Raw genomic sequence first — 55346 nt, 5'->3', positions numbered from 1 at the left:
CGATCATCTCGAAGCAGCTTTGGGCCAAGCTCTCGGATGAGGACAAGAAGATCTTCGGCACTGTTGCGCAGGAGGCTGCCACCCGCGCCTCGGCTGAAATCCAGGCGAAGGAGAAGGAACTGGTCGAGGTCTTCAAGCAGAAGGGGCTGACGATCTCCGAGGTCAACAAGGATGAGTTCAAGGATGCCGTGATGAAGAACGTCTCCCTGGAATCGCTCGGCTATCGCAAGGCCGACTATGACAAGATCCAGGCTTTGAAAGCGGAAGGTCTCTAGGGTCGACGAGCGGGCCGCCCCAGGGCGGCCCGTATGCTGTGTGCGGCGGGATGAGCGCCGTTTGCCTGTCGCTCAGGACCATCCTTCGGGATGCTCGTCCCAAGGTTCAAGGGTAACCGACATTGAATATGAAGACTGAAGTCCACACCCAGGTCAGCGCGGAGGAACTGGCGCAGACCTTCGACGAAAGCGAACACGCTCCCGTCGATCTCTCCGAGTACGCCTTTGAGGACTGGCTCTCCCTGGCTCTGTTCTGGGCGATGGCCCTGGCGGTTTTCGTCCAGTTCTTCTCTCGCTACGTGCTGAACGACTCCTTCGCATGGACCGAAGAGATCGCGACCAACCTCAACGTCGCCCTGGTCTTCGTCGGTTCCGCCATGTGCGTGCGTATGAGCCGGCACATCCAGGTCGATTTTCTCTACCGCTATCTCTCTCCCGGTCTCGGGCGCGCACTGGCGACGTTCATCGACTTCGTTCGCATTGCCTTTTTCGCCTATGGGGCCGTTCTCATCTGGCGTTTCATGAGCATTGTCGGCGATGAAATGATGACGACTGTCGAGCTGCCGAAGAATCTCAGCTACGGATTTGTCTTCATCGGATTCGTCCTGATGTGCTTCCGCTCCGTTCAGGTCGCGATCGCCAACTGGCAGCGCGGATATTCCGTGCTCGAGCGCCCTGAAGCTTTCGATGCACCCTTACCGGCAGAAACCTGATGCTCATTCTGATTGGCTCTTTTCTTATCTTGATGATCCTCGGTCTGCCGGTGGCCATCTCGATGGCAGTCGCCTCCCTGCTCTACATCCTCGCCAGCGGCACGGTGCCCGATGTGATCGTGGCGCAACGCATGATCGCTGGAGTCGAGAGTTTCCCGCTTCTCGCCGTCCCATTCTTCATTCTCGCCGGAAACCTGATGAACATCGCTGGCGTGACCGGTCGCATCTATTCGTTCGCCGTCGCCCTCGTCGGCTGGATGAAAGGCGGCCTCGGTCAAGTGAACATCGTCGGCTCGGTGATCTTTTCGGGCATGTCCGGAACGGCCATCGCCGATGCCGCCGGCCTCGGGACGATCGAGATCAAGGCCATGAAGGACCATGGCTACTCGACCGAGTTCGCCGTGGGCGTGACAGCCGCATCCGCAACGCTGGGACCGATCATTCCGCCTTCGCTTCCCTTCGTCATCTATGGGATGATGGCCAATGTCTCCATCGGGGCCCTCTTCCTGGGGGGCCTTATCCCCGGCATCGTGATGACGCTCCTGATGATGGGGACCGTGGCCTATTTTGCCTATAAGAACGGCTGGGGAGCGGATACCCCCTTCTCATGGAATCAGCTTGGCAACGCCACCATTGAAGTTGTCATCGTCCTGGCATTTCCTGTCGCCGTCTGGCTGATGATCCAGGCAGGTCTTTCACCGAACGTCGCCATCGGTATCGCACTGGCTGTACTTCTCGCCCTCGACTGGTACTTCGACTTCTCTGCCGTGATGGCCCTGATGGCGCCCGTCATCCTGATCGGCGGCATGACGCTCGGCCTCTTTACACCGACCGAAGCCGCGGTCGCGGCTGTCATCTGGTCGCTGTTCTTGGGACTTGTTCGTTATCGCTCCATGACGTTCAGGAGTCTCGCCAAGGCGACCTTCGACACTATCGAGACGACCGCATCGGTTCTCTTCATCGTGACCGCAGCATCGATCTTCGCGTGGCTTCTCACGGTCAGCCAAGCAGCGCAGATCCTTTCAGACGCGATCCTGGGCTTCACACAGAACAAGTGGGTGTTCCTGCTGCTGGCAAACATTCTCATCCTGTTTGTCGGCTGTTTCATCGACACCATCGCGGCCATCACCATCCTGGTACCGATCCTCCTGCCGATCGTGCTGAAGCTTGGCATCGACCCGATTCACTTCGGACTCATCATGACGCTGAACTTGATGATCGGCTTGCTTCATCCGCCTCTCGGCATGGTGCTCTTCGTCCTGGCGAGAGTGTCCAAGCTTTCCGTCGAGCGCACCACGGTGGCGATTCTCCCCTGGCTCGTGCCCTTGATGCTTGCGCTCATCGCAATCACCTACATTCCGGAACTGACTCTTTGGCTCCCGCAGAAGATGGGATTGGGACGGTGATGAGCCGTTCGAACGCCATAGATAAACTTATGAGACACCCATGAGCACTCCCCGCGCCATTCGCCTCTCTCCAGACGACAATGTGGTCATCGCCATCGACCTCGTGAACCAGGGCGTCAGGGCGGCGGGATTAACCGCCCGCGAGCGTATTCTGCGGGGTCACAAGATGGCAGCGGAGCCGATCCGCGAAGGTGAGCCGATCCGGAAATTCGGACAGATCATCGGCTTTGCCAAAACCCATATCGCGCCTGGTGAATGGGTGCATGAGCACAATGTCGGCCTGCATGACTTCGAACGCGACTACGCCTTCTGCGTCGATGCAAAGGACGATGATCTTCTCCCAACTGAAATGCGCGCGACCTTCCAGGGTTATCGCCGTGCCTCGGGTCGGACGGGCACCCGCAACTATATCGGCATCCTGACATCGGTGAACTGCTCGGCGTCGGTCGCACGCTTCGCGGCCGCCGAAGTCGAGCGTTCCGGAGTTCTGCGGGATTATCCTGGGATCGACGGCGTCGTCGCCATCGTCCACGGCACGGGCTGCGGTCATGCAGCCTATGGTGAAGGATTCGATATTCTGCGCCGCACCCAATGGGGCTATGCCAGCCATCCGAACTTCGCCGGCGTGATCATGGTCGGTCTCGGCTGCGAGGTGTTCCAGATCGGTCGGATGAAGCAGGAATACGGCCTGACGGAAAGCGAGACGTTCCGTACGCTCACCATTCAGGAAACAGGCGGCACGAAACGCACCGTGCAGGCCATCGTCGATGCCGTGAAGGGTATGCTCCCCATCGCCGCCAAGTCTCAGCGCGAAACGCGTCCCGCATCGGAACTGGTGCTCGCACTCCAATGTGGCGGTTCCGACGGTTACTCGGCGCTCACCGCCAACCCGGCACTCGGTGTCGCCTCCGATCTTCTGGTACGTCATGGTGGAGCGTCGATCCTTTCCGAGACGCCCGAGATCTACGGAGCGGAGCATCTGCTCACCCGCCGTGCGGCCACGAGAGAGGTTGGTGAAAAGCTCATTTCGCGGATCAGATGGTGGGAGGATTATACGGCCCGTAACGGCGGCGAGATGAACAACAATCCGTCACCCGGCAACAAGGCGGGTGGGCTGACGACGATTCTCGAGAAATCTCTTGGTGCCGCAGCCAAGGGTGGACGCTCGACCCTCCGAGCCGTCTACGAATATGCCGAACAGGTAAAAGACCACGGCTTCGTCTATATGGACACGCCTGGCTACGATCCCGTTGCCGCGACCGGCCAAGTAGCCGGTGGGGCGAACCTGATTGCCTTTACCACGGGACGCGGCTCCGCTTTCGGCTGCAAACCCGTGCCGTCCCTGAAGCTCGCCACGAACTCCGATATCTACCGCCGCATGCTGGACGATATGGACATCAATTGCGGCGATATCCTCGACGGCGTTCCTCTTGAAGAGAAGGGAAAGGAAATCCTCGAAATCCTACTGCGCGTCGCATCCGGGGAGCATACGAAGTCGGAAGATCTTGGCTACGGCGACCTCGAATTCGTTCCCTGGCAGGTCGGCGCGGTCATGTGAGTACGCCCGAAGAAAATCGATACTTTATTGCAGACAGGTCTCGAGCTAGGCTTATGGGATAAATCTTCCCTACATTAAGATCGTTAACCAAATAGTAACCATAGTAACGCAATGGTCTTCGCGCTGATCCCGCACGCGGATCAACACTCTCCCATAAGCGAACGGGGCGCGGATGTACCACCTCGCTTCGCTTTGGGATGCAGGGTTCAAGCACGACACAGATCTGGTGCAAGGGGCGGCCCTAGCGGATCCCAATTTCTGATGCTGGGCGTCGTCATCCACATCGTTGGGCGAGACGCTCGAAGGCAAGGGCGATTGCCGCCACTGCGCTTAGCCGAGCACGTAATACGCCGCCCCAAGTGCTGCTATCGCACCAACGAATGCGTAAGGGTACCAAGCAGGAAATGGCTTGTCGTGACCGTTGAAGCTCAAGCAGGATCTCCCGAATGAAGAAGGGGCTTCCACCCTTGTTCACGCAAAATGGTATTTTCGTGAAATCTGTTTGGAGATTATCGATGCGCCCTCATTAATCTCCAACCCTCATAAGAAGCGCGGTCGCCCTCTTAGGCTTCACAAAGGCACGAGGAAACCTAAGAAAATTACTTTGAAGCTCTTTTAAAGAAGCGAATTCCGCTCCGATCTCAAGATCGTAGCGCCTCTTTTAGAATGTCTCTGATTTTCTACTAAGCCCTTGATCGATCTGAATTCTTTCAGATATCTCATCGGAGCGGCCCACGGGAATTCTCTCGATTTTGGGCATTCGATTGATCTGTCGACGATCCCTGCGCTCAGTGTCTCCATTCGAGACTCTGGAGTTGTGCATCGTGTCGGGCAGTCGCTCGCCAACGTGAGGAGCACGAGTTCATGGGCATGAGCACCTGGAATGAGCCTGGGTTTGCAGCCGGCAACATCTTCGCCTGTCTGGCCCTGCTCCTGCCTTTCAGCGGGACGGCTCTTGCTCAGGACAATGCAACCGCTTCAAGCTCCTTGCGCATCGAGTTGAACAAGATCGAGGCTTCGGGCGAAAGCTGCAGAACCTATTTCCTCATCGACAATCAAAAGGGCGAGAACTGGAAGTCCCTGAAGCTCGATCTGTTTGCTCTCGATACCGATGGCGTGGCTGTCAAAAGGCTCGCCGTGGAAGTCGGTCCGGTGCCTCGTCGCAAGACCCTTATCAAGCTCTTCGATTTTCCCGGACTGAACTGCTCGCGCTTCGGACGTGTTCTGCTCAACGATGTCCTGACATGCGAAGGCGCGACCAGTTCACGAGAGGAGTGCCTTTCCGTGATCGAGACGGCCTCCAAGATCGACGCTGTATCCTTCGTGAAGTGAGATTACCATCATGAACGAGATCATGCCCGCAGCAACGCATGACATGTCCTTCCTCGGCCTGTTTCTTCAGGCCGATCCGATCGTCAAGAGCGTCATGATCCTGCTCGTTCTGGCGTCTCTGGGGTGCTGGACGATCGTCTTCGAGAAACTTCTGCGCTTCAGAAGCATCCGCCGTCAGGCCCGCGCTTTCGAAGCTGCCGCCTGTTCGGGTGACAGACTTCATCCGCAGATGGACGGGGCCACCGGCCGAATCGTTGCGGCGGGCCACGAGGCCTGGCGCGATCAGGACGTTTCCGAGAGCCGTGCAGAACGGCGCGAGCGCATCGAGCGGGCCATGCGGGCTGCCCTCTCCGCCGATATGCGCCAGCTTCAGATCGGTTTGCCGTTTCTCGCCTCCACAGGATCGGCCGCGCCCTTCATCGGTCTGTTCGGCACGGTGTGGGGCATCATGAACTCGTTCTCCGCCATCGCCGCGAGCCAGGATACGAGCCTCTCTGTTGTGGCGCCCGGCATTGCGGAGGCCTTATTCGCAACGGCCATCGGCCTCGTGGCCGCCATTCCGGCGGTGATCGCCTACAACAAGCTGACCACCGATCTTGGCCGCCTGCAGCAATCCTTTGCCGCCGGCATCACGGCTCTCGGCGATCGACTGGCGCGCGACCGCAAATCCCACGTTCGAGCAGAGGCTGCCGAATAATGGGTATGGGACCAATCCAGACGCAGGATACGGACGACGAGTTCGGGACTGCACCCCTGTCTGAGATCAACGTCACGCCGCTCGTCGACGTGATGCTCGTGCTGCTCATCATCTTCATGGTGGCAGCTCCCCTCATGACCGTCGGCGTGCCGGTGCAATTGCCGAAGACGGCTGCGCCGAAGGTCGCGCAGCCGAAGCAACCGGTCGTCATCAGTATCGACGCACAGGGACAGCCGTTCCTCGACAAGGAACCTCTTGCACCCGAGACCATGATGCCCCGCCTGCGGCCGCTTGCGAGTGCGGACCCGACCCAGGCTGTCTTGGTCCGCGGCGACAAGACGGTTCCCTATGGCCGCATCATCGAGATCATGGGCCAGATCAATGCCGCAGGCTTCAGCAAGGTGTCCCTGATCGCGCAGGCCCCGAGCGGATCGGCCGCGCAATAGCACTTGCAGCAATCCGATGTCCGTTCAGAGCATACGTTCGCCCCAAGAACCGAGCCGGCTTGGAATCGCCTTTCTCACAGCGGCTCTTCTGCATGGCGCCGCATTGACGGCCGTGACCCTGTGGTCATCCGATGCGCCAGACGCGCCCGGCGAGCAGGAGATCACCATCGATCTAGCTCCTGCCATGGAAGAGATCGTGTCGGTGGGAGCAGCAGCGATGCAGGCCCAGGAAGCTCCTCCCGCCGAGATTGAGCCTTTACCCACTGAGACCGAGACAATCGAAGAGCAGCCTCCCGAGGAAGTCGTCGAAGCTCAGCCTCAGGAAGTGACAGAAGCTTTGCCTGTCGAAGCTGTACCGATTGAACAGGAGACCATTGAGACAGAGGCTGTCATCATTCCGCCTCCTCCTGAAACGGTGGTTGCTAAGCCTGTCGAAGAGCCGCCGCCTCCCAAGCCAGAGAAAAAGCTTCCTCCGAAGTCGGTGGAGCGTAAGCCCCCTCCACGCCGAACGGTTGCCGAGCAGAAGCCGCTTCCATCGGACGCGCGCCAGGGACAAGCTTCGGCTTTGCAAGAGAATATGAGCGGCCAGGCCGCTTCGGCCGACCCGAGCGCACGCAATCGCTATTTGGCAAGCCTTGCGTCGGCGCTGCGCAACCGCTTGCGCTATCCTGATGTTGCCCGGAGTCAGGGTGTCAGCGGCGTTGCACAGATACGGTTCACCGTAGAGCGTTCCGGCCGCATTATCAGTTCATCGCTTGTGCGAAGCGCCGGGCACGCCGCACTTGATCAGGCTGCACTTGGTACGGCAAGTCCTGGTTCTTCCGTACCGCCGGTGCCGGATTTCATCCCACAACTCACGTTCACCATACCGCTGCGCTTCAATCTGCGCTGATCGCGACTCTGGTCTGTCACAGCCAACTTGACCATCGCAAGATCAGGATTACCCTGTCACTCAATAGCGCCGGCCGTCGCTCTCAACAGAGGCTGACGGCATGAGCCGCGTGTGAAGACAGGGAAAATCGCCATGGTCGAAAAGGCATTCGCCACGCCTACAGACATAGCCGCGAAGACGGCGTTGTTCATGGAGATCGAGCAGTATCCATATGCCTATGCGCCTGAGGACGATTCGAATTCCGGCATCATCGTCGGAAATAATCGCGGCATGGCCCTCGACACCCAGGCTACGCCATGAACACCCGCAAACCCCTCTTCCAATTCGGCTACCGCCGCAGTGCGGACCAGGATCGCCCCTCTCCGGCCCGACATCCCGTCATCGTCGTCGGCGCGGGTCCCGTCGGACTTTGCACCGCCATCGATCTGGCGCAACGTGGCATGCCTGTTGTGCTCCTCGACGATGCGGACCGGATCGGGGAAGGATCGCGCGGCATCTGCTATGCCAAGCGCACGCTCGAGATCCTCGATCGGCTCGGCGTTGCCGAAACCTGTCTTGAGAAAGGCGTGACCTGGAAGCTTGGAAAAGTGTTTCAGCGCGACGATCAGCTTTATGCCTTCGATCTGCTACCCGAGGCTGGGCACAAGATGCCGGCCTTCATCAACCTGCAGCAGTATTATCTTGAACATGCGCTGGTCGAGCGCGCTGCGGAGTTGCCCAATCTCGATATCCGCTGGCGCAACAAGGTGAACGGCCTCAAACGCCGTAACGATGGCGTAACGCTGACCATCGAGACACCTGAAGGCTCCTACGACCTCGATGCGGATTGGGTGGTGGCAGCCGATGGAGCCCGCTCCGCCGTACGAGGAATGCTCGGGCTCGACTTCCAGGGTGAGGTTTTCGAGGATCGATTCCTCATCGCGGATGTGAAGATGAAGGGTGACTTCCCACCCGAGCGCTGGTTCTGGTTTGATCCGCCGTTTCATGACGGCCGCTCCGCCCTCCTTCACAAGCAGCCGGACGATGTCTGGCGCATCGACCTTCAGCTCGGCCCCGAGGCCGATGCAAAGGCCGAGCAGGCGCCTGAGCGCGTGATCCCCCGGCTACGGCAGATGCTGGGACATGAGAATTTTTCTCTCGAATGGGTGTCGGTCTACACGTTCCAGTGCCGGCGCTTGGAGCGGTTCGTGCATGGCCGCGTGGCCTTTACCGGCGACGCAGCCCACCAGGTTTCGCCTTTCGGCGCGCGCGGCGCGAATTCCGGCATTCAGGATGCGGAGAACCTAGCCTGGAAGCTCGCGCTCGTCATCAAGGGTGAAGCACCGGAGAGCCTGATCGACAGCTACAATCTCGAGCGTTCGGCAGCAGCCGACGAGAATATCGGCCATTCGACCCGCTCCACGGATTTCATTGCTCCTCGCTCGGCGCAAGAGCTGCGCTTTCGCGATGCAATTCTTGCTCTCGCGCGTCACGCGCCCTTCGCCAAGCGGATGGTGAATTCCGGCAGATTGTCGATGCCCTCGACCTATGAGACGCTTTTGTTGACACCGGACGAAGACGCTTGGTCTGGCTCCGCCCGCCTCGGCGCGCCTTTACCGGATGCCCCGATGCGTAACAGCACCGGACAGCCGGTCTGGCTGCTCGAGGCACTGGGCGGCGAGGAGACCCTCATCCATGTGCCAAGCGCAGGGCCTCGGCCAACGGGCGCTCGCGTTCTCGTCATCGGTGAAGACCTCATCGATGCGGAAGGCGTCTTCGCCCAACGTTTCGACGCCACCCCCGGTAGCACCTATCTCGTGCGTCCCGATCAGCATCTCGCGGCACGCTGGAGGCACGTGGCATCGCCGCTGATCGAGCGTGCATCGCGCCGCCTAAGGGGTCTCGAGGAAAAGCACGCATGAGCACACTCGTCACCGAAGGCCAGTTTACCGATCCAGACCGCGCCTATCGCGCGCTGATCGAGGCTCATCGCGGATTATCGGATGAGGAGAGTGCCGCGCTCAACTCTTCACTCGTGCTGATCCTTGCCAATCACATCGGCGATCAGGCCGTGCTTCAGGAGGCTCTCGCTCTTGCGAAGCAGAGCATGGAGCAGACGAAATCAACGTCGGGCTGATGCGAAAGGCTGATCACTCGATGCCGAGATAGGCCGCCTTGATCTGGGGATCGGCAAGCAATGCCGAGCCCGCTCCGCTATGGGCGACCTTGCCGGTCTCCAGCACATAGCCGCGATCCGCAATCGCGAGAGCCGCGCTGGCATTCTGCTCGACGAGCAGCACCGTGATGCCATCCTTCTTGAGGAAAACGATGGCGTCAAGAATCTGATCGACGAGGAGTGGCGACAGGCCGAGCGACGGCTCATCCAGTAGCAGAAGCTTGGGACGGCCCATGAGCGCGCGACCGATGGCCAGCATCTGTTGCTGACCACCCGACAATCCACCGGCCAGAAGCTGCCTTTTCTCGGCGAGAACCGGGAACATGCCAAAGATGCGGTCGCGATCCTGATCGATCTCCCTGTCGCGCCGTCGATAGGCGCCGAGCCGCAGATTGTCCTCGACCGTCAGCGGCCCGAACACCTGCCGGCCCTCCGGCGACTGTGTGATGCCGAGTTCCACCCTCTGATGAGGCGGCAGACGATCGATGCGCTGTCCCTTGAAGCGGATCTCGCCGCCGGTCATCGGCTGAACGCCCGAGAGCGTGCGCAGCAGCGTGGTCTTGCCCGCTCCGTTCGAGCCGACCAGCGCGACGATCTCGCCCGTCTGAACATCGAGATCGATGCCCTTGAGCACCTCGATCCGGCCATAGGCACTGCGCAGATTCGCAACCTCAAGCACGGGCAGCCTCCCGTGCGCCGTGTTGTCCCAGATAAGCCTCAAGGACCCTTGGATCATCGCGTACCTCCCGCGGTGTCCCCTCGGCCAGCGGGCGCCCGCGCTCAAGCACGAGGATCCTGTCGGAGATCTTCATCACGAGCTTCATGTCGTGCTCGACGAGAACAACGGCGACGCCCCGATCGGCGACCTGCTTGATCAGGTGATCGATCTCCTCGGTCTCCACCGCATTGCAGCCAGCGGCGGGCTCGTCGAGCAGAAGCGCGCGCGGCTCTGCCGCGAGAGCGCGGGCAATCTCGAGACGCTTGCAGGCGCCGTAAGGCAACGACCCGGCCGGAACGTCCGCGACTTCCTTCAAGCCCACATCGGCAAGAAGATCGAGCGCTGCGGCCCGCGTCTCGCGGTTCTGGCGCGAGACGGAAGGGGCTCTGAACAGGGCCGGAAGAAGACTGCACTTTTCCCGCAGATGGCACCCCACCATCACGTTCTCGCAGGCGGTCATGCGCTGGAAAATCTGCAGGTTCTGGAATGTGCGGGAGAGCCCGCGCGCGGCAAGTTTGTGGGGGGCAAGCCCCGTCACATCTTCGTCAGCGAGGTGGATCGACCCGCGGCTCGCGGCATACACACCGGATACGATATTGAAGAGAGTGGTCTTGCCCGCCCCGTTCGGGCCGATGATCGACAGGATCCGCCCGGGATCGACCGAGAAGCTTACACCATCGACAGCCTTCACGCCGCCGAAGGAAATGCCGATATCCGTCGCCTTCAGGATGCTCATGAGCGTGCCCTCCGGAAGACCAGAGCCGAGAGACTCGGCACGATGCCGTTGCGCATGAAGATCATCGCCACGATGATGATGAGGCCAAGCAGAAGATGCTCGTATTCCTGAAAGATCGTTAGGGCCTGCGGAAGCGACACGAGCACGGCCGCGCCGACGATGCTGCCGACCACGGATCCGAGACCGCCCAGCACCACCATGGTAACGAGTTCCACCGAATGCAGGAAGCCCGCCTGATCTGGGTTGATGAAGCCATTCATGAACGCGAGAGCGGAACCGGCCAGCGAAGCGTAGACGGCAGCGATCACAAAGGCCTGCAGCTTGAAGCGCGCCACATCGACGCCGACGACCTGTGCAGCCACCTCGCTGTCGTGCAGCGCGCGGAAGGCTCGACCCGTCGGCGTCTCGTCGAGATTGAGTGCAATCCAGGTTCCGATGAGCAGGAGGCCACCCGTCACCCAGTACCATGTATAGGATCCGCTGACCCGCCAGCCGAAGAGAGACAATCTCTCGACCGGCATGCCATCCGGTCCGCCAGTCCAGCGGCTTTCCGTCGTGATGACGAGAGCGACCAGAACGCCGAGGCCCAAGGTGGCGATGGCGAGATAATGCCCTTTCAGACGCAGGATCGGGCGCCCCACCAGATAAGCGAGAGCAGCCGAGAGAACCGCCCCGATGAGAAGCGCAACCCACGGAGGAATGCCGAAATGAGTCGGCCCGATGGCGACCGCATAAGCACCGATACCGAAGAACGCCGCGTGTCCCAGGCTGACCTGTCCCGCCTGTCCCATGAGGATATTGAGGCCGATGGCGGCGAGCGCCGACACCCATACGAGCGAGGCCACACGGAAATAGTAGCTCGACGGAAAGACGAGCGGGAGAGCGGCGATCACGACCGCCAGCACGACGAGTGTGATGGAACGCTGGTTCACGAGAGCACGCATTCTCATACCCTCTCCACGACACGACGCCCGAATAGGCCCTGAGGCGCTGCGAACAGGACGATGAGGATAACAAGGAAAGCAAAGGCATCCTTGTAAGTCGAGCTGATATAGCCGGCGCCGAACGCCTCCAGCAGACCGAGCAACAACCCGCCGACGACCGCGCCGACCGGATTGCCCATACCGCCCAGCATGGCGGCGGCAAAGCCCTTCAGCGCCAGCAGCGTCCCGACATCGTAGCTCGTCAGCGTGATCGGCGTCACCAGAATTCCGGCAACCGCACCGATAGCGGCCGAACCGCCAAAGGCCAGAGCCATGATCGTGGTCGTGTTGATGCCGACCAGACGCGCCGCAAGCCGGTTCGCTGCGGTGGCAAGAACTGCCTTGCCCACGACCGTGTGCTCAAGAAAGACGTAGAGCGCCAGCACGACGATCGCAGTCCCGCCGAGCACCCAGAAGCTCTGCGGCTGGACGGCCGCGCCCAAGATATCGATCGGGCTCTCGCCCGTGAAGGCCGGCAGCTTGTGAAACTGCTTGTCGAAGACAATGGCAGCGAGGCCACGCAACAGGATCGATGCACCGATGGTGATGATGATGAGCGTCACGGCGGATGCACCGCGAGCAGGCTCGATGGCGAAGCGATGGAGCAGAAGGCCGATCGCGACGGCAGTACAAATGGCAATGAAAGCAGCCAGCGGCAAGGGCATTCCAGCTGCCGAGGCGAACACCGTCACCATGCCGCCAAGCATGACGAACTCGCCCTGCGCGAAGTTCACGACGCCCGAGGCATTGTAGATCAGGGTGAAGCCGAGTGCGACCAGCGCATAGACGGCTCCCACCGTCAGACCGGAAAAGAGGAACTGGAGGAACTCGGCCATGATGCTGTCCCGCGACCTTCAGGTTGCCGAACGGGAGGCCGACGAGCAGCCTCCCGTTCAATGGGTTGCAAGAAGAGATCAGCTTCCGGATGCGACCAGGTTCCAGTCGCCGCCCTTGATCTCAAGCATGCGGAAGGCCGAGAGGTCGAGGCCAAGATGGTCGGTGGGCGACGTATTCACGATACCGCCCGTGCCGACAAAGCCCTTGGTCTTCTCGATCTCGTCGCGGATCTTCTGGGGATCGGTCGAGTTCGCGCGCTTCATGGCCTCGACCAGAATGAAGAGACCGTCATAGGCGTGACCGCCGAAGGTCGAGACCGGCTGCTTCGTGGCACTCTCGTAGGTCTGCTTGTATTCCGTCACGACCTTCTTCTGCGGATCGCTCTCCGGCAGCTTGTCGCCGACGAGGAGCGCCGCAGCCGGGAGCCGAACACCTTCAGCCGCAGCACCGGCCAGATCGATGAAACTCTTCGAGGCCACGCCATGGCTCTGGTAGAACGGAATGTTCGTCATGCCGAGCTGGGCATAGTTGCGGGTCACGATGGCCGGTCCCTGACCGAAGCCAGGATTGACCACAGCCTGCACGCCGGCCGTGTTCTTGATCTTCGTGAGCTGAGCTGTCATGTCGCTGTCGCGCGGACCGTAATTTTCGTCGATGACGATCTGCATGCCGTAATTCGGAGCAACCTTGACGCATTGCGCACGCATGGAAGCACCGAAACCGTCTGTGCCCGAAATCAGGCCGATCTTGGTGAGGTTGCGCTTCTTCAGATCCTCGAAGATCTTCTCGCAGGCCATCTTGTCGGTGTGCGGCGTCTTGAAGACGAACTTGCGCACCGGATCGATCACCTCGATGGCACCGGCGAGCGAAATGAACGGAACCTTCGCCTCTTCGAAGACGGGGATCATCGCCATCGTGCTTCCGGTGGTCGTTCCACCGACCATGGCGATCACCTCGTCGTCCTCGATGAGGCGGGTCGCGAAGGTACGCGCCTTGTTGGCGTCGCCGCCGTCATCGTAGATCACCAGTTCGATCTTCTTGCCGGCAACGCCGCCAGCCGCATTGATCTTGTCGACATAGATCCGCAGCGTCTTGTCCTCGGGTTCACCGAGGAAGGACGACGGCCCGGTGACCGAGAGAACCGATCCGATCTTGACGGTGTCCTGGGCATGCACGCCATGGGTGAGACCGAAGCCCATGACAGAGGCGACGAGCAGAGTTTTGAGAGTTGCCTTCGAGTTCATTTGTTTCCTCCGAGTGTCGTTGTCGTTTGTTGTTCTTATTGTTGCGCAAGGATCAGGTGGCCAGGAGCCTGCAGATCATTGCAGGATGAGGGCAGTTGTGAAGGAAGGCGCGAAGCCGGCGTAGCTGTGCGCGCAGATCCTGCTGATCGTCGAAACATGCCATCCCGCTTTGCTCCCTGAAGGGCCGAGTGTTGGCTCATTGACGCTGTTTCTCTCATCAATATAATTGACCGGACGGTTGGTCAATAGTAAACAAGTCGCAAGACCATCCGCTTGCCATCAGCGAAAATTCGGGAGGGCCATGGTGGAGACCGATCTCATCATTACGGAGCGTCAAGAGGGCTATCGGGTCATCACCCTCAACAGGCCCGATCGCCTGAATTCCTTCAATGAGGCGATGCACGCAGCCCTGATGTCAGCCCTCCTCGACACAGAGGCGGACGACAGCTGCCGCGCTCTCATTCTCACGGGCGCCGGGCGCGGCTTCTGTGCCGGCCAGGATCTGTCGGACCGGGTCTTCAGCCCCGGCCAGATTCCGGACCTCTCCTCAACCCTGGAGCATCTCTACAATCCACTGGTCCGCAAGCTCCGTGCATTGCAGATGCCAGTCATTTGTGCAGTCAACGGCGTTGCGGCGGGGGCAGGCGCCAACATCGCGCTCGCCTGCGACATCGTCCTGGCGGCTCGCTCGGCCAAGTTCATCCAGGCCTTTGCAAAGCTCGGCCTGGTGCCGGACTCGGGAGGTACCTGGTTCCTGCCGCGTCTCATCGGCCCGGCGCGCGCCCGCGCGCTCGCCCTGCTGGCCGAACCGGTTCCGGCGGAGCAGGCGGAAGCCTGGGGCATGATCTGGAAAGCGGTCGACGATGCCGCCCTGATGGATGAGGCCCATCGCCTTGCCGCTCATTTCGCGGTTCAACCCACCATGGGGCTCGGGTTGATCAAGCAGGCGCTCGATGCCTCCGAGACGAACGATCTCAACCGGCAGCTCGATCTGGAACGCGATCTGCAGGGACAGGCAGGCCGCACGCCGGATTATCTGGAGGGCGTCACCGCCTTCTTCGAGAAGCGGCAGCCGAAGTTCTCCGGGAGGGCGTGATGGACGCACAATCGACCCGTCTGGAAAACGCGCCTCGCGAAATCGCCGAAGCATGCGCCGAGGCCATGTGGGCGGAGGATCAGGCGAGCCAAGGACTCGGCATGGAGATCGTGCGCGTGTCGCCCGGCGAAGCCGTCATCTCCATGACGATCCGCACCGACATGACGAATGGACACGGCATCTGCCATGGCGGCTTCATCTTTACGCTCGCCGATTCGGCCTTCGCTTTCGCCTGCAATACTTACAACCAGCGTACAGTCGCGCAGCACTGCGCGGTGACGTTCCTGCAGCCGGGGCGCCTGGGCGACAGGCTCACGGCCCATGCGGTCGAGCGCAATCGCTCGGGACGGTCCGGCATCTATGATGTGACGATCCATGACGGCAAAGGCGAAGTCATTGCCGAGTTCCGTGGTCACTCGCGCACCATCGCCGGCACGCTTCTCGGCTCAGACACGTAAATAAGAACGAACGAATGGGAGGTTCCCTTGCTTCAGATCCCGCTCCGTAAGCTCTCAGAACTCAAGCCCCAGTCGGCACTTCTCGATCACTACGAACTGGCATCGCGGGACGAGCTTTCCGCCTGGCAGCGCGAGCGCCTCGCCTGGTCCTTGCATCATGCCTATGAAAACGTGCCGCATTACAAGGCAAAGTTCGACGCGGCGGGCGTGCATCCGGATGACTTCAAGGAATTGAGCGATCTCGCCAAGTTTCCTTTCACCACCAAGGCGGATCTGCGCGACAATTATCCCTTCGGCATGTTCGCTGTGCCTCAAGACCGGATCGCCCGCGTGCACGGCTCGTCGGGCACCACCGGCAAGCCCACTGTCGTCGGCTATACGAAGCGCGACATCGACACTTGGGCCGATGTGGTGGCGCGCTCGATCAGGGCGAGCGGCGGGCGCCCCGGCATGAAGGTGCACGTGGCCTATGGCTACGGCCTCTTCACCGGCGGATTGGGCGCTCACTATGGCGCCGAGCGGCTCGGCTGCATGGTGATCCCCATGTCGGGCGGCATGACCGAGCGTCAGGTGCAGCTGATCCAGGATTTCAAGCCCGACATCATCATGGTCACGCCGTCCTACATGCTGGCGATCCTCGACGAGTTCAAGAAACAGGGCCTCGATCCGCGCCAATCCTCGCTGAAGGTCGGTATCTTCGGTGCCGAGCCCTGGACGAACGCCATGCGGACTGAGATCGAAGAAGCCTTCGACATCCATGCCGTCGACATTTACGGCCTCTCAGAGGTCATGGGACCGGGCGTCGCCTGCGAATGCGTGGAGAGCAAAGACGGGCTCCACATCTGGGAAGATCATTTCTATCCCGAGGTGATCAACCCGGTGACGGGCGAAGTCCTGCCGGATGGCGAGGAAGGCGAGCTCGCTTTCACGTCCCTGACCAAGGAAGCGATGCCCGTTATCCGCTACCGCACCCGGGACCTGACGCGCCTCCTCCCCGGCACGGCGCGAAACATGCGCCGCATGGAGAAGATCACCGGCCGCACCGACGACATGATGATTGTCCGCGGCGTCAACGTCTTTCCGACTCAGATCGAGGAAAAGCTCCTCACGATCCCGACCCTGTCGGGACATTACCAGATCATCCTGACCCGCGAAGGTCGGATGGACCAGGTGGAGATCCGGGCCGAGATCAGGCCGGATGCCGATTATCCCGAAACCCGAAAAGCGGCCGCCGAGCGCTTGAGCCAGGCAATTAAAGATACCATTGGCATCACGGCCCAGGTAAATGTCCTCGATCCTGAAGGAATCGAGCGCTCACTCGGCAAGGCAAGACGCGTGATCGACCGCAGACCGAAAGAATAGAAGACACCCATGGCCCGCACCCGTGCCACCGATTATGACGACAAGCGCCGGGCGATCCTCGATCGCTCGGCTGAACTCTTTGCCGAGCATGGCTATGACCGTGCCTCGATGAGCAAGATCGCCGAAGCCTGCGGCGTCTCCAAGGCCAATCTTTATCACTACTACAGGGATAAGGAGGAACTGCTCTTCGACGTCATCCGCTTCCATCTCGAAGAACTGCTCGAGGTGGTGGAGGCGGCAGACCACCCGGATCTCTCCCCGGCAGCTCGCCTAAAGGCACTGGTCGCGGCCTTGCTGGAGGCCTACCGCGATGCCGATGCCCAGCACAATGTGCAGATCAATGGCATGCGTCTATTGCCGGCCGACCGCCAGGGCGAGCTCAAAGCAGTGGAGCGCGACCTGGTGCGGATCTTCTCGGATGCCGTGGCGGGCGTCGCGCCGCAACTCAAGGGAACCAAGCTGCTCAAGCCCGTGACCATGTCGCTCTTCGGCATGATCAATTGGCATTACCTCTGGTTCAAGAGCACCGGCGAGGTGACCCGCGCGGATTATGCCGAACTCGTTTCGCAGCTGATCATGGATGGAACCCGCAATCTCCATGCGGAACCCGCCCCGTCGCAACGCGTCAGCGCTGCGGAATAGGATTTCCTTTAGCACTTAACCGTCACTGCAAGGAGGCTTGCTCACCGAGCCTGAGCGATGCTTGCCCCGGAACGCCAAGGCCAAAGCGCGAGAGCACCGGATGAACGAGACTCTGCCATTGGGCGACGAGTTCATCCCGGCCCTTCTGGCGCAAGCCGTATTTGCGATGCTGCGCGAAATGATCCGACGTGCTGCTGCCGAAGCTGTCGGCGACGCGCGGATACCAGTAATTGACTGAGGCCTGAGCGTCGGTCGGATCATGTCCTCTGTCGAGGGCTGCCTTCAGCCCATGCTCCCCGAGTTCGGCGTGGCGCTTCTCGACAGGCAAAATCTCCGACAGCGCATCGGCGAGCGGCTGATAGGAGCCACTGGTCAGCTCATCGAGCTGCACCACGGTCGCCTGCCCCATCAGGCAGTTCATGACCACGGAATCGACCCAGCCGTTGATCGGGTAGTGGAAGACGTTGAGGCGCATGTCGCCCTCTATGCGCCGTGTGCCGAGATTGACGCTGCGATCGAGGCGCGCCGCCCAGGGATGGGCACCGACATACTGCGCCGTATTGGCGCCGAACTGCTCCATCAGGTCGAGAACCTGCCGTGCATGATTGAACTTGTCGAAGACGATGCGTGTCGCCGTGATTCGCTCCTTCAAGCCGGGAGCCAGATTGATGCAATCGGCGAAGCCCGAGGCGCCTGCCATCTCGGAATCGACGAAGATCGCCATCAGGCGCATGAGCTCGCCACGATAGCGAGGCGTGACGTTGTCCGGCGCGCTTAAGCGCCCACCACCGGCCACGAAGTTGACGACGCTTTCTTCATCGACCATGGGAGCACCTTCCTGATTAGTTGCCTCATCACTTGTCGAAATCGACCAGGATCTTATCGCTCACCGGATAGCTCTGGCAGGTCAGGATATAGCCGCGCGCGATCTCGTAATCCTCGAGCGCGAAATTCGCATCCATGTCGACCTCGCCCTCGACCAGCATTGCGCGGCAGGTGGAGCAGACGCCACCCTTGCAGGCATAGGGAAGCTCCAGCCCCTCATGCATAGCGGCATCGAGCACCGAGGCCGTGCCTTTCTCGAAGGACAGGGTGCGAGAGCGCCCGTCGATGACGATGGTGGCCTCGCACAGGTTCTTATGGTCTTCCGCTGCTGTCTCCTCCGGCCTGCGCTGGCGGCGGCTCGGGGTCGAGGTGGCGAAGAGTTCGAACTTGATCTGCCGCTTGTCGAGCCCATGCTCTTCCAGGCTCTGGGCGACGCCCAGCATCATGTCCTGCGGCCCACAGATGAATGCCGTGTCGATGGACGCCACATCGATCCAATGGTCGAGAAGCTGGTCGCACTTCTCCTTGCTCAGCCGTCCGTTGAACAGATCGATATCCTGCTGCTCGCGGCTCAGAATATGGATGAGGCTGAAGCGGTCGAGATGCTCGTTTTTCAAATCCTCCAGTTCCTCGCGGAACATGATCGAGCTCGAGGCCCGGTTGCCGTAGAACAGGGTGAAGGAGGATTGCGGCTCGGCGACGAGGGTCGTCTTGACGATGCTCAGCAGCGGCGTGATCCCGCTGCCGGCGGCAAAGCCCACGAAGTGCCGTTTGCGGGTCCGATCGAGCGGCACGAAGAAATTGCCCATGGGTGGCATGGCTTCGATCGTCTGTCCGGGCGACAATTGCTCGCTCGCCCAGTTCGAGAAGGCACCGCCTGCGATCTTCTTGATGCCGACCCGGAGCTTGCCGTCCGTCGGCGCGGCGCAGATCGAATAGGAGCGTCGCACCTCGTCGCCGTCGATCTGGGTGCGCAGGGTCAGATACTGCCCCGGCGAGAAATGGAACGCATCCTTGTGCTCCTCCGGCACGTCGAGGGTGAGGACGATGGCGTCTCTGGTCTCGCGCCTCACATCGGCGACGGTGACGGGATAGAACCTGGTCATGGAGCGTCCGCTCGTTGTCAAATGCACTTGAAATAGTCGAAGGGCTCGAGGCATGCGCGACACTGGTACTGCGCCTTGCATGGGGTCGAGCCGAACTCGCTGATCCGGGCCGTGTCTTCCGAACCGCAGCGCGGGCAGGCGATCGTCAGGGGTTTGCGCAGGAAGCGGTCGAAGGGCGAGGGCTTGTCCGCATTCTTGGCCGGCGGCGCGATGCCATAGGCCTGAAGCCGCTGCCGCCCTTCTTCAGTGATCCAGTCCGTCGTCCAGGGCGGCGAGATGCGCCGCTCGATCCGCAGGTTGTCGAGACCTTTCGCCCGCAGCGCCATCTCGATGTCGAACGCGATGACGCTGGTCGCGGGGCAGCCGGAATAGGTCGGCGTGATCGCGACGACAAGCTCGTCGCCGTCCCAGCGCACATCACGAACGATCCCGAGATCCGTCACCGAGACCGCCGGCACTTCCGGGTCGGGAACGTCTCCCAGCCAGATCCTGATCTGATCCAGGTCCGGGCGCGTCAGGCTGTCCGTCATGGCATCCCGCTCCTTACCACGTCGCGTTGGGATAGGCCCGCTGCAGGAACTGGAGATCGGCGAGAATATAGCCGAGATGCTCGGAATGGAGCCCCTGCTTGCCGCCCTTCTGCGCCCAGCCTGGCTGTTGCAGGCTCAAGGTCGCCTCCTCCGCCGTCGCGCGTACGAGGCCGAGCCAAGGCTCACGCAGCGCCGCAGGATCGGGACCCAATCCCTCGCGGATGATCGCCGCGTCGACGGCATCGGCCTCGAACAGCTCGCCGGTATACACCCAGAGATCGTCGATGGCCGCCTGCATGCGGCGATGGCTCTCCTCTGTGCCGTCGCCGAGGCGCAGCACCCATTCCTGGCTCCGCTCCAGGTGATATGTGACTTCCTTGAGCGCCTTCGCGGCGGTCTCCGCGATGCGGCTGTCCGTAGAGCCGGTGAGTTCGCGCAGCAGCAGATAGTGCCAGGCATCGAAATAGAACTGGCGTGCCATGGTCATGGCGAAATCGCCGTTCGGCTGCTCGACCAGAAGCACGTTGCGGAAGTCGCGCGCATCGCGCAGATAGGCGAGCTTGTCGGCATCCCGCCCCTTGCCTTCGACCTCGCCCGCAAGGTTCAGCCAGAGCTGCGTCTGGCCGATGAGGTCGAGGGCGACATTGGAGAGCGCCAGATCCTCCTCGAGCGCCGGCGAATGCCCGCACCATTCCGACAGGCGATGTCCCAGGATCAGCGCATTGTCGCCAAGGCGCAGCAGATATTCGAAAAGCGCGTCCTGCCCGGCCATCACATATGCCCCAGCTCTTCAGGGATGTCGTAGAAGGTCGGATGGCGATAGACCTTGCTGTTGGCGGGATCGAAGAGCGGTCCCTTCTCGCTCGGCGAACTCGCCGAAATGTCGGACGCCCTCACGACCCAGATGCTCACGCCCTCGTTGCGCCGCGTATAGACATCGCGCGCATTCATGATCGCCATCTCGGCATCCGGCGCATGCAGGGAGCCCACATGCCGGTGAGACAGGCCATGCTGGCTGCGGATGAAAACCTCCCAGAGAGGCCATTCCTTCTTGTCGGTCATTGCTCCCTCCCGCTCACGCCGCCTTGGCTTTCGCCTGTGCCGCCTTCTTCGCCGCATAGGCGTCCGCGGCATCGCGCACCCATTGGCCCTCTTCGTAGGCCTTGACCCGCGTGCGCAGGCGCTGGCGGTTGCAGGGGCCGTTGCCGGCAATCACCTGATAGAATTCGTCCCAGTTGATCTCGCCGAAATCGTAATGCCCGCGCTCGGCATTCCACTTGAGATCCGGATCGGGAACGGTGAGGCCGAGATATTCGGCCTGGGGCACCGTCTGATCGACGAATTTCTGACGCAGCTCGTCATTGGAATTGATCTTGATCTTCCAGCGCATGGACTGCGCGCTGTGGACCGATTCCGCATCGGAAGGCCCGAACATCATCAGCGACGGCCACCACCAGCGGTTCAGCGCATCCTGCGCCATCTGCTTCTGCTCGGGCGTGCCCTGGGCGAGCTTCGTCAGCGCGTCATAACCCTGACGCTGATGGAAGCTTTCTTCCTTGCAGATGCGGATCATGGCGCGGGAATAGGGGCCATAGGAGCAGCGCTGCAGCGGCACCTGGTTCATGATCGCGGCACCGTCCACAAGCCAGCCGATGGCGCCGATATCGGCCCAGGTCAGCGTCGGGTAATTGAAGATGCTCGAATACTTGGCCTTGCCGCTGTTGAGCTGCTCCATGAGTTCGTCGCGGCTCACGCCCAGCGTCTCGGCGGCGCAGTAGAGATAAAGGCCGTGACCGGCCTCGTCCTGTACCTTGGCGAGCAGGATGGCCTTGCGCTCGAGGGTGGGGGCACGTGTGATCCAGTTGCCCTCCGGTTGCATGCCGATGATTTCGGAATGGGCATGCTGGGAGATCTGCCGGATCAGGGTCTTGCGATAGGCCTCCGGCATCCACTCCTTGGGCTCGATCTTGATGTCGGCATCGACACGGTCCTGGAAGGCGCGCTCCTCCGGAGACATCTCCTCCTTGGACTGGAGGTGCTCGACGCCCGTTTTCACCATCTGTGCATACACGGCGCTTCTCCCTGCCTTCTTAAAAAATCTGTTCTGTCGCCTCGGCCGGGCGCTCATTTCCGCCGAAAGGCCAAGCCTGACCGGAGGGAGCATCTCGCATTGCCCTGCGGTCACTGATTCAACGCGGATCGGGCACTCGTCGCCTCAAGCGCACGCAAAATCCCTCGCAGGCCATGGTGCTGATCTCAATATGTCACAAAAATTTTTCTTTTCAATATTTTTTGTAACGCATTTTTTCAGACGGCCTGCCGCGAAGCTACGGGGTGGACGGCCGCGAACCTCTGCCCGAAATCTCGGTCGACTGCCGGCAAGCCCCCCCGATCGTTCTGGGCATGGGCGTCGAGCCATCGCTCAGCAGCTGGAAGCAGGGTCTTGTAGATCGCACCGCACAGGTCTCGCGCAGCGGCCCCGGCCCAGGGCTTCGGCAGAAGCTGGGCGGGCAGCAGCGGGTCCTTCAGAACCGCCCGGCGATAATCGTGGATCAGGAGAATCCGAACCAGGAGCGCATCGAGATCCGTGAACGAGGCGCCCCGCTCCAGCGCCGCGAGCGTCTCAGAATAAGTATTGATGAAGCGCCTGTACCGACCTTCGATCTCCGCGAGGGGCCAGGCGCGCTCGGCCAGGCGCCGGGCGGTCGGCAGGTCGGCGGGCGATCCGGACAGGCGCAGGAAAGCACCTTCCCCGGCCGCAGCAGCCGGCGCAATCAGGAGGTCCGAGCTGAGAGAGCCATAGCCCGCCCCCGAGAGTTCGCCCCGAAGGGGACCTCGCTCCTGACCGTTGTCGAGAAGGAGGAGATCGAACGTGCCGCGCCAGTCCTGCGACGGCTCGGCATAGATCCGCAGAGTTGCCAGGGCAAAGGCCTCCTGCCCCTGTTCCGTGAGCCGGTAATAGCTGTTGCGGCCCACCTTCCAGCGCTCGAACCAGCCCTCCGAGACGAGACGGGACAGGGCGGTCCTGACGAGAGTGTCGCTGATGCGGAAGGCGCGCATGATGTCGTGCAGAGAACTCAACGACAGCACCCCGCCTCGGGGTAGGACCGCGTCGCCGAACACCGTCACGATCAACGAACCCGCCCGGATCGGCGTCCGCTCATGGAATGCGTCCAGGAGAGTTTCGACAAACGCGGCCATTCAGCTCACTCCGGTTGCTCCAAGCCCCGGACCTCATCGATCCACGAGCCATGCCTAATCTCGTCTATCCACGCCCGACTGCAACTGTCGAGCCTTGACGCCCGGCGGGGCGTCTCCCAAAATTCCTTGACTAACCGGCCGGTCGGTTAATAATGCGGGCAGGATAGCAGCATCGCCAATGCGGCTGCGCGGATCATTCCAAGGTGCCCCATGAGACTTGAAAGCTTCGTTCGCGGAAGTTGGATCTCGCCCGGCCAGGACCTAGCCCAGATCCACAGTGCCGTCACCGGCGACGTGGTTGCCGAAGTGGCGAGCGGCGGTCTCGACATGGGCGGGGTGCTCGCTTACGCCCGGCAGGTCGGCGGCCCCGCCTTGCGTCGGCTGACCTTCCATCAGCGCGCTGAGATGCTGAAACGTCTTGCCATTCATCTGTCAGAGCGCAAGGACCAGCTCTATAAGCTCTCGTACCAGACCGGCACCACCCGCACCGACAACTTCATCGACGTGGATGGCGGCATCGGCACGCTTTTCGTCTATGCCTCCAAGGGCCGGCGCGAGCTGTCCAACACTACCTTCCTTCTGGATGGAAATGTCGAACCCCTTTCGAAGGGCGGCAGCTTCGTCGGCCAGCATGTGATGACGCCGCTACACGGCGTCGCCGTTCACATCAACGCCTTCAATTTCCCCTGCTGGGGCATGCTCGAAAAGCTCGCGCCTGCGATCCTGGCCGGCGTGCCGGTGGTGACGAAGCCTGCGACGATCACCTCCTATGTGGCGCATGCGCTCGTGCGCATGATTGCTGAATCCCGTATCCTCCCGGACGGCGCGCTCCAATGCATCGTCGGTTCCACGGGCGATCTGTTCGATCACCTGACCTGCCAGGATGTCGTGTCCTTCACCGGCTCGGCCGACACGGCTCAGAAGCTACAGCGGCATCCGGTCATCGCGCGCGAATCCGTGCGCTTCATTGCCGAGCGCGACTCTCTGAATTCGGCGATCCTTGCACCTGACGCCGGACCTGGCACACCTGAATTCGACCTCTTCATCAAGGAGGTCGCGAAGGAGATGACAGTCAAGGCCGGGCAGAAATGCACGGCGATCCGGCGCGCCATTGCCCCCAGCGCCCATGTGTCTGCCGTGATCGAGGCTTTGGGTGAGCGGCTCTCCAAGATCAGGGTCGGCAACCCGGAGCTCGAGAGCGTCCGCATGGGGCCCGTCGTCGGCCTCGGCCAGCGCCGCGATGTGCTAGCGCAGGTGGCGAAGCTGCGGAGCGAAGCGGACATCGTTGTGGGCGATCCCGATAATTTTGCGGTCGAAGGCGCGGACCGCGAGCGCGGCGCCTTCCTTCCCCCTCTCCTGCTGCATTGCCCGGACCCGATCCGCGCCACCAACGTGCACAGCATCGAGGCTTTCGGACCCGTCTGCACGGTGATGGGCTATGACGGTCTCGATCAGGCCGTGGCCCTGGCCAATCGCGGCGACGGCAGTCTCGTGGCCTCCCTCTATACCTACGATCCCGCTGCCGCCGCCGATCTCGTCTTCGGCGTCGGCGCTTTCCACGGGCGCCTCGTGCTGATCGACCGCGACTGCGCCAAGGAGCAGACCGGACACGGCTCGCCGATGCCACATATGGTCCACGGCGGACCGGGGCGTGCCGGCGGCGGCGAGGAACTCGGCGGTATCCGCGGTGTGCACCACTACATGCAGCGCACAGCCCTGCAGGGCTCGCCCGCGATGCTCTCCCGCGTGACGCAAAGCTGGATCAAGGGCGCTCCGACCATCGAAGAGGGACGGCACCCCTTCCGCTATTATTTCGAGGACCTCGCCATCGGCCAGACCTTCGTCTCGAAGGAGCGCACGATCACCCTCGAGGATATCGAGCATTTCGCGGAATTCACCGGGGACACTTTCTATGCCCATATGAGCGAGGAAGCCACGAAGAACCATCCGTTCTTCCCCGGACGCGTCGCCCATGGCTATCTGCTCCTGTCTTTCGCGGCAGGCCTTTTCGTCGATCCGGATCTCGGACCGGTGCTTGCCAATTACGGTCTCGATTCCTTACGGTTCATCAAACCCGTGCAGCCGGGCGAGACCATCAAGGTCCGGCTGACGGCCAAATCCAAATCGCCGCGCAACGAGCAATACGGCGAGGTACGTTGGGACGTGGAGATCATGACGGACAAGGGTGAAACGGTCGCGACCTATGAGCTCCTCACGATGAACGCGGTGCGCCCATGACGGCGGCAGTCACACCTGATGGGACAGAACCTGTCAGGCTGGTCCAGACGATTCCTGTCGCCCTGATTGAGATCGACAATCCTCCGGTCAATGCCACGTCGCAGGCGGTCAGAGCGGGATTGCTCGCAGCAATTCAGGAGGTCGACCGCAATTCGCAGATCGAAGCTGTCGTGATTGCCTGCGCCGGTCGTACCTTCGTGGCGGGAGCGGACATTCGCGAGTTCGGTCAGACTCCTCGGGAGCCTCATTTGCCCGATGTGATCAACGCCATCGAAGCCTGCTCCAAGCCGGTCGTGGCGGCGGTTCACGGCACGGCTCTCGGCGGCGGCTGCGAGATTGCGCTGGCATGTCATGCCCGTGTGGCCGTGCCTGACGCGAGTTTTGGCATGCCGGAGGTCAAACTCGGGCTGGTTCCGGGAGCCGGAGGCACGCAGCGTTTGCCTCGGCTTGTCGGCTTGGAAGCTGCCCTCGATCTCGTGACGAGCGGAAGAACCGTGAAGGCGGCGGAAGCTCTGCGCCTCGGCCTCATTGACCGCCTCTCCTCCGGCGATCTGCGTCAGGATGCGATGGAACTCGCGCGAGAACTGGTCGGCCAGCCGCTGCGCCGCACCGGTGAGCGGACTGTGACAGCGCTGGAAACACAAGCCACAGTTGGAAAACTCGCGGAGATCCGCAGAAAGGCCAGAGGCGCCGAGGCGCCCGGGAAGGCTGCGGAACTTGTCCTGCTGTCTGCTACTCTGCCGCTGAGCGACGGCATGGCGCGGGAGCGTGAGACGTTCCTGGAGCTGCGTTCGTCCGAGCAGTCGGCCGCCCTGCGCCATGCCTTCTTTGCCGAGCGGGAAGTCACACGCCTTCCGGGGCTCGACTCAGTTGAGCCGCGTCCCGTCCAGAAGGTCGGGATCGTTGGTGCTGGAACGATGGGCTCCGGCATCGCCATTGCCTTTGCCGATGCAGGCTTCGACGTCAAAGTAGTCGAGACCAGCGAACAGGCGCTCGCCGCCGGGCAGGCACGGATCACGGACGTTTACGACAAGCAGGTTGCGAGCGGCCGGCTCACAACTGCGGCAAGGGACGAACGCCTGCAGGCCATTAGTTATGCGGTCGGGACGGATGCCCTGTCGGATCGCGATCTCGTCATCGAGGCGGTATTCGAGGATCTGGAGGTCAAGCGGACGCTGTTTCGCGATCTCGATGCGATCCTGAAGCCTGGAACGATCCTGGCAACGAATACCAGCTACCTTGACATCAATCTGATCGCCGCGGCCACGTCGCGGCCGGTCGATGTGGTGGGGCTGCACTTCTTCAGTCCGGCCAACATCATGAAGCTCCTCGAGATCGTGCGCACCGATGCGACGGCCGACGATGTCGTCGCGACGGGCCTGAGCCTCGCCAAGCGTCTGCGCAAGATTCCGGTCGTCTGCCGCGTCTGCGACGGCTTCGTCGGCAACCGCATCCTGTCGCGCTATCGCCAGCAGGCGGAGTATCTGCTCGAGGAAGGCGCTCTGCCGCATGAGGTCGATGCCGCTCTCGAAGACTTCGGCTTCCCGATGGGACCGTTTGCCGTTTCGGATCTCGCCGGTCTCGACATCGCCTGGGCGCGCCGGAAACGTCTGGCGCCGACCCGTGATCCGCGCGAGCGCTACGTTGACATTGCCGACCGCCTTTGCGAAGCAGGCCGCTTCGGCCGCAAGACCGGAGCCGGCTGGTATCGCTATGAGGGCGGCAAGCGGGAGATCGATCCCCTCGTCACCGCGCTCGTGGAGGAATCCTCGCAGCGGCGCGGGCTGACACGGCGCTCGATTTCGGCAGACGAGATCCAGTCGCGCATCCGGGCCGCCATCGTCAACGAAGCCTGCAAGATCCTCGACGAGCGCATCGTCGAGCGCCCGCTCGATGTCGATGTGGTGATGATGCACGGCTATGGCTATCCGGCCTGGCGCGGCGGGCCGCTGTTCGAGGCGGACCGCGTGGGACTGCAATCCATTCTCGATCAGGCGAGGGAGCGGGCCGAGCGGGACGGTCCCGGCTGGGAGGTCGCCGAAAGCCTCACCAGCCGCGCGGCCTCGAACGCGAAGTTCTATCCGTAAACCCGCGCCTCAAGAGTGCGGAATGAACGATAAAAGCCAATGACTGGGGGACTCATGACCATGTTCGACCGCGCCACCGCCGAGGAGATGCTCGGCAGCGTCTTCGCGCCCTGGGTGCAGGAGCTCAACCTCTCCATCGAGAGCCTCAGTAATGCAGGCGCCGTCCTGCGCATGCGATTTTCTGAAAAGCTCTGCCGCGACAATGGCGTGATCTGCGGCCAGGCGCTCATGAGCCTTGCCGATACGGCGATGGTGTTCGCTGTCTCCTCCGCCGGAGGCGTTTATCGCCCCATGACGACGGTGGACCAGACCATGCATTTCCTGCGTCCCGCGGCCAATGCCGATGTGCTGGCGGAGGCGAAGGTCATCCGCCTCGGACGGACCATGGCGTTCGGGAGCGTGACGCTCACCACTGATGGCGACACGCGCCCCGTGGCGATGGCGCAGCTCGCCTACGCGCTGCTGCCGGAGAGCAAATAGAACGCCTGCCGTCCTCAGAGGCTGGCTCATAAAAGCTGTACACTGTCTTCCTCTTCCTTTGCGGGGAAGAGATGGTTCGACTGAGTGGGATCTTCCCGTCATGGCCGGGCTTGTCCCGGCCATCCCGACGCTGTGAAGCACCGCTCTTTTCCAATCGGGATCACCGGCACAAGGCCGGTGATGACGTGTAGAGGCGGCTCGTGTCTTGAATCAAATGCAGCGCTCTACTTTCCGCCCCCACCCTTCATCCCTCCCCACAAGGGGGAGGGAAACACGCGTTGCGTTGTTTATAAGCCCGCCCCTCAGAACGGCAGCGCCACGCTGGTCTTGATCTCTTTCAGGATCACGTTGGTGCGGACATAGCGGATGCCGGGTAGCCGGAACATGAACTCGTCCAGGAACTCGTTGTAGGCTTTCATGTCGCGCACCACGACGCGCAGGTGATAATCGGCATCGCCGGTGGTCGCGAAGCACTCCATGACCTCGGCGCGCGCCGTGACACGAGAAACGAACTCGTCGACGAATTTCGCATCGTGCCGCTCGAGCGATACATGCAGGATGGCGGAGGTCGCAAACCCCGCCTTCTCCCGGTCCACCAAAGCCGAATAGCCTACGATCACGCCGGATTCTTCCAAGGCGCGCACGCGCCGCCAGCAGGCCGAGGTGGACATGCCCACATCCTCCGCCAGTTGCTGGTTCGTGGTGCGCCCCTCCTTCTGAAGCTGCGCCAGAATGTGCTCGTCCTGCTTCTCCAGCATGACACCCTCTATGGCATTTTCTACCATTTATAGGTCCTACTCGCAGAATATCTACCGCGAAGAGCCCTAGAAGGGGAATGAATAGAAAGCACCTACCAGCAGTTCAGGATTATTCTAGAGAAGCCAAAAGATAGCGTTTCTCGTTCCGGGATCAGATCCATGGACCATGCTCCGTCACTCGATTCCTATCGGCTCTCCGACCGATACAGCCGTGAAAATGGCAGGGTCTTCCTGACCGGCACACAGGCCCTCGTCCGCATCGTGCTCGATCAGGCCAAGCGGGACAAAGAAACAGGGCTCGACACGGCAGGCTTCGTGTCCGGTTATCGCGGATCGCCGCTCGGCGGTGTCGATCTCGAACTCTGGCGTGTGAAGGATCAGCTGAAAGAGCACCGGATCGAGTTCCTGCCCGCCGTCAACGAGGATCTCGCGGCAACCGCGGTTCTCGGCTCGCAGCAGGTGGAGACCAATCCCGAAAGGCAGGTCCAGGGCGTGTTCGGCCTGTGGTACGGCAAAGGGCCCGGCATCGACCGCTCGGGCGATGCGCTCAAGCACGGCAACGCCTATGGCTCGTCGCCCCATGGCGGCGTGCTGGTGATCGCCGGCGACGATCATGGCTGCGTATCCTCGTCGATGCCGCATCAATCCGACGTCGCCTTCATGAGCTGGTTCATGCCGACGCTGCATCCGGCGGGCGTCAGCGAGTATCTTGAGTTCGGCGAATACGGTTATGCGCTGAGCCGCTTCTCCGGCATGTGGGTCGGCTTCAAGGCGGTCTCGGAGATCGTCGAGTCCGGCGTCTCCGTCGAGCTGCAGCCTCCGCGGCAATTCGTTGAGCCCGATTTCACGCCGCCGCCCGGCGGTCTGCATTATCGCTGGCCGGATCTGCCGGGGCCTCAGATCGAGGAGCGCATGGAGGCGAAGAAGCACGCGGTCTATGCCTTCGCCAAGGCCAACCCCATCGACCGCCGCATCTACGACATCCCGCAAGCGACCTATGGCATCGTCACCGCCGGCAAGGCGCATCTCGATCTGATGGAGGCTTTGCGCCTCATCGGTCTCGATGAGGCTGCGTGCCGAGCCCACGGGATCGACATCTACAAGGTCGGCATGGTCTGGCCGCTCGCCCTGCACGATGCACTCGAATTCGTGAAGGGCAAGCGCGAGATCCTCGTGGTCGAGGAAAAGCGCGGCATCATCGAGAGCCAGTTCAAGGAATACTTTTACGATTATCCGGGCTCGAAGCCGGAGCGCATGGTCGGCAAGCACGACGAGAATGGCGAGAGACTGATCCCCTGGACAGGCGAGCTCTCGCCACGTTTCCTTGCCGGCGTTCTGGCAAAACGCCTCGATCCGATCTTTCCCGATCTCAACCTGACACAGCGTGCGGCGGCGCTCACGCCAGACGCAGAGCGCGTGATCACTGTTCCGGGCGCAACGCGCACGCCCTATTTCTGCTCCGGTTGTCCGCACAACACCTCGACGAAGGTGCCGGAAGGCTCGAAGGCGCTGGCCGGCATCGGCTGTCACTTCATGGCGAGCTGGATGGATCGCGAGACCTCATCGCTGATCCAGATGGGCGGCGAGGGCGTCAACTGGGCTGCATCATCGAAATTCACAGGCCAGGGGCATATCTTCCAGAACCTCGGCGAGGGCACCTATTACCATTCCGGCTCCATGGCGATCCGGCAGGCCATCGCGGCAGGCGCCAACATCACCTACAAGATCCTGTTCAACGATGCAGTCGCCATGACCGGCGGCCAGCCGGTGGACGGTCCGGTGAGTGTCTACGCCATTGCGCACAGCGTTCGCGCCGAAGGCGTGGCGCGCATCGCACTGGTGTCGGACCATCCTGAAAAATTCGTCCCGGCGGACCTCCCGAAAGGCGTGACGATTCATCCGCGCGAGGGCCTCGATGCGGTGCAGAAGGAGCTGCGCGAGATCACCGGCGTCACGGTGCTGATCTACGAGCAGGCCTGCGCCACGGAAAAGCGTCGCCGCCGCAAGCGCGGGCAGATGGAGGACCCGAAGCGCTTCGCCTATATCAACGACCTCGTCTGCGAAGGCTGCGGCGATTGCTCAGTGGCGTCCAATTGCCTGAGCGTCGAGCCGAAGGAGACGCCGTTCGGCCGCAAGCGCAAGATCAACCTCTCCACCTGCAACAAGGATTTTTCCTGCCTCGAAGGCTTCTGCCCCAGCTTCGTCACGGTGGAAGGCGCCACCCGCCGGGCCAAGACCACGACGGGTTTCGACGCCGCTGCGCGGGCCGCGACGCTACCATCCCCTGCCCTGCCCGCTCTTGACAGACCATTCGATCTGCTGGTGACCGGCGTCGGCGGCACCGGTGTCGTCACCATCGGCGCGCTCATCAGCATGGCGGCGCATCTGGAACGGCGCGGCGTGTCGGTGCTGGACTTCACCGGCTTCGCACAAAAATTCGGACCCGTGCTGAGCTATGTCAGGCTTGCAGCGAACCCCGACGCGCTTCATCAGGTCCGCATCGACCAGGGTGCCGCCGATGCACTGATCGGCTGCGATCTCGTCGTCAGCTCCTCGCCCAAGGCGTCGGGCACCTATCGCCATGGCACGCGGGCCGTGGTGAATACGGCGGAGATGCCGACCGGCGACGTGGTGCGTTTCCGCGATGCGGATCTCGCCAGCCGCACGCGCCTGCGCGCCATCGAGCGGGTGATCGGAACTGGGAACATGGCGACGCTCGATGCCAACGCGCTCGCCGAGACGCTGCTCGGCGACACCGTCTATGCCAACGTGATGATGCTCGGCTTTGCATGGCAGCAGGGGCTCGTGCCGGTTTCACTCGCGGCCCTGTCGCACGCCATCGAACTCAACGGGGTCACCGTCGAGCGCAACAAGCAGGCCTTCGCCTGGGGCCGGCTGCTCAGCGCCGATCCTGACGTCGTGCACCGGGCGGCCGGCGACAAGCCGGACGAGATCGAGACGCTCGATCAGGTGATCGCGCGGCGGGTCGCGTTCCTCACCGATTATCAGAATGCCGCCTATGCCGCTCGGTTTGCGGCCATGGTGGCGCGTGTCCGCAAGGCGGAAAGCGCTCTCGGCTCCGAGACGCTGACCGACGCCGTGGCGCGCGCGCTCTTCAAGCTCATGGCCTACAAGGACGAATACGAGGTCGCGCGCCTTCACATGGAAACCGGCTTCCTCGACGAGCTGCAGCAGAAATTCGAGGGCGACTTCACAGTGCATTACCATCTGGCGCCGCCACTTCTGCCGTCGAAGCTCGATGCCCGCGGCCGCCCGAGGAAGCACAGCTTCGGTCCCTGGATCCAGACCCCGATGTCCGTTCTCGCCAAGCTGAAGATGCTGCGCGGCACCCCCTTCGACATCTTCGGCTACACGGCCGAGCGGCGCACGGAACGGGCTCTGATCGGCTGGTACGAGAACCAGATCGACAGGATTCTCGGCAATCTCGATCAACGGCGCTTCACCGACCTGCTCGCCATTGCCAAAGCCCCGATGGACATTCGCGGCTACGGCCCGGTCAAGGAAGCCGCCATTCATCAGGTGCAGTCGTATGTCGAGCGCCTGTGGGAGCGTCTGGCCGCGGAGCCCGTGATGATGGACAACCGCGCACTGCAGCAGCTTCGCGCGTGATGGCCACCTCTCCCCGTCATCACCGCCCCTGTGCTGGTCATAACGTGGGAGAGGAGGCAACAGTATCATTCCCGGCCGGAGATGGCGAAAGCCACCGGAGGGGAAGGGAATCCATGGTGCTGAGCGTGTGAGGGGACCCCCTTCCCGCGCTTCGCCCGTCGGGGATGACACGCGGGTCTGTTCTCTAAATGACTTGGCCTTAAGATTCCTGCGCCACGCCGCTTTGCGGCGTCGTCGCCATGATCTTTACAAGGGCCGCCACCAGATCGTCCGGGCGAATGGGTTTGTGAAGAAAGTCGGTGTTGGGCGGCAGATCGCCCGGGCCGGGGCCGGTTTTGCCGGAGATCACGAGCACCCCCACCTCCGGCCATCCCTGCCGGACGAGACGCGCAAACTCGAATCCGTCCATGGAGCCTGGCATGTTCACGTCCGTGAGTACGGCCGAGATGTCGGGGCGCGCCTTCAGCAGATCGAAGGCCTCGTCGGCATCCTGTGCCTCGACGACCCAGAACTCGGCCTCCCGCAGGATATCGACCTGGGTGAGGCGAACGAGGGGTTCGTCTTCGACCAGGAGAACCACCGGCTGCTTGAGGATCCTGCGATGCGGCTTCATGCAGCAGAAACGGGTCTGCCCTGATCCAGTTCCCATCGGTCGCACAGGCGTGAGCGGTCCAAAGGTTTATGCCGTGACAGGAATCTTGTCAGGAACGCCGGGCCTTGGCCGTGAGTTGCTTGATGCGGTCGACGATATCCTGTGACGGATAGGGCTTCTTCAACTGGGGGCCGGCTTCGCAGAGCGTTCCAGCAATATCGGCGGATCGCTCCACTCCGGATGTGAGAATCACATGGGTTCCCGGCTTGTTGGCGCGAATCCACCGCGCCAGTCCGAAACCATCCATGCTGCCGGGCATCTCGACATCGCTGAACACCACGTCGACCGAGACCTCAGGCGACTGGAGAATCGCGATCGCCTCTTGTGCGTTCACGGCCTCGTGGACCCGATAGCCGCATTCGCGCAGGTAATCCGCGATGACAGTGCGGATCAGAACCTCATCCTCGACCACCAGAACGGTCTGGAGAGGGGCATCCGTTTCAGCGGTGATGTTTGTCGATAATATGCTCACGCTCTGCTAATCGCCGAGCTTTGGCGTTGGTTCCATAGCGGCGATTTTGGACACGCGGTCAGTGGATCAGGTGAGCGGAGATCGTTTTTGGAAGAGAGGATCTGGCTCGGACAGAGCCAGATCCCGTTCGCCATTCAGGTTCAAGCGGCGCGTACATTCTGAAGGAAGCCGTCGACCTCCTTGCTCAGAGCATGCGAGTTGGATGCCAGCTCGCCGGCCGCGGCCAGAACCTGGGATGCGGCCGAACCGGCATGGGTTGCCGCCCCCTGAACCTGGACGATGCTCTCGCTCACATCCTGCGTGCCCCTTGCCGCTTCGCTGACATTCCGTGCGATCTCCTGCGTGGCAGCCTGCTGCTCCTCGACGGCCGCAGCAACGCTGGTCGCAACCTGATGCACCTCTTCGATGGTCAGGCCGATATCACGGATGGCCTCGACCGCGTCCTTCGTCGATTGCTGGATCTGATGAATGTGAGAGCTGATATCCTCGGTCGCGCGCGAAGTCTGGTTTGCAAGCTCCTTGACCTCCGCGGCCACGACGGCGAAGCCCTTGCCGGCCTCACCTGCCCTGGCAGCCTCGATGGTGGCATTGAGCGCGAGAAGATTGGTCTGGCTCGCGATCGTGTTGATCAGGGCGACGACCTCGCCGATCTTCTGCGCACCATCGGCCAGCGTCTCCACGAGCGCGTTGGTCTTGCGCGCATTCTGCACGGCTCTCGCCGCGGCAATGGACGTCTGCGAAACCTGCGAACCGATCTCGTTGGAGGAAGCTGCGAGTTGCTCCGCTGCCGCCGCCACGGCCTGAACGTTGCTCGAGGTCTCCTCCGCCGCGGCCGCCACTGAGTTCGATTGCTGGTTGGTCTGCTGAGCGGTCACGGCCATCGAGCGGGCCGTTGCTTCCATTTGCTGAGCAGCCACAGAAAGATGCTGGACGAGACCGCCGACGCTGCCCTCGAAGCTCTGGGCCAGCGTCATCATCTCGATTCTGCGTCGCTCGGCAGCGTGCTTCTCGGCTTCGGTCTGCGCATGTCGCAGATGCTCTGCCTCCTGCATGGCGCCGGCGAACACCTGGGTAGCCTTCCAGATATCGCCAACCTCATCCTTGCCGGCTTTCGCCTGCGGCAGGTTGTAGTCACCCGCGGCAAGCTTCTGAATGGCTTCGGTCACGCGTTTCAGCGGCTGCGCGATCTGGCGATGGCCGACGAGCCAGCCGATCAGAAGCGCAATGAGGGTACCCGCCAGCGCAATCGAGATGAGCAGCATCAGGCGCTGGTCATACAATTCGGTTGCTCGCCGATCGACAGCGGCGATCTCCTCGCTTCCCCGCTTGGTCAGGGCATCGATGCTGACCTGGAAGGCTTTCCGGTTGGCGCGGTTGGCGTCGTTGTTGCCCTGCGCATTGGCGGCCACGGGCGAGACATCGGCACCCAGGCGAACCGTCTCGGAACGGAATTTCCTGAACTCCGCGGCATCCTTGACCACGGCATCGAACAGCGCCTTGCTGTCGCCCGGAACGATCGGCTCCCACTCTTTCAGGAGAACATCGATATCCTTCAGAGTCGCGAGAAGCCCGTCGCCGAACTTGCGGGCTTCGGTCGTATCCTTCGACGCATAGATACCTCTTGCTTCCATGACGACATGGGTGACCAGCCGATTGAGGCGCTCTCCATAGAGAGCGCGGGTCGCCGCGAGCCTGACATCGTCGACAGCCTGGTTGTAGGTTTGCAGCGTGCTGATACCGACGGCAGCCGTCATGACGGCGACAACGCTCAACGCCGCAACGAGCGCAAAAATCTTCGTTCTAATTTTCATTATCAACCCCGAAGCACCAAAGCTACCGCGCAACATCCATGAATGGCATTCCAGGATATCGCGCGGATGCTTGTGTGAGGCTTGTCTTATCCTTCAGGTGGATACGGCCAAGTTTCTCCAGATCAGGTGACGGATTGTTAAGTATAAACCCATAGGAATGATTGCACGTGATTCTCAACGTGGCGGTTTCCATGGGCATTCGGTTCGACAAGGTTTTGGAGCAGGTGGCCAGGGCCGGAAACGTCAAGGGCCCCGTCTCCACGGCCGAACGACGAGAGCGCAAGGTTCAACGTATCGAAGAATCCATCCGCGCCCGCGAGGCGGTGGGCGACCGGATCGTGATGTGCTTAGGTCTAGCCCTCACCCTTTCGGCCATCGCCCTGCCGGTCTATGCCCTGCATTTCAGCGATGGCTATACCTATCTCAAATCGGCCGTGACCGACACGGCCATCGGCAGAGCCGTCGCGGCGAACGCGACGCGCTCCGTCGATCTGAGCCCCGCGACAACGGGCTCGCTGACCAAGAAGGACGTCGAACTGGCAGGGCGCACGGGAAGCACGGCAGCGCAGAGCATCGATAGAAGAGCGCAGTTCCAGCGCTACGTCGTCCATCGGGCGACAGGCGGATCCGCTCTGATCGAAGGTCCCGAAGGCCTCTGGTGGGTCACGCCCGGAATGACGCTGCCGGGGATCGGACAGGTCATCTCCATCGAGCGTTCCGATGCCGGCTGGGTGGTGCTGACCACCGAGACCATGATCACCCAATCACCGGCTGCGCGCGTGTCGAGCTAAGAGCGCAGGGGCACAATCTTAATGCCCCGCACGACACCTTCGCGCTGTCTTGAGCGACGCTGAAATCAAACCTTGTCCTACAGCCTCATGGCTTATTTCGTCGCCGTCACCATCGGCGCCGTCTGGTTTCCGAGCCAGACCCAGTCTGCACTGTCGGTCCCTTCCCGCTTCACATAGCGATAGCCCGTCTGCTGCCAGGGCAGGACGGCGTTGCGCTTGTTGTCGAGAATGTAATCGCCGCGATCGGTTCTCGCCATGAGCACGGCATGCCCGGCTCCAAGCTCGTCGATGACCACCGTCATGCGCAGGGCTCGTTGTGGCAGACCCGCTTCGGTGAGACGGCGGCGTTTCAGCAACTGGATGTCCTCGCAGTCGCCGAGTCCATCATCCGGATAATCCCAACGATCCGCAACGCCCCAATGATCCTGATCCGTTACCGGCAGGATCTCCTTGTTCACCCGCTCGTTCACATCGACGATGGTTTTCCAGATCTCCCGATCGAGAACGATCGTGTCAGGTTCGGAAAGGTTGTGAGCGCATTCCTGAGGTTGCTGCGTGCAGAACTCGATCCAGGCCGGGGTCGGCCCAGCCGCTCCAACCGAGAACAGAGCATCGCCGTGCACGGGCATTGCTGATTGAGAAAATGCAAGAGCCGAACCGGCTCCGACCATGGCGGACAGGACAACGGCACCGAGACCGGCCGACGTGAGAATGCGATTGAGGCGTTTACTCCGCCTCCCTGAAATCTCGAAAGTAATCCCGCACATGCCCCGCACCTGTTCAGCATTATTCTTTTCAATAAAGCTGTCAGCAGCGGAAGCTCAGCGCAAGCAGGAACTCGTCGCAAGGTCACGAACGACCCGACACTGTTGACTTCCAGCAACAGAGCAAGCAACCAGTTCCGGAGACCTCTTTGAATGAAGAGGGAAGATCAGTGCCGAGCGTCTCCAAATAAATTCGGCCTACTCGTCTCCCGATAGGTGTCCCGCCTCGGTGAAATGGTCACTCCAATGAGCGGTCGGGATCTCACTCTCTAACTTCAACCATGATCGGCGCATGTCAATTCAGCGCCTCGACCCATGGAGGCATCGTTTCGTTCAATATCGGCTCTGCGCCATGCTGCGACTTCTGGCCCAATGCTTCGTTCTCTTCGAAGAGATCATGAGCCGCACGACAGGCATTCCAATAAGCCCGACCAGGGATGCAGCGACGACCGGCACGAGAATGACAGCCATGGAACTCTCCTCATCATTTAGAGGTACTCCTTTGTATGGCATCGCAAGCTTGCACGAACCTGACGAAGTGCTTTCACGGCCTCATCGCGCGGACTTGAGGTTTACTACGTTCATAGGAACGGCTTCAGCTCATCTGAATCAGACATATATTGTTGAGACAAAGACCATTGAAAATTCCTTGGGAGATCTGCTTGAGAACGCTCTTCGTAACGCTCGCGGTGGTCATCGGCACCGGCGGCTGCGTGCCGATCGCCCAGGAAACGGTCGCCCTGTCGTGCTCGGACTATATTGGAAAACCCATTTCCGCGCGCATCGCCGCCTGGGGCCCACCTCGAACGGTCTATCGGATCGACCCAATCCAGGTCGGCTACGTCTTCGAAAGCAAGCAGACCACCTTCATTGGCGGCGAACCCTTTTACACGGTGAATTACTTGATCGGCGCGGACAAGCACCGCACGCCAATCCGCAAGGTCACGACAACCTGCAGCGGCGTCTTCATCGTGAGAGCGCCGTCCGATGCAATACCCGCCAACGAGCGGATCGTCGTGGACGTCATTTCAAAATAGCAGGTTATGAGCCGCCGAGCCTGAGCTTGGCGATGCTCATCATGAGATCGACACTGAACCCCTGCTCCATGGGTTCCCCGAACAGACTCAGCACAGGAGATGCTGCCGCTGTGCTGGTACTGGTGACGTCCCACATGGCGTTGAAGCGCTGGATCAGTCGGTCGACTTTCTTCGGATCCTGAAGATCCTCGATCTTCAAATACTTCTCCAGGTTCCGCACTTGAATGTCGAGATCGGCCCTCGATGCCGATTCAGGAATGCCGAATGTCGTCTGGACGAACTTGAGAAGCGCCTTGTCCGCCAGCAGGCTCATGGTTGTCTTTACCGAGGAGGCCTTGCGCTTGAAATACATGGCAAGCTGAACGCCCTGGTTCTGATCGCCCTCCTTCTTTTCAAGCGCGGTCTGCATGTAGCGCTCGACCGTCGTTGTGGCGACGCTCGGATCCCATGTGGCGGCCTCTCCCTTACTGGCGAAGTTGAACGCCGTAGCGAACTCCTTGTAGAGGGGATTGGTCATCTTGTTTGCCATGCTCAGAGGGTTCGTGACGCCCTCCTGAAGCAGTTTTCTGATGAGTCCCTTGCCGAAAGCCATGTCCTCAAGGCCATAGGCTTTCATGGCATATTTGTAGAGACGATCGTTCTTGAGAAACGCGTCGATGGATGTGACCTTGCTGATATTGGCCTTGAAGTATTCCGTCTCGCGTTTGACCGCCGGATCCTTCTCGATCAACTCCTTCGAGCGGGCGAGATTGGTCGTGATCATCTGGTAACGGACCGATGTGCTGATCATGGGGCGGTTTTCCAGTACGCAGTTGCGGGGGAATGGAGCTTCAAGGATCGAGACGAATCAATCGCCGGTCTCGTGCAGGATATCCCTGCAATCCTGCCTGAACCTGTCGGCGACATTTCTGGTGTCGCCCGCATTGAGGTGAAACTCGATCTTCCGGCTTTCATAGCGGTAGTTCGATAGCTCGACCGTCAGGCTTTGCGCTTGAGCGAGCCTGTCGACGAAGGCATGGACCTGTGCAGGCTCTGCGATCTGGCCGTATCGGTCGCGATAGATCCAATGGCCGACCTCGGGGCTGCCGCCGTCGAACCAGTAGACGGTGCTCCGGCCACGAGGATCGCTCCGGCCGAGATACTGCTTCTGGGCAACAGCCGCCGTGATGAAGGACACCGGCGGCTGTTCGCCGTCCAGCACCTGACGCTGGCAGGTCAGCCACAGGAGGGAACCGTTCTCGCCACGCAGACGGGCGAAAGCCGCCAGAGGTTGTCCCTCGGTATCGTGCCTGAGCACGTAATCCCATGATCCGAACCAGTTCGCCACTGCGCCAGCTTCGGTTGGGATGGCAAGCAACGCCGCAACGGAGGCGAGGCCAGCCGTCAGCGCCGCGATACGGGAATGGGAATGGAACGACAGCTTCTTCAGCATCGCGATAATCCTTTCCAACGAAAGAAGCCTCGCCCTTTGCAAGGCGAGGCTCCCTTCAGGTGGATGCTGGAACTCTTACTGGAAGAGCTTCAGGATCATCTGGCTGTTCTGGTTAGCCATCGAGAGAGCCTGCACGCCGAGCTGCTGCTGGGTCTGCAGAGCCTGGTAGCGGGTCGAAGCCTCGTTCATGTCGGCATCGACGTAGGCGCTCACGCCGGCGGTCAGCGAGTCGGACAGGACACCGATGAACTCTTCCTGGGTCTCAAGGAGAGCCTTGGTGGCACCGAGCATCGACGAGCCCTTCGTCACGGCTTCGATGGCGCGCTCGATGGTGGTCAGAGCGGTGTCAACCGAGGTGCCGACGCCGGCGCCGGCATTCACCGTGGCGCCGCTCTTCGTGGCACCGGTCAGCGTCGTCACAGTGCTTGCGTCGACCATGTTCTTACCGTCAAGCTTCGACACGAGACGGAGGTCGCCGTTCACCACCTGGGCGTCCACCAGAGCGCTCATGGCGCTGTCGCCGTTGATCTTGTTGACCACGTCATTGAGCGTCTTGGCCTCACCGGCTGCGAACGTCACAGTTGCTGCCGTGCCACCGCCGAAGTCAACCGTGATATCACCCGCCGAGGCTGCAGTGAGGGTGGAAGATCCATCCGCTGCGGTGACGTCGATGTTGACATGGCTGGCCGTCGGAGCCGCTGCGACGTTGATCGACGCCACGTTGGCGAGCAGACCGCCGGTGCCGGCGGTTGCGTTCTGGAACAGCTGCACGCCCGCGGTGTCGATGCTCAGCTTGCCGAGAGTGCCGTTGTCGTAGGACGTAACGAGCTGCACGCTCTGGGCGTCGCCCTTCAGCCAGTTCTGGCCATTGATGGTGGCCGAGTCCGCCGTGCTCTTGAGGCCGGCGATGCGCTGGCTCAGTTCGGTCTGGATAGCGTTAAGATCGGCGCCGGGGTTGCCGCCGGTGGCGACCTTCTTCTTCATCTCGTTGAGGTGGACGAGAGCCTTGTCCATCGCGGAGCTGAAGGTGTCGATCATCGACTTCGACTGCTTGATGGAGTCTTTCACGGAGCCGAGAGCGCCGTTGTCGGACTTCATCTGGGTCGCGATCGACCAGTAGGAGGCGTTGTGCGAAGCCTCGCCGACGCGCAGGCCAGACGAGATCTGGTTCTGGGTCTTGTTCATGGCATTCTGCGTCGACTTGAGCGACTGCAGGGCGGTCATGGCGGAGAGGTTCGTGTTGATCGAAGACATGTGCTTCTTCCTTGAATGATGTGATTGTTCAGGGAATGTCGGAGTTTAACCGACCCAGCGGAGGGGCTTCATGCCTCGAGGGAACCTCGATCCGCTGCTCACATGACATCCGGGCTTTTACCGGCAAAATGGATTGGCATCATGCCTAGCCTTCGTCTGAAGGCGTACCATAGTGCTTTCTTGGCACCTGAAGTGAATGATCACTTCATCAGCGGTGCTTGTGCTTCCCTGTTTACCGATGCCCGGCCGTTCCGTCAAGCAGAAGGACAACAACTTTCGCAAAAAACTATGTATTTACAGTTTGTTAACTATAGCAGCACCTTGCCTGGAATGGAAAAAGCGCCCGGCCATAGGCCGGACGCTTCTCATGAAGGAGCCAGTATTCCGTTCCTGGAGATGCCTAACGTGCGCCGACGGCAAACATTTTCGGCGCAGTCGCCGTCAGGGCCTTCGCGTAGAGACCGCGATGAGCCGGATCCAGCGCCAAGGCGTCCGTGACCCCGAGCACGGTCTCGGATGCCCCGAGGAGGAGCGAGCCGTCCGCCGCCATCGTGTTGGCAATCCGACGCAGCACATCGGCCTTGAGAGGCGCATCGAAGTAGATCAAGACGTTACGGCAATAGACAATGTCGAACTGCCCCAGGCGACTGAAATCGTCAAGGAGGTTCAGATAGCGGAAGTCCACCATCGACCGGATCTCAGGTGAGATCTGCCATTGGTCGCCTACCTGCGTGAAGTACTTCACGAGAAGGCGGATCGGTAATCCGCGCTGCACTTCGAACTGGTTGTAGAGACCCGCCCTGGCCTTCTCCAGCACGTCCGTAGAGATGTCAGAGGCAATGATATCGATGTGCCATCCCGGCATCCGGGCGGAAGCTTCCTTCAAAAGCATCGCCAGCGAATACGGCTCCTGGCCGCTCGATGCCGCGGCACACCAGATCCGCAACCTGCGGCTCGATGCCCGCTCCTTGATATACTTGGGAAGCAGGACATCCTGGAAGAGATCGAAAGGCGTCTTGTCGCGAAAGAAGAAGGTCTCGTTCGTCGTCATCGCCTCGATCGTCGCCTTCTCGAGCGCGATCACGCGGCCGGTCCTGATCTCACGGACGAGGTGCGACAGGCTCTCGAGCTTGAAACGCGTACAGACGGATGAGAGGCGGCTCTCGACGAGATATCGCTTGTCAGGCGAGAGGGCCAGGCCCGACCGGGCCTTCAGAAAGACGCGCAGGGCTTCGAATTCGGATTCGGTCATTTCGAAGCTCCGGTCATGAGGCCTTTCAACGAGCGGCCGATGGATTCCAGGGGAAGAACCTCGTGAGCGAGGCCCGCCTTCACGACACTGCCCGGCATTCCCCAGACGATGCTCGTCGCTTCATCCTGGGCGATCACGGCCGCACCCGCCTTCGTGAGGAAGCGCGCGCCATGCGTTCCGTCCGAGCCCATGCCGGTCAGGACAACGGCAAGCGCCGATGCGCCATAGACCGCCGCGGCCTCTCGGAACAGGACATCGACGGCCGGACGGCAGAAGTTCTCGGGAGGTCCGTCATTGAGCCGGATGATCGCCTTGCCGCCGGACGATGCGACTCCCATATGCCTCCCGCCGGGAGCAACGAGAATCGTTCCGGGGACGATAGCGTCTCCATCTCTCGCCTCCCGTGCCGGAATGGACAACAGAGCTTGCAGATGCTCTGCAAAGACCGCAGTGAACATCGCCGGCATATGCTGGACAATCAGCACTGGGATACCCGGCAGCACCGGCCGCATGTCTGACAGAACCCGTTCAACAGCCCGTGGACCGCCCGTGGAGGAGCCAATCAGAAGACATTGTGGCCGCGTGATACTGGATCTTACGGGAGACAGCGGAAGCGAAGAGACAGCCGCCGGAGTCAGCGCTGCATAAGTCCTGGGTTGGCGAGTCCTTGTTTCACTCAACGCTCGCATCTTCTCGACGAGGTCGCGGCGAAAATCATTCGCCGCCCCCGCAGCCCGCGCGCTTTCAGGCTTCGCCAGATAATCGACAGCGCCGAGCGAGAGACATTTCAGCGAGATCTCGGCATTCCTCTGCGTCAGAGTCGAGATCACGATCACCTTGCTCGATGGATGCGCCTTCAGGATCAGCGGCAGAGCCGCAAGGCCGTCGACTTCCGGCATCTCGATATCGAGCAGGATGATCTCGGGTTTCGAGCGTTCCGCGGAATCGACCGCCATACGGCCGTTGGACGCCGTAGCGACAATCTCGAAGCCGCCCGCTTCGGTGAGCCATCGACCGATCATGCCGCGAATGACGGCACTGTCATCAACGATCATCACGCGGGTGGAGCGACCAGGGCTAGAGCTTGTCCGGGATACAGGAGCGAGCGCCATCGTCTTACACCGAATGCGATGTGGAAAGAACGCCCAGCTCTTGGAACTTGGCCGCGAGAATGTTCTTGTCGAAAGGCTTCATGACATATTCGTCTGCGCCGGCCTCCAGCGCACGCGTAATATGATCCAAGCCGTTCTCCGTCGTGCAGAAGACGACTTTCGGCGCCTGACCTTCCGGAGTGCTGCGCAGTTCCTTGAGGAAGCTGTAGCCGTCCATGACGGGCATGTTCCAATCGAGGAGAATAACGTCCGGCATTTCAGCCTGGCAGGCCTTCAGGCCCGCTTCACCGTTCTCGGCCTCCGAGACGCGGAATTCGAGGCTCTCGACAATTTCGCGGGATACCTTCCGGATCACGCGGGAGTCATCAATGATCAGGCAATAATTCATGAAAGAAATTCCCAGGCCTCATCGCCCTGCTGCCTCAGATGGAAGGCTGGCATCAAGAGCGAATGTCGGATTTATCGACGAAGTTGAAATTCTCGACCAAGATCTCCTTGACGATCTCGGCTCCTAAACGCTTGTTGATTTTCTCCCGCACATTACCGATCATTCCATTGACGTTGTAGCGAGAGAGCTTTTTGAAATCGAGCGTCTCATCGGCATAGACATGGCGAAAGACCTCGTCCTGGATGAAGGCCTCGGGCGGCACGGAGATTTCGCGCAGGGTCTTGGCGTCAGCCGTGAAGACCAGATTCGCGATCACATAGCCCTGCACGGCCCCTTCCGCGACAATAGGGATATTCATCGGGGGCAGCTTCTTATACTGCAACCCTTCGTAGTTTCCTTTCTCCTCCGCAGGCGCCTTGCCGACGGTCCAGGTCACGGCCGCATAGCAGGATGCCAGCGTTACGGCACAAACCCAGAATCCTGCCATGACGTTCTTCATCATGCGCCGTAGCCCGCCTTGTTCATATGCGCCGAATAGGTGCTGTCGGACTCCGCGCTTTGGATCGCGTTCGAGATGATGCTCGCGACCTCCTGTACGGCATGCATGTGACGCCGCAGAATATCCTGGTTGACCTCGATCTTTGACTGGAGATCCTGAAGACGCTTCGTTGCCTTCTGATCGAGGGTGTGGATTTCGGCAGTCCGGACGATTCGGCTGATCTCAAGAAGGCATTGGCTCTTGCGCCGGTTGAACTCATCGAGGTTGGACAGATCCCGCGCCATGAGAGCAGCGGTTTCCATATCCAGAGTTTCTTCAAGACGATCCAGGGACTTCATCAGCATCATGTTGCTTCCTGCTTTCTGGCGATGATCGGCCGCCAACCTCGTCAAATCTTTTGGAGTGCGATCTTACCGGAGAAGTTCGGCGCTGCCGGAGCGGTTAGGATATCCGCGGAAGGTCCGGCCTCCCGGGAGCCGAGAAGGTGCTTCGCAATGCCTATGCCGCCTGCCTTCGAAATCTGCGCTCCGATCTGCTCAGCCATCATGGACTTCCAGATCGATCCGGCGTTACCCTTGCCATAGGTGTTCTCCGCATCCTTCGGGAGCATGGACTCGACGAATGTCTGAAGAATATAGGCTTCGAATTCCTGGTGGGCCTTCTTCGTTTTGGTGGCACTGATTGACTCAGCGTCGTTACGAAGCGAGTTCCGGAGGGTGTAAACATCGGCACCGGACGCCATCAGAGGCTGACCGGCCACGGACTTCACGGCATCCTCGAAGCTGGCTCCGTCCACAGCGGACGCGCCATCAAGAAGCTTCTGCGCCGCGGCTTGATAGCGCGCGGGATCTGCTGCCCTCGCGACGTCATTGACAATATCTGAGGGCGGGCTGATCGCCATCTCGCATCTCTCAAGTTTCTCGACTTGAGACAACATGTAACCCGGCTAGCTTACGGGAAGCTTGCGCTCTTTCCCTTTGCGAGCGTCTCAAGAATGGAAGCGAGATCCTTTTTCTCGACCTCCCGGCGGTCCTGATCCTTGAGGCCGGACAGCATCTTCTCCGTCCGCTTCGACTGCATCGCCTTGTCAAGGGTGACAACCTTCTGCACCGCCTTCGCCTTCTCGACTGCGCTGGCTTGAGACGCCAATCCTTGCAGGCGCTTGGCGGCGACATCGACGAAGAGGCCGTGAAGCGTCTCGTGATCGTTCATCGTCTGAATGAGCGTCTCCTGGGCGACCTTGAGTTCTGATGCCTCCCGCTCCAGATTGGCGAGCTTCAGCTCGGCCTCCTTCTGAAGATGCTGCTGGACCTTCAGGATGCGGTCGATTTTTCGAATTCTCTGTTTCATCTACCCTACCCGTCCCGCAACCAGGTTGAGAACGCTTCCATGAAAAGGAGAATGTAATCGCTTGCGGCAAAGTAGACGATCAGCAATCCACCGATCATGATGAAAGGGGTCGCCAGGAAGTAAACCGGGATCTGCGGCGTGAGCTTGTTGGTCAATCCGACGGCCAGATTGACGATAACCGAACACAAGATAAAGGGGCTGCTGATCCTGAGGGCGAGCACGAAGGCGACGCCCACCTGGTCGACCAGTTGCGTCAGCGAGAGTCTCGTGCCGAACCCCTCCCCCATTGGCAGCCGTGAGTATGAGGCGATGAGCCCGCGAAACAGCTCCCAATGAAGGTCGGACAGGAAGAGAACGGCCGTCGCCACCATCATGATGAAGGAACTGATCGGAGGCAGAGGTTCCGCCTCATCGATCGGCGTTCCCGGCATGCTGCCGAGGCTCAGCGCCATCGCGACGGCACTCACCATCGTTTGCAGCGCCAGGAAATACACGCGCCCCAAAAGACCGATCAGGAGACCGGTCAGCAGCTCCGACCCGATATAGACCAGAATCGCGGCAGGAGCCTGAGATGTGATGCCGGCCTGAACTTTCTCCAGAAGGACCGGAGCCAGCGCCAGACTGGTGGCCAATCCGATAAAGAGCCGCACCTGGATCGGAATCCGGCTGCTCGAAAAGCCCGGAGCGATCATCAGGCATCCGCCGATCCGGCAGAAGATCAGGAATATCCCCAGCAGGATCTCAGGGGTAACTTGGCTCACGAGATCGTACCAAGCGAGTTGACCTCGACCCCCCGGGCGATTTCCAGATGCGACAGAACCGGCAGGGACGAGAACATACGCTCGATGATCATGCGCACATAAGGACGGGCATCCGGCGCCGTCACGACGGCAAAGGTATGAACCTGTCCCATGCGGGTCTTGATGGCGTCGGATGCCTCGGCTCCGAACTGCTCGACGAGACGCGGATCGATGTCAAACTCGATGACGTCACCCTTTACATCCCGCTTCAGGCTCTGATGGAATGCGATATCCCACTTGTTGCCGAGCCGGAGCACATTCAGGGCACCTCCCTCTGCGAGATCGCCGCAGATCTGCTGGGCGATCCGCACCCGCACATGTTCCACCAGTTGCTCGGCCCGGCGAGCGTGAGGGGCAATCTCGGCGATTGCCTCGAGGATCAGGCTCAGGTTGCGGATGGAGACCCGCTCGGCCAGCAGGAGCTTCAAGACGGATTGAAGTCCGGAATAGGAGATCTGCGACGGGCAGATGTCGTCAAGGAGGCGCTTGTACTCGGAATCGAGACCGTCCAGGAGATTGCGAACGTCCTTGTAAGACAGAAGCTGAGGCAGGTTGTTGCGGATCACTTCGCTCAGATGCGTGAGGAGAACCGAGGCTCCATCCACGGCCTGAAAGCCCTGTCGCTTGATCTCGTTCAGATAGACGTCCGAAACCCACAAGGCTTTCATGCCGAAGGCCGGCTCCCGTACCTCATCTCCCGGAACGTCGGGCGTTGGGCCATCGCCGAGCACGACGAGAAGATCGCCCGGGCGGACTTCCTGCGTCGCCACGACGGTGCCGTGAATTTTGATCTGATAGCTCTTCGGCGGAATCATGAGGCTGTCGGAAAGCTTCACATCCGGCAGAACGAAACCGTAATCCTGAGCGAACTTCTTGCGCATCTTGCCGACGCGGTGCGCCAGGTCCCCGTGCGAGCTCGCAAGATAGGACGCCAGATGCTTGCCAAGGCAGAGTTCGATCTCGGCGAGCTTCAGGGATTCCTTGACCGAGTCACGCGATTCCAGAAGGTTCTGCTGCTGCTCCTGCGCCAGCTTGGCCTGAGCCTGCGCTTCCTGATCGGCCCTCTGCTTGGGAATCGAATAGGCGATGAAACCCATGCAGCCGCCGAGCACCAGGAATGGGATCATCGGCAGGCCAGGCACGATGGCAAAGACGAACATCAGAGCCGCAGAAACCATGAGGGCTCTGGGATAGGCACCAAGCTGCCCGAGCACGGCCTGTTGTGCCTGCCCCCTCGTTCCACCCTTCGAGACCAGGAGACCCGCAGCCAGGGAGACGACAAGAGCCGGAATCTGGCTGACCAGTCCGTCACCGACGGAAAGCTGGACGAAGACATCGGCTGCTTTGGACAGAGGCATGCCGTGACGCGTGACGCCGATGACGATGCCGCCAAAGATATTGACCGCGATCGTGATCAGGCTTGCGACAGCCTCACCGCGGACGAATTTCGAGGCACCGTCCATGGATCCGAAGAAGGCGCTCTCCTCTTCGAGCTCGCGCCGTCTCTTCTGGGCTTCCTTCTCATCGATCAGGCCCGCGGACAGATCGGCATCGATCGCCATCTGCTTGCCGGGAATGGCATCGAGCGTAAACCGGGCGCCCACCTCGGCGATACGGGTCGCGCCCTTGGTGATGACCAGGAAGTTGACTGTGATCAGGATGATGAAGACGACGATGCCGATGACAAAATCGCCGCTCATCACGAACTGGGAGAAGCCACTGATCACATGACCCGCGGCATCGACGCCTTTGTGGCCATCGGACAAGATGAGACGAGTCGAAGCGATACTCAGCGCAAGCCGCAACAAAGTTGCAATGAGGAGGACGGTCGGGAAAGCGGAAAACTCGAGAGGCTTCTGAATCCAGAGCGCCACCATCAGGATCAGGACGGACAGCGCAACCGAGAGGGCAAGACCCATATCGATCGCAAGCGGTGGAATCGGGAGAAAGAGAATGGCAAGGATGCCGACCACGGCGCCGGCGAATGCCAAATCCCTGCCGCGCCCTTGGGCTGTAACTTCACTTGCTTCCATGTGCCTGTCAGCTCAACGAATGAACGGTGAGACTGACACATGAACCATGAAGCTTGCGCGAGGGTCGCAAACCCACCTTGAGGAGCTGCTCCTCACCCCGCATGCCGTTCGAACGGCGACGATTTAGAACCCTGTTACAATTCGGCCATAGACCAGTTCGGTAAAGGCGAAAATCTGCGACCCGACGAAGGATCCCGTCACGAGGGCCACTACCAGAATGGCGATAATCTTCGGGATGAAGGTGAGAGTGACTTCCTGGATCTGCGTCAGTGCCTGAATGAGGGCAATGACGATACCGATGATCATTGCCGCAGCGACGGCAGGTCCTGCAGCAATGATGACGGTCCAAATGGCTGCCCGCACAAGTTCAAGGGCATCGACCTCGTTCATCATCAGCTCACAACAACGCCTGGGCCGAGAAGGAGATGAGTCCCATCCTTGAGCTTTGCGACGGCCCCCTCGCTGGTGATCGTGACGGAGGATACCTCGCCCGAGACCTTGCCATCGGCGGTCGAGACCTTGCGACCGATAACACTGTCAGCCTGCGACCACGCGGAAGACGTTAGCAGGGCATCGAGCTTGGAATTGCTTTTCACGGTCTGCTCGACCTGAGAGAAGGTCGCGAGCTGAGCCATGTAGTCGGTCGACTTCATGGGCTCGGTCGGATCCTGGTTCGTCATCTGCGCCATCAGCAGCTTCAGGAAATTGTCGTAGTTGACGGTCGAAGAACTATCGGTCGTGGTCGATCGCTGCGTGGTGAAAGCACTTGAGACTGAGGAGACGTTCATCGTGAGGCTCCTAATTATGCCGCCTGAACTGCGGCGGCTTCCTCTGGTGTGGGTTGATGAGCCTCGACCGGCTCGAACAAGGTTCGGATGAGCTTCAGCGCCTCGAATGTCCGGTCGGCTTCCACAAGATCGCCGACCTTGCGCAGAGTGTCCTTCACGCCCTCATCGGTTGAGACCTGGAGCAGAGCATCGTGCAGCTTGCGGAACGCACCCATGACCTTGGCCGCTTCCTGCGGATTGATCAGGAGAGATTGCACGACGAAATAGAGCTGACGCATCGGGGTCGTCGCCTCCGTGACCTGGAGAACATGGCTCTCCAGGAGAAAGCGCGCTTCGTTCAGAAGGCTCAACGTTACCTTCTGACTGACGGTCAGGACGGCGCCATTGATAAAGATGCGCTCACCGGCCTTGAGGGAGAATCGCATTTTAGCTTTCATTTCAGACCTTCCTGGATCATGGCATTGATATCGATCAGCGCTTCGAGACTTTTCTGCTCACCCCGGACCACACGATCCGATTCACGCATCACCCAGAGGCCGATGGAAATAAGCTGGCCTTTCAGCTGGTCGGACAAACCGTTGTCGGGATGCCCCAGATCTTTGATCAGGAAAGTCCAAAGCCGTTGAACGAAAACGATTGCGTCGATCATTTCAGGGGATTGCGAGGGCTTCCCCTCGGCGCCTTTCATCAGGTTAATGGCGCGATCAAAGAGTTCGTATTCACGTTGACGGCCTTCTCTGGAAGAGTCTTCGATAACTTCTGCGTAGGAAAAACGATACATTATTGAACTCCGACAATCAGATGAAGTTGATCAGACTCAAATTCTTGAGTTGCGCCGTTAGGGAGTAGGATGTTTGAAGTTGAGTCGACAGCTGATCGATTCTGATCTTTGCCTCCGCAGGATCGACCGCTTCTAAATGCATGATCTTTTCGTCAAAGATGTCTTTCTGCAGGCTCATCCTCTCGCCCGCCTGCTCGATCTTCTCCTGCACGGTTCCCAGCTTCGCCTGCATGCCGGTCACGCCTGTGGTGGCACCAGAGAAGGTTTCGATGGCCTTATTGATCAAGACCTCTTTCGTCTCGTCATTGAGCCCGCCAAGGCCAAGATCGAATATCATCGTATAGGCCATCGACAATTTCTGAATCGCTTCATCGTTGGCATTGACGGACGTCTCGAGTCTCTCTTGTGGAGAGATCCGACTCTGGATGTTCTCACTTGAGGCGTTCGACCAGTTCTGCCAGTTGGCCCCCTTGAAGAGATCAGCAAACGGCCCGTCTAGAAACGCTTCCATCTGAGCGGGAGTGATCGTCGATACAGCTGCAGCGTCCTGATTGAATCCGAAGCCAAGCGGCGGTGCTGCCGCGAAAGCCGCATCGACAGCGGCTTTCGCAGCTCCACCCTCATAGCTGTTAAGAGGCTTCTCTTGGGAGTTCAGCCCGCCGAAGATGTATTGACCACCAGCTCCGGTGTTCATGGCCGATATCATGTTGGCAAGATTGGCTTTCGCCTGATACGCGATCGTCTTAGCAGTTGCTTCGGTTATTGGCGTGGAGATCAGAGCGTCCATGAGCTTGTCCGCAGTCGTTCTGATCTGATCCAGCGCCTTTGTCGTCGACTTGATGCGCAGAAGAGCGGACGCATTGCTATCGGTCAGGGCATCGAGCTCGGCGCGATCCTGACGCAAGGACAATGTGGTTCCCGTCTTGTAGCCGAGCTTCAGGCCGACATCGGCCTCGCGCCCGGAAACGAGCTCCTTGTTGGCCTTCACCAGATTGGCCTGGAGCTTGTCCAGGGACGATTTGGACGAATTCCAAAGGGACATTGTTGAGACGAAAGTCGTTCTCATGGCTTAGCCTACGACGCTGAGGAGGGTTTTGAGCATCTGGTCGATGACCGACAGCAATTTTGCCGATGCCGAATAGGACTTCTCCAGCTGCAGCATGAGCGCCGTTTCATCATCCATGTTGACATCGGTTGCATTCGAGAGCGCTTCGGATGCATGTCCGAGGAGTGTCGTCTGATAATCGACGCTCTGGCTTGCGCTCTGGCGTGAGGCCTCCAGCCAACTCCCGGTCAGGGAAGCAAAGCCCTGCAGGGACGCGGTCGGCCCGAAGCCCAGGCTAGGATCGAACGGACGCTGGGCGACCATGCCCTCCGTCAGGGAGGAAAGCCGCTCGGAGAATGCGGCGTTCGCATTGCCGTCCGGATTGTAGACGTAGTCGACGCCGTTGATTCCGCCATCGCGGATATTCTCGAACTTGCCGCCTTTTGTCGGATCGATGGCATCGTTGACCCGGATCAATCCGGCAAGTCCGGCCGTCGCAGGCATCGAGGGAATGCCTGTGGCACCGGCGAAAGTGAAGACGCCGGGCATATCCGGCTTTCCCGCGCCGCTCTGATCGCTCTCGGCAAAAGTCTGGATCAACCCGCGGGCGAGCTCATCGAGCTGCTTCTGGTAGGTGACCGCAACGTCGTCCCGCAAGCGCGCCAATCCGACAAGATTGCCGGAATTCAGCGGCATGAGCGCCCCCGGTCCCGTCACGCGGATCCCGTCGATGAAGACATCCCCGCCTGTCGTGGCCGGTCCGTAGACCGTCGTCGGATTGAACGTCACCGGCCGTGCCGTACGTTCGAACAGCGGCACACCACTATCCGTGTACAGCGCGATGTCGTTGCCGGCGCGCGGCACGACCGTAATCCCGATCTCCTCGGACAGCTGTGCGATCAGGCCGTCGCGCGTGTCCATGGCGTCGCTGACGTCGGCGCCAAGAGCAGAGCCGCTCACGACCTGCTGGTTTGCCTTTTCGAACTTGAGAAGGAGGTCATTGATCCGGGCAACCGAGCCGGCCATCCCTCCATCTGCCTCCAGGCGGACGGATTGGATCGTGGCAGTGGCCTGATTCAAGGTATCCGCCAGATCCGATGCAGCCTTGACGAATCCCCGTGCCAGAACCGGATTATCGGGTGCGTTGGCATATTGCTGCAGCGCGCTGTTCAGCGCACCAACCCGTGCCGCGGCGGATTGATCCAATTCCGTATCGCCGACCGTCTGACTGAGCTTCTTCAACCCTTCAAGCAGGGCCTTCTGGGTGGCGGAATCGGACGTTGTTTCCAACATCTTCGTCAGGAGTGCCTGATCGCTGGCCCGGAGGACCGTGATGCGGGCATACCCGCCTGTCGTTGTGAGGGCAGCGATCTTGCGCGAATAGTTCGGGTCGGAGGCCCCGGACGTGTTGCGGGATACGATCGCCATCTGCGATTGCGATGCCTGCAGCGATGAGCGCGCCGTATTATAGGCTACTGACAGAGACATGGATCAATGACCCTTGAGCAAAAGGGAAAGAGTTACCGCTTCAAGTTCATCAGGACGTCGAGCAGTTCAGATCCGGTCTGGAAGACCTTCGAGTTCGCCGTATAGCTGGTCTGCGCCTCGATCATCGCCGTGAGCTCGGTGCCAATATCGACATTCGATCCTTCGAGAGCACCGGATGCAATGGACCCGAAACCGGAGGTTTCCGGGAAGCCGACCTGATAGCCGCCGGAGGCAGCAGTCGTCTCATAGACGTTGCCGGCACGAGGGCTCAGGTTGTCCGGGCTCGACACATTCGCCAGGGGGATCCGATAGGCGCCAACCCGGGTTCCATCCTCGTAGACCGCATAGACCGTGCCATCTGCGGCAAACTCGACATCTTTCACCGCAGACGGGGCATTTCCGTTGGCCTCACCCGTGACATTGTACTCGCCGGCCAACTGCGTCATGCCTGCCATATCAAGGGCAAATGGTTCGCCGCCGGGGATGCCGAAGTTCAGCACGGATGGTCCTGTCAATTGGCCATCCGCGTCGAAGGTCAGAGTCATCGTTGTCGTTCCGGTCAGCGGATCAGCGCTCGTTCCGTTAGCAACGCTGATGCTCCATTGAGTATCGCTGATCTTCGACAGAGAAATGTCGATCTTGATCGGATTGCCGACCTTGTCATAGACCTGAAGCGAAGATTGCTTACTGACGGCTGGAAGTACAACGACAGGTGCGCCATCCGGCAGATTGCCCTTGAAGGTTCCCTTCGTCGATCCGGTTGCCTGCATGGCAAAGGAAGCCATATTGACCGGCTCGACACCGTCGAGACTGTTCAGAGAGGGATTAACGGCTCCCGCTCCCAACTTGTAGCCCATCAGGGTGAACCCGGATGCGTTGACAAGATTGCCCGTCCGCCCGTCCTTGACGAAGTTGCCGGCGCGCGTCAGGTAGGGGGATCCGCTTGGGTCGCTCACCACGAAGAAGCCGTTACCCGAAATCGCCAGATCCGACGCCGACGTCGTGTAAGCAATGGGGCCTTGATCGGCGATCGTGTAGCGAACCCTGCTGGTGACCGAACCGGAATTGTAGTTGCCTTCGCTTGAAGGAAGAATAAGGGATGAGAACTCCGTCGAAGCGCGCTTGTACCCATTCGTGCTCGAGTTCTGGATGTTCTCGGCAACGGTACCCAACTTGTTCGACTGTGCGTTCATGCCAGAAACGCCGCTACGAAGAACGCCATAAAGACTCATCTGAAGCTCCTACGGTTTCAAACTGGACCTAACACCATGACGCTTGTGCGAGGCTGTATTCCGATCCAGGGTCAATGCTGCGAGACGTGAACAACTCTATTGCTTGAGGGCCTGCGCCAGATCCATGAAGGCATCACGGCTGGCAGGCATGGACGGATCCTGCCGAAGCGCTTCGTAGATCTTCGGGACGAGCACGACCGCCTGGTCGAGCTCCTGATCGTTGCCCGGGTGATAACCGCCCATCAATCGGAGATCCCGCGTATCCTCGAAGCGGGCGATCATCCCGCGAAGGCGACGCACGAGTTCCTTCTGATCCGGGGACCAGACATGATCGGCCAGACGCGAAATCGATCCCAGGACATTGATGGCCGGATACCGCCCCTGATCCGCGATCGAGCGGTCCAGAACGATGTGACCGTCGAGCGTTCCGCGAATATTGTCGGCGACAGGGTCGTTGTGATCGTCACCGTCGATGAGGACGGAGAAGATGCCCGTGATGGAGCCTTTTCCCTCCGCCCCAGGCCCCGCCCGTTCCAGCAGACGGGGCAGGTCGCTGAAGACGCTAGGAGTATAGCCACGGGCGACCGCCGGTTCTCCGGCCGCCAGGGCCACGTCGCGGGCGGCATGAGCGTAACGCGTCACGGAATCGACGATGAGCAGAACCGAATCGCCGCAATCGCGGAAGTATTCGGCGAGTGCCACCGCCGTTCTCGGAGCCTGGCGCCGCATCATCGGACTCTCGTCCCCGGTCGACACCACCATGACCGATTTATGCAGGTTCGCGTGAATGGGCCCTTCCAGGAACTCCCGCACCTCGCGGCCGCGCTCCCCGACCAGAGCGACGACGATCGTGTCAAAGCCCTCGCACTTGGCAAGCATCGTCAGTAGCGTGGACTTGCCGACGCCGGAACCCGCGAAAATGCCGATGCGCTGCCCCTGGCAGATCGGCGTGAACAGGTCGATGGCTTTGACACCGGTTTTCAGAGGCGTCTTGACCCTCGCTCTCGTCATGGCGGACGGTGGCTCGGCGTCGTTCTGTACCGGCTTGTGACCCGGAATGAGAGGTCCCAGATCATCCAACGGCTCGCCGAGAGCATTGATGACCCGCCCCCGCCAGCTGTGATCGGGGCTCAAGCCGGTATCGCTCACAATGAAGGCGGGCGTTCCGATACCGGTCTCGATGCGCCCATTGAAGGGTTTGACGGTAATGCCGCCGTCATCGATGCGAACGACCTCTCCGGTCTGCGTCTTTCCTTGAGCTGCAAACCCGACGCGGTCCCCGAGCTTCACGAACTGCGACAATCCCGAGACCCGGTAATAGCTGGGATTCACCTCGCGGATGGTCCCGCTGATCTGAATCTTCCGCCGACCGAGGGCTTCGGTCAGAACGAATTCTTCAAGCTTTTGGAGAGCATTCATCGCTGTCATCAGGAGCTGGGACCAAGGGTCCGGATGGCATCCATGAGGGTCGACTCGCTTTCCTGGATCGTCGTCGCCGCGCTATCGAAATTTCTCTGAACCGCGATCATCTTCGTCATCTCCAGAACGGGATTGACGTTCGATCCTTCGCTGAAACCCTGCTGAACTCCGGTAGAGTTGAAGTCCTGAACGACTTCACCCGGAATGTTGGATATGACACCAGAATTTCCGAAGCGGCTGAGCTTGCTGTCATTTCTCAGATTGAAGAGACCGATCGCTCCAACCTGGTTGGTTCCCTGCATGATTGTGCCGTCACGGCTGACGGTCGGAGAACCTGCCGTGGGATCGAGGGCAATGGGTGCGCCGCCGGCGTCAAGAACCTGATAGCCTTCGACGGTCAGAAGATCGCCGTTCTCGTTCATCTTGAAGCGGCCATCCCGGGTATAGACCGTTCCATTGGGGCCATTGAAGGCGAACCAGGCCTCTCCCTGAATGGCGACATCGAGCGGATTGTCGGTCTTGGTGATAGGGCCGGTCCGCC

At 60.7% G+C, this 55346-nt stretch carries 60 protein-coding genes (2 of these 60 running past the window's edge); 21 read left to right on the top strand and 39 right to left on the bottom strand.

Going from position 1 to position 55346, the window contains the following annotated elements:
* The 11 genes from JO965_RS04080 to JO965_RS04030 form a co-directional block, all read left to right on the top strand.
* Positions 1-275, top strand: the 3' end of a protein-coding gene (locus JO965_RS04080) for a sialic acid TRAP transporter substrate-binding protein SiaP (protein ID WP_203442439.1). The gene continues 721 nt to the left of window position 1, outside the view; only the last 275 of its 996 coding nucleotides appear in the window; its start codon lies beyond the left edge, outside the window; it ends in the stop codon at positions 273-275.
* Positions 276-403: 128 nt separating this feature from the next.
* Positions 404-988 carry a TRAP transporter small permease gene (locus JO965_RS04075; protein ID WP_203442438.1) on the top strand — a complete coding sequence of 195 codons (585 nt, stop codon included), beginning with the start codon at positions 404-406 and terminating at the stop codon, positions 986-988.
* Positions 988-2394, top strand: a complete 1407-nt coding sequence (locus tag JO965_RS04070) for a TRAP transporter large permease (RefSeq protein ID WP_203442437.1) — start codon at positions 988-990, stop codon at positions 2392-2394. The genes JO965_RS04075 and JO965_RS04070 overlap by 1 nt, the downstream gene beginning before the upstream one ends.
* A 40-nt stretch (positions 2395-2434) precedes the next feature.
* Positions 2435-3952, top strand: a complete 1518-nt coding sequence (locus JO965_RS04065) for a UxaA family hydrolase (protein WP_203442436.1) — start codon at positions 2435-2437, stop codon at positions 3950-3952.
* A gap of 870 nt (positions 3953-4822) precedes the next feature.
* Positions 4823-5284 (top strand): Tat pathway signal protein, encoded by a 462-nt coding sequence (locus JO965_RS04060; protein WP_246776738.1) that lies wholly within the window; start codon positions 4823-4825, stop codon positions 5282-5284.
* 10 nt (positions 5285-5294) lie between these two features.
* Positions 5295-5981 (top strand): MotA/TolQ/ExbB proton channel family protein, encoded by a 687-nt coding sequence (locus JO965_RS04055; protein WP_203442434.1) that lies wholly within the window; start codon positions 5295-5297, stop codon positions 5979-5981.
* On the top strand, positions 5981-6427 hold the full coding sequence (gene tolR / locus JO965_RS04050) for a protein TolR (RefSeq protein ID WP_203442433.1): 447 nt from the start codon (positions 5981-5983) through the stop codon (positions 6425-6427). The genes JO965_RS04055 and tolR overlap by 1 nt, the downstream gene beginning before the upstream one ends.
* 184 nt (positions 6428-6611) lie before the next feature.
* Entirely contained in the window at positions 6612-7319 is a 708-nt protein-coding gene (locus JO965_RS04045; RefSeq protein WP_203442432.1) for an energy transducer TonB, read from the top strand.
* Positions 7320-7430: 111 nt separating this feature from the next.
* Positions 7431-7619 (top strand): hypothetical protein, encoded by a 189-nt coding sequence (locus tag JO965_RS04040; protein WP_203442431.1) that lies wholly within the window; start codon positions 7431-7433, stop codon positions 7617-7619.
* On the top strand, positions 7616-9220 hold the full coding sequence (locus JO965_RS04035; RefSeq protein WP_203442430.1) for an FAD-dependent oxidoreductase: 1605 nt from the start codon (positions 7616-7618) through the stop codon (positions 9218-9220). Before JO965_RS04040 ends, JO965_RS04035 begins: the two co-directional genes overlap by 4 nt.
* Complete coding sequence (locus tag JO965_RS04030; RefSeq protein WP_203442429.1) at positions 9217-9435, top strand: DUF2783 domain-containing protein; 219 nt, start codon at positions 9217-9219, stop codon at positions 9433-9435. Before JO965_RS04035 ends, JO965_RS04030 begins: the two co-directional genes overlap by 4 nt.
* 13 nt (positions 9436-9448) lie before the next feature.
* On the opposite strand, the gene JO965_RS04025 is transcribed toward JO965_RS04030, so the two are convergent.
* The 5 genes from JO965_RS04025 to JO965_RS04005 form a co-directional block, all read right to left on the bottom strand.
* Complete coding sequence (locus JO965_RS04025) at positions 9449-10153, bottom strand: ABC transporter ATP-binding protein (RefSeq protein WP_203442428.1); 705 nt, start codon at positions 10151-10153, stop codon at positions 9449-9451.
* Positions 10146-10928: an ABC transporter ATP-binding protein gene (locus tag JO965_RS04020; RefSeq protein WP_203442427.1), complete on the bottom strand. Its 783-nt coding sequence runs from the start codon at positions 10926-10928 to the stop codon at positions 10146-10148. Before JO965_RS04020 ends, JO965_RS04025 begins: the two co-directional genes overlap by 8 nt.
* Positions 10925-11872 carry a branched-chain amino acid ABC transporter permease gene (locus JO965_RS04015; protein ID WP_203442426.1) on the bottom strand — a complete coding sequence of 316 codons (948 nt, stop codon included), beginning with the start codon at positions 11870-11872 and terminating at the stop codon, positions 10925-10927. The genes JO965_RS04020 and JO965_RS04015 overlap by 4 nt, the downstream gene beginning before the upstream one ends.
* Positions 11873-11874: 2 nt before the next feature.
* Positions 11875-12747 carry a branched-chain amino acid ABC transporter permease gene (locus JO965_RS04010; protein WP_203442425.1) on the bottom strand — a complete coding sequence of 291 codons (873 nt, stop codon included), beginning with the start codon at positions 12745-12747 and terminating at the stop codon, positions 11875-11877.
* Between the two features lie 78 nt (positions 12748-12825).
* A complete protein-coding gene (locus JO965_RS04005) occupies positions 12826-13992 on the bottom strand; it encodes an ABC transporter substrate-binding protein (protein WP_203442424.1) in 1167 nt (388 codons plus the stop codon).
* 301 nt (positions 13993-14293) lie between these two features.
* Here JO965_RS04005 and paaG point away from each other — a divergent pair, with 301 nt between their 5' ends.
* The 4 genes from paaG to JO965_RS03985 are packed head-to-tail and all read left to right on the top strand — an operon-like array spanning position 14294 to position 17550.
* Entirely contained in the window at positions 14294-15088 is a 795-nt protein-coding gene (paaG, locus tag JO965_RS04000) for a 2-(1,2-epoxy-1,2-dihydrophenyl)acetyl-CoA isomerase PaaG (protein ID WP_371826829.1), read from the top strand.
* On the top strand, positions 15088-15546 hold the full coding sequence (gene paaI, locus JO965_RS03995; RefSeq protein ID WP_203442423.1) for a hydroxyphenylacetyl-CoA thioesterase PaaI: 459 nt from the start codon (positions 15088-15090) through the stop codon (positions 15544-15546). The genes paaG and paaI overlap by 1 nt, the downstream gene beginning before the upstream one ends.
* Positions 15547-15573: 27 nt before the next feature.
* Complete coding sequence (paaK, locus tag JO965_RS03990) at positions 15574-16908, top strand: phenylacetate--CoA ligase PaaK (RefSeq protein ID WP_203442422.1); 1335 nt, start codon at positions 15574-15576, stop codon at positions 16906-16908.
* Positions 16909-16917: 9 nt separating this feature from the next.
* Positions 16918-17550, top strand: a complete 633-nt coding sequence (locus JO965_RS03985) for a TetR/AcrR family transcriptional regulator (RefSeq protein ID WP_203442421.1) — start codon at positions 16918-16920, stop codon at positions 17548-17550.
* A 22-nt stretch (positions 17551-17572) separates the two neighbouring features.
* On the opposite strand, the gene JO965_RS03980 is transcribed toward JO965_RS03985, so the two are convergent.
* The 7 genes from JO965_RS03980 to JO965_RS03950 all read right to left on the bottom strand — a co-directional run bounded on the left by JO965_RS03980 (position 17573) and on the right by JO965_RS03950 (position 23212).
* Complete coding sequence (locus JO965_RS03980) at positions 17573-18376, bottom strand: Phenylacetic acid catabolic protein (RefSeq protein WP_203442420.1); 804 nt, start codon at positions 18374-18376, stop codon at positions 17573-17575.
* A 28-nt stretch (positions 18377-18404) separates the two neighbouring features.
* Positions 18405-19481 (bottom strand): 1,2-phenylacetyl-CoA epoxidase subunit PaaE, encoded by a 1077-nt coding sequence (paaE, locus tag JO965_RS03975; protein ID WP_203442419.1) that lies wholly within the window; start codon positions 19479-19481, stop codon positions 18405-18407.
* Positions 19482-19498: 17 nt separating this feature from the next.
* Positions 19499-20011 (bottom strand): 1,2-phenylacetyl-CoA epoxidase subunit PaaD, encoded by a 513-nt coding sequence (gene paaD / locus JO965_RS03970; protein ID WP_203442418.1) that lies wholly within the window; start codon positions 20009-20011, stop codon positions 19499-19501.
* Positions 20012-20024: 13 nt separating this feature from the next.
* Positions 20025-20783, bottom strand: a complete 759-nt coding sequence (paaC, locus tag JO965_RS03965; protein WP_203442417.1) for a 1,2-phenylacetyl-CoA epoxidase subunit PaaC — start codon at positions 20781-20783, stop codon at positions 20025-20027.
* The gene (gene paaB, locus JO965_RS03960) at positions 20783-21073 is read right to left on the bottom strand and encodes a 1,2-phenylacetyl-CoA epoxidase subunit PaaB (protein ID WP_201829897.1); all 291 of its coding nucleotides are present in this window, start codon (positions 21071-21073) and stop codon (positions 20783-20785) included. The genes paaC and paaB overlap by 1 nt, the downstream gene beginning before the upstream one ends.
* 13 nt (positions 21074-21086) lie before the next feature.
* On the bottom strand, positions 21087-22082 hold the full coding sequence (gene paaA / locus JO965_RS03955) for a 1,2-phenylacetyl-CoA epoxidase subunit PaaA (protein ID WP_203442416.1): 996 nt from the start codon (positions 22080-22082) through the stop codon (positions 21087-21089).
* Between the two features lie 236 nt (positions 22083-22318).
* Positions 22319-23212, bottom strand: coding sequence for a PaaX family transcriptional regulator C-terminal domain-containing protein (locus tag JO965_RS03950; protein ID WP_203442415.1), 894 nt, complete (start codon positions 23210-23212; stop codon positions 22319-22321).
* 210 nt (positions 23213-23422) lie between these two features.
* On the opposite strand from JO965_RS03950, the gene paaZ reads away from it, so the two are divergent.
* Genes paaZ through JO965_RS03935 form a run of 3 tightly spaced genes read left to right on the top strand, consistent with a single transcriptional unit; the run spans position 23423 to position 28017 of the window.
* Entirely contained in the window at positions 23423-25450 is a 2028-nt protein-coding gene (gene paaZ, locus JO965_RS03945) for a phenylacetic acid degradation bifunctional protein PaaZ (protein WP_203442414.1), read from the top strand.
* The gene (locus JO965_RS03940) at positions 25447-27537 is read left to right on the top strand and encodes a 3-hydroxyacyl-CoA dehydrogenase NAD-binding domain-containing protein (RefSeq protein ID WP_203442413.1); all 2091 of its coding nucleotides are present in this window, start codon (positions 25447-25449) and stop codon (positions 27535-27537) included. The genes paaZ and JO965_RS03940 overlap by 4 nt, the downstream gene beginning before the upstream one ends.
* Positions 27538-27576: 39 nt before the next feature.
* Entirely contained in the window at positions 27577-28017 is a 441-nt protein-coding gene (locus JO965_RS03935; protein WP_246776737.1) for a PaaI family thioesterase, read from the top strand.
* Positions 28018-28319: 302 nt separating this feature from the next.
* Here JO965_RS03935 and JO965_RS03930 read toward each other — a convergent pair whose 3' ends face one another.
* A complete protein-coding gene (locus tag JO965_RS03930; RefSeq protein WP_203444049.1) occupies positions 28320-28775 on the bottom strand; it encodes an Lrp/AsnC family transcriptional regulator in 456 nt (151 codons plus the stop codon).
* A 159-nt stretch (positions 28776-28934) separates the two neighbouring features.
* Here JO965_RS03930 and JO965_RS03925 point away from each other — a divergent pair, with 159 nt between their 5' ends.
* On the top strand, positions 28935-32405 hold the full coding sequence (locus tag JO965_RS03925) for an indolepyruvate ferredoxin oxidoreductase family protein (RefSeq protein ID WP_203442412.1): 3471 nt from the start codon (positions 28935-28937) through the stop codon (positions 32403-32405).
* 199 nt (positions 32406-32604) lie between these two features.
* On the opposite strand, the gene JO965_RS03920 is transcribed toward JO965_RS03925, so the two are convergent.
* The 3 genes from JO965_RS03920 to JO965_RS03910 all read right to left on the bottom strand — a co-directional run bounded on the left by JO965_RS03920 (position 32605) and on the right by JO965_RS03910 (position 35340).
* Positions 32605-33018 (bottom strand): response regulator, encoded by a 414-nt coding sequence (locus JO965_RS03920; protein ID WP_203442411.1) that lies wholly within the window; start codon positions 33016-33018, stop codon positions 32605-32607.
* An 88-nt stretch (positions 33019-33106) separates the two neighbouring features.
* Positions 33107-33529, bottom strand: a complete 423-nt coding sequence (locus tag JO965_RS03915) for a response regulator (protein ID WP_203442410.1) — start codon at positions 33527-33529, stop codon at positions 33107-33109.
* Between the two features lie 140 nt (positions 33530-33669).
* Entirely contained in the window at positions 33670-35340 is a 1671-nt protein-coding gene (locus JO965_RS03910) for a methyl-accepting chemotaxis protein (protein WP_203442409.1), read from the bottom strand.
* Between the two features lie 167 nt (positions 35341-35507).
* Here JO965_RS03910 and JO965_RS03905 point away from each other — a divergent pair, with 167 nt between their 5' ends.
* The gene (locus JO965_RS03905; protein ID WP_203442408.1) at positions 35508-36131 is read left to right on the top strand and encodes a hypothetical protein; all 624 of its coding nucleotides are present in this window, start codon (positions 35508-35510) and stop codon (positions 36129-36131) included.
* Between the two features lie 92 nt (positions 36132-36223).
* Here JO965_RS03905 and JO965_RS03900 read toward each other — a convergent pair whose 3' ends face one another.
* Entirely contained in the window at positions 36224-36898 is a 675-nt protein-coding gene (locus tag JO965_RS03900) for a transglutaminase-like cysteine peptidase (protein WP_203442407.1), read from the bottom strand.
* Positions 36899-37228: 330 nt separating this feature from the next.
* The gene (locus JO965_RS03895) at positions 37229-37366 is read right to left on the bottom strand and encodes a hypothetical protein (protein ID WP_203442406.1); all 138 of its coding nucleotides are present in this window, start codon (positions 37364-37366) and stop codon (positions 37229-37231) included.
* Between the two features lie 191 nt (positions 37367-37557).
* Between JO965_RS03895 and JO965_RS03890 the strand changes: the two genes are divergently transcribed.
* On the top strand, positions 37558-37932 hold the full coding sequence (locus JO965_RS03890; protein ID WP_203442405.1) for a hypothetical protein: 375 nt from the start codon (positions 37558-37560) through the stop codon (positions 37930-37932).
* A 4-nt stretch (positions 37933-37936) separates the two neighbouring features.
* Here JO965_RS03890 and JO965_RS03885 read toward each other — a convergent pair whose 3' ends face one another.
* The 21 genes from JO965_RS03885 to flgF all read right to left on the bottom strand — a co-directional run.
* Positions 37937-38722, bottom strand: coding sequence for a DUF1217 domain-containing protein (locus tag JO965_RS03885; RefSeq protein WP_203442404.1), 786 nt, complete (start codon positions 38720-38722; stop codon positions 37937-37939).
* Between the two features lie 57 nt (positions 38723-38779).
* Positions 38780-39364 (bottom strand): hypothetical protein, encoded by a 585-nt coding sequence (locus JO965_RS03880; protein WP_203442403.1) that lies wholly within the window; start codon positions 39362-39364, stop codon positions 38780-38782.
* Positions 39365-39439: 75 nt separating this feature from the next.
* Positions 39440-40618 carry a flagellin gene (locus JO965_RS03875; protein ID WP_203442402.1) on the bottom strand — a complete coding sequence of 393 codons (1179 nt, stop codon included), beginning with the start codon at positions 40616-40618 and terminating at the stop codon, positions 39440-39442.
* Positions 40619-41018: 400 nt separating this feature from the next.
* Entirely contained in the window at positions 41019-41870 is an 852-nt protein-coding gene (locus JO965_RS03870) for a protein-glutamate O-methyltransferase CheR (protein ID WP_203442401.1), read from the bottom strand.
* Entirely contained in the window at positions 41867-42982 is a 1116-nt protein-coding gene (locus JO965_RS03865; RefSeq protein ID WP_203442400.1) for a chemotaxis response regulator protein-glutamate methylesterase, read from the bottom strand. The genes JO965_RS03870 and JO965_RS03865 overlap by 4 nt, the downstream gene beginning before the upstream one ends.
* A gap of 4 nt (positions 42983-42986) precedes the next feature.
* Entirely contained in the window at positions 42987-43370 is a 384-nt protein-coding gene (locus JO965_RS03860) for a PleD family two-component system response regulator (RefSeq protein ID WP_203442399.1), read from the bottom strand.
* Positions 43371-43422: 52 nt separating this feature from the next.
* A complete protein-coding gene (locus JO965_RS03855; RefSeq protein WP_246776736.1) occupies positions 43423-43872 on the bottom strand; it encodes a hypothetical protein in 450 nt (149 codons plus the stop codon).
* Positions 43869-44216, bottom strand: a complete 348-nt coding sequence (locus JO965_RS03850; protein ID WP_203442398.1) for a flagellar protein FlgN — start codon at positions 44214-44216, stop codon at positions 43869-43871. Before JO965_RS03850 ends, JO965_RS03855 begins: the two co-directional genes overlap by 4 nt.
* A gap of 41 nt (positions 44217-44257) precedes the next feature.
* Complete coding sequence (locus tag JO965_RS03845; RefSeq protein ID WP_203442397.1) at positions 44258-44770, bottom strand: rod-binding protein; 513 nt, start codon at positions 44768-44770, stop codon at positions 44258-44260.
* A 50-nt stretch (positions 44771-44820) separates the two neighbouring features.
* Positions 44821-45219, bottom strand: a complete 399-nt coding sequence (locus tag JO965_RS03840) for a hypothetical protein (RefSeq protein WP_203442396.1) — start codon at positions 45217-45219, stop codon at positions 44821-44823.
* A gap of 5 nt (positions 45220-45224) precedes the next feature.
* Positions 45225-45980, bottom strand: coding sequence for a flagellar biosynthesis protein FliR (gene fliR / locus JO965_RS03835; RefSeq protein ID WP_203442395.1), 756 nt, complete (start codon positions 45978-45980; stop codon positions 45225-45227).
* Positions 45977-48052, bottom strand: a complete 2076-nt coding sequence (flhA, locus tag JO965_RS03830) for a flagellar biosynthesis protein FlhA (protein ID WP_203442394.1) — start codon at positions 48050-48052, stop codon at positions 45977-45979. The genes fliR and flhA overlap by 4 nt, the downstream gene beginning before the upstream one ends.
* A gap of 123 nt (positions 48053-48175) precedes the next feature.
* Positions 48176-48442 carry a flagellar biosynthetic protein FliQ gene (locus JO965_RS03825; RefSeq protein ID WP_203444047.1) on the bottom strand — a complete coding sequence of 89 codons (267 nt, stop codon included), beginning with the start codon at positions 48440-48442 and terminating at the stop codon, positions 48176-48178.
* A 2-nt stretch (positions 48443-48444) separates the two neighbouring features.
* On the bottom strand, positions 48445-48840 hold the full coding sequence (gene flgD / locus JO965_RS03820; protein ID WP_203442393.1) for a flagellar hook assembly protein FlgD: 396 nt from the start codon (positions 48838-48840) through the stop codon (positions 48445-48447).
* Positions 48841-48854: 14 nt separating this feature from the next.
* On the bottom strand, positions 48855-49277 hold the full coding sequence (flbT, locus tag JO965_RS03815) for a flagellar biosynthesis repressor FlbT (protein ID WP_203442392.1): 423 nt from the start codon (positions 49275-49277) through the stop codon (positions 48855-48857).
* Positions 49274-49621 (bottom strand): flagellar biosynthesis regulator FlaF, encoded by a 348-nt coding sequence (gene flaF, locus JO965_RS03810; RefSeq protein ID WP_203442391.1) that lies wholly within the window; start codon positions 49619-49621, stop codon positions 49274-49276. Before flaF ends, flbT begins: the two co-directional genes overlap by 4 nt.
* A gap of 16 nt (positions 49622-49637) precedes the next feature.
* Complete coding sequence (locus JO965_RS03805; protein ID WP_246776844.1) at positions 49638-50663, bottom strand: flagellar hook-associated family protein; 1026 nt, start codon at positions 50661-50663, stop codon at positions 49638-49640.
* A gap of 27 nt (positions 50664-50690) precedes the next feature.
* Positions 50691-52154 carry a flagellar hook-associated protein FlgK gene (gene flgK / locus JO965_RS03800; RefSeq protein WP_203442389.1) on the bottom strand — a complete coding sequence of 488 codons (1464 nt, stop codon included), beginning with the start codon at positions 52152-52154 and terminating at the stop codon, positions 50691-50693.
* 32 nt (positions 52155-52186) lie between these two features.
* Positions 52187-53386: a flagellar hook protein FlgE gene (locus tag JO965_RS03795; RefSeq protein WP_203442388.1), complete on the bottom strand. Its 1200-nt coding sequence runs from the start codon at positions 53384-53386 to the stop codon at positions 52187-52189.
* Positions 53387-53482: 96 nt separating this feature from the next.
* Positions 53483-54805, bottom strand: coding sequence for a flagellar protein export ATPase FliI (gene fliI / locus JO965_RS03790; protein WP_203442387.1), 1323 nt, complete (start codon positions 54803-54805; stop codon positions 53483-53485).
* Between the two features lie 8 nt (positions 54806-54813).
* On the bottom strand, positions 54814-55346 hold the 3' portion of the coding sequence (gene flgF, locus JO965_RS03785) for a flagellar basal-body rod protein FlgF (protein WP_203442386.1). Its footprint extends 193 nt past the window's final position; 533 of the gene's 726 nt are visible here — the last part of the coding sequence; its start codon lies beyond the right edge, outside the window; it ends in the stop codon at positions 54814-54816.

The organism is Microvirga sp. VF16 (assembly GCF_016864375.1).
GTDB lineage: Bacteria > Pseudomonadota > Alphaproteobacteria > Rhizobiales > Beijerinckiaceae > Microvirga.
Note: the sequence above shows the minus strand (reverse complement) of the source record. Positions and strands in the feature narration are given on the sequence as shown.

Coding starts and splice junctions, on each gene's coding strand:
- paaG (WP_371826829.1), top strand. CDS start 14,294: ATGGTGGAGACCGATCTCATCATTACGGAGCGTCAAGAGGGCTATCGG.
- paaE (WP_203442419.1), bottom strand. CDS start 19,481: ATGACCAGGTTCTATCCCGTCACCGTCGCCGATGTGAGGCGCGAGACC.
- JO965_RS04060 (WP_246776738.1), top strand. CDS start 4,823: ATGAGCACCTGGAATGAGCCTGGGTTTGCAGCCGGCAACATCTTCGCC.
- JO965_RS03920 (WP_203442411.1), bottom strand. CDS start 33,018: ATGAAGCCGCATCGCAGGATCCTCAAGCAGCCGGTGGTTCTCCTGGTC.
- JO965_RS03900 (WP_203442407.1), bottom strand. CDS start 36,898: ATGTGCGGGATTACTTTCGAGATTTCAGGGAGGCGGAGTAAACGCCTC.
- JO965_RS03885 (WP_203442404.1), bottom strand. CDS start 38,722: ATGATCAGCACATCGGTCCGTTACCAGATGATCACGACCAATCTCGCC.
- flhA (WP_203442394.1), bottom strand. CDS start 48,052: ATGGAAGCAAGTGAAGTTACAGCCCAAGGGCGCGGCAGGGATTTGGCA.
- JO965_RS04045 (WP_203442432.1), top strand. CDS start 6,612: ATGGAAGAGATCGTGTCGGTGGGAGCAGCAGCGATGCAGGCCCAGGAA.
- JO965_RS03940 (WP_203442413.1), top strand. CDS start 25,447: ATGACGGCGGCAGTCACACCTGATGGGACAGAACCTGTCAGGCTGGTC.
- JO965_RS03985 (WP_203442421.1), top strand. CDS start 16,918: ATGGCCCGCACCCGTGCCACCGATTATGACGACAAGCGCCGGGCGATC.
- JO965_RS03860 (WP_203442399.1), bottom strand. CDS start 43,370: ATGAATTATTGCCTGATCATTGATGACTCCCGCGTGATCCGGAAGGTA.
- flaF (WP_203442391.1), bottom strand. CDS start 49,621: ATGTATCGTTTTTCCTACGCAGAAGTTATCGAAGACTCTTCCAGAGAA.
- fliI (WP_203442387.1), bottom strand. CDS start 54,805: ATGAATGCTCTCCAAAAGCTTGAAGAATTCGTTCTGACCGAAGCCCTC.
- JO965_RS03865 (WP_203442400.1), bottom strand. CDS start 42,982: ATGGCGCTCGCTCCTGTATCCCGGACAAGCTCTAGCCCTGGTCGCTCC.
- JO965_RS03895 (WP_203442406.1), bottom strand. CDS start 37,366: ATGGCTGTCATTCTCGTGCCGGTCGTCGCTGCATCCCTGGTCGGGCTT.
- JO965_RS03805 (WP_246776844.1), bottom strand. CDS start 50,663: ATGTCCCTTTGGAATTCGTCCAAATCGTCCCTGGACAAGCTCCAGGCC.
- JO965_RS04020 (WP_203442427.1), bottom strand. CDS start 10,928: ATGAGCATCCTGAAGGCGACGGATATCGGCATTTCCTTCGGCGGCGTG.
- paaC (WP_203442417.1), bottom strand. CDS start 20,783: ATGGCCGGGCAGGACGCGCTTTTCGAATATCTGCTGCGCCTTGGCGAC.
- flbT (WP_203442392.1), bottom strand. CDS start 49,277: ATGAAAGCTAAAATGCGATTCTCCCTCAAGGCCGGTGAGCGCATCTTT.
- JO965_RS04030 (WP_203442429.1), top strand. CDS start 9,217: ATGAGCACACTCGTCACCGAAGGCCAGTTTACCGATCCAGACCGCGCC.
- flgK (WP_203442389.1), bottom strand. CDS start 52,154: ATGTCTCTGTCAGTAGCCTATAATACGGCGCGCTCATCGCTGCAGGCA.
- JO965_RS03935 (WP_246776737.1), top strand. CDS start 27,577: ATGACTGGGGGACTCATGACCATGTTCGACCGCGCCACCGCCGAGGAG.
- JO965_RS03910 (WP_203442409.1), bottom strand. CDS start 35,340: ATGAAAATTAGAACGAAGATTTTTGCGCTCGTTGCGGCGTTGAGCGTT.
- JO965_RS03930 (WP_203444049.1), bottom strand. CDS start 28,775: ATGCTGGAGAAGCAGGACGAGCACATTCTGGCGCAGCTTCAGAAGGAG.
- JO965_RS03850 (WP_203442398.1), bottom strand. CDS start 44,216: ATGATGCTGATGAAGTCCCTGGATCGTCTTGAAGAAACTCTGGATATG.
- paaI (WP_203442423.1), top strand. CDS start 15,088: ATGGACGCACAATCGACCCGTCTGGAAAACGCGCCTCGCGAAATCGCC.
- JO965_RS04010 (WP_203442425.1), bottom strand. CDS start 12,747: ATGGCCGAGTTCCTCCAGTTCCTCTTTTCCGGTCTGACGGTGGGAGCC.
- tolR (WP_203442433.1), top strand. CDS start 5,981: ATGGGTATGGGACCAATCCAGACGCAGGATACGGACGACGAGTTCGGG.
- JO965_RS04075 (WP_203442438.1), top strand. CDS start 404: ATGAAGACTGAAGTCCACACCCAGGTCAGCGCGGAGGAACTGGCGCAG.
- JO965_RS03950 (WP_203442415.1), bottom strand. CDS start 23,212: ATGGCCGCGTTTGTCGAAACTCTCCTGGACGCATTCCATGAGCGGACG.
- JO965_RS03840 (WP_203442396.1), bottom strand. CDS start 45,219: ATGAAACAGAGAATTCGAAAAATCGACCGCATCCTGAAGGTCCAGCAG.
- JO965_RS04015 (WP_203442426.1), bottom strand. CDS start 11,872: ATGCGTGCTCTCGTGAACCAGCGTTCCATCACACTCGTCGTGCTGGCG.
- JO965_RS03925 (WP_203442412.1), top strand. CDS start 28,935: ATGGACCATGCTCCGTCACTCGATTCCTATCGGCTCTCCGACCGATAC.
- JO965_RS03855 (WP_246776736.1), bottom strand. CDS start 43,872: ATGATGAAGAACGTCATGGCAGGATTCTGGGTTTGTGCCGTAACGCTG.
- JO965_RS03825 (WP_203444047.1), bottom strand. CDS start 48,442: ATGAACGAGGTCGATGCCCTTGAACTTGTGCGGGCAGCCATTTGGACC.
- JO965_RS04005 (WP_203442424.1), bottom strand. CDS start 13,992: ATGAACTCGAAGGCAACTCTCAAAACTCTGCTCGTCGCCTCTGTCATG.
- JO965_RS04070 (WP_203442437.1), top strand. CDS start 988: ATGCTCATTCTGATTGGCTCTTTTCTTATCTTGATGATCCTCGGTCTG.
- JO965_RS03845 (WP_203442397.1), bottom strand. CDS start 44,770: ATGGCGATCAGCCCGCCCTCAGATATTGTCAATGACGTCGCGAGGGCA.
- paaZ (WP_203442414.1), top strand. CDS start 23,423: ATGAGACTTGAAAGCTTCGTTCGCGGAAGTTGGATCTCGCCCGGCCAG.
- JO965_RS03870 (WP_203442401.1), bottom strand. CDS start 41,870: ATGACCGAATCCGAATTCGAAGCCCTGCGCGTCTTTCTGAAGGCCCGG.
- JO965_RS04035 (WP_203442430.1), top strand. CDS start 7,616: ATGAACACCCGCAAACCCCTCTTCCAATTCGGCTACCGCCGCAGTGCG.
- JO965_RS03875 (WP_203442402.1), bottom strand. CDS start 40,618: ATGTCTTCGATCAACACGAACCTCTCCGCCATGACCGCCCTGCAGTCG.
- JO965_RS03880 (WP_203442403.1), bottom strand. CDS start 39,364: ATGCTGAAGAAGCTGTCGTTCCATTCCCATTCCCGTATCGCGGCGCTG.
- JO965_RS04055 (WP_203442434.1), top strand. CDS start 5,295: ATGAACGAGATCATGCCCGCAGCAACGCATGACATGTCCTTCCTCGGC.
- paaB (WP_201829897.1), bottom strand. CDS start 21,073: ATGACCGACAAGAAGGAATGGCCTCTCTGGGAGGTTTTCATCCGCAGC.
- flgD (WP_203442393.1), bottom strand. CDS start 48,840: ATGAACGTCTCCTCAGTCTCAAGTGCTTTCACCACGCAGCGATCGACC.
- paaD (WP_203442418.1), bottom strand. CDS start 20,011: ATGACGGACAGCCTGACGCGCCCGGACCTGGATCAGATCAGGATCTGG.
- JO965_RS04065 (WP_203442436.1), top strand. CDS start 2,435: ATGAGCACTCCCCGCGCCATTCGCCTCTCTCCAGACGACAATGTGGTC.
- JO965_RS03980 (WP_203442420.1), bottom strand. CDS start 18,376: ATGGTCGATGAAGAAAGCGTCGTCAACTTCGTGGCCGGTGGTGGGCGC.
- JO965_RS03795 (WP_203442388.1), bottom strand. CDS start 53,386: ATGAGTCTTTATGGCGTTCTTCGTAGCGGCGTTTCTGGCATGAACGCA.